Source organism: Sphingorhabdus sp., from assembly GCF_050921905.1.
Lineage (GTDB): Bacteria > Pseudomonadota > Alphaproteobacteria > Sphingomonadales > Sphingomonadaceae > Sphingorhabdus_B.
In genome coordinates, this window is record NZ_CP050888.1 from 1,152,091 (window position 1) to 1,209,761 (window position 57,671).

54 protein-coding genes, 1 tRNA gene, 1 pseudogene and 1 riboswitch (2 of these 57 only partly in view) are annotated in these 57,671 nt (G+C 56.1%); of the genes and pseudogenes, 21 read left to right on the forward strand and 35 right to left on the reverse strand.

The window, feature by feature from the left end; all coding sequences use genetic code 11:
- Positions 1–199 carry the 5' portion of a PepSY domain-containing protein gene (locus tag HEQ18_RS05480; protein ID WP_397604732.1) on the reverse strand. The gene continues 116 nt to the left of window position 1, outside the view, so the window shows 199 of its 315 coding nt (coding positions 1–199); the start codon lies at positions 197–199; the stop codon falls past the left edge of the window.
- A 2-nt stretch (positions 200–201) separates the two neighbouring features.
- Positions 202–789 (reverse strand): sulfite oxidase heme-binding subunit YedZ, encoded by a 588-nt coding sequence (locus tag HEQ18_RS05485; protein ID WP_432815822.1) that lies wholly within the window; start codon positions 787–789, stop codon positions 202–204.
- A gap of 103 nt (positions 790–892) precedes the next feature.
- On the opposite strand from HEQ18_RS05485, the gene HEQ18_RS05490 reads away from it, so the two are divergent.
- Both HEQ18_RS05490 and HEQ18_RS05495 read left to right on the forward strand, forming a co-directional pair.
- The gene (locus HEQ18_RS05490) at positions 893–1,552 is read left to right on the forward strand and encodes an extensin family protein (protein WP_397604730.1); all 660 of its coding nucleotides are present in this window, start codon (positions 893–895) and stop codon (positions 1,550–1,552) included.
- A 40-nt stretch (positions 1,553–1,592) separates the two neighbouring features.
- Positions 1,593–2,459: an LOG family protein gene (locus HEQ18_RS05495; protein WP_432815823.1), complete on the forward strand. Its 867-nt coding sequence runs from the start codon at positions 1,593–1,595 to the stop codon at positions 2,457–2,459.
- A 10-nt stretch (positions 2,460–2,469) separates the two neighbouring features.
- Here the strand turns inward: HEQ18_RS05495 and HEQ18_RS05500 are convergent, their stop codons facing one another.
- Positions 2,470–3,096: a c-type cytochrome gene (locus tag HEQ18_RS05500; RefSeq protein WP_432815824.1), complete on the reverse strand. Its 627-nt coding sequence runs from the start codon at positions 3,094–3,096 to the stop codon at positions 2,470–2,472.
- A gap of 146 nt (positions 3,097–3,242) precedes the next feature.
- Here HEQ18_RS05500 and HEQ18_RS05505 point away from each other — a divergent pair, with 146 nt between their 5' ends.
- A complete protein-coding gene (locus tag HEQ18_RS05505; protein ID WP_432815825.1) occupies positions 3,243–4,136 on the forward strand; it encodes a prephenate dehydratase in 894 nt (297 codons plus the stop codon).
- A gap of 178 nt (positions 4,137–4,314) precedes the next feature.
- On the opposite strand, the gene HEQ18_RS05510 is transcribed toward HEQ18_RS05505, so the two are convergent.
- Complete coding sequence (locus HEQ18_RS05510) at positions 4,315–6,588, reverse strand: TonB-dependent receptor (protein WP_432815826.1); 2,274 nt, start codon at positions 6,586–6,588, stop codon at positions 4,315–4,317.
- A 346-nt stretch (positions 6,589–6,934) separates the two neighbouring features.
- On the opposite strand from HEQ18_RS05510, the gene HEQ18_RS05515 reads away from it, so the two are divergent.
- Complete coding sequence (locus HEQ18_RS05515; RefSeq protein ID WP_432815827.1) at positions 6,935–7,189, forward strand: DUF2171 domain-containing protein; 255 nt, start codon at positions 6,935–6,937, stop codon at positions 7,187–7,189.
- Between the two features lie 295 nt (positions 7,190–7,484).
- Here HEQ18_RS05515 and polA read toward each other — a convergent pair whose 3' ends face one another.
- Entirely contained in the window at positions 7,485–10,301 is a 2,817-nt protein-coding gene (gene polA / locus HEQ18_RS05520) for a DNA polymerase I (protein WP_432815828.1), read from the reverse strand.
- 69 nt (positions 10,302–10,370) lie between these two features.
- Positions 10,371–11,249: a DMT family transporter gene (locus tag HEQ18_RS05525; RefSeq protein WP_432815829.1), complete on the reverse strand. Its 879-nt coding sequence runs from the start codon at positions 11,247–11,249 to the stop codon at positions 10,371–10,373.
- 166 nt (positions 11,250–11,415) lie between these two features.
- Here HEQ18_RS05525 and HEQ18_RS05530 point away from each other — a divergent pair, with 166 nt between their 5' ends.
- Positions 11,416–12,966: a CpaF family protein gene (locus tag HEQ18_RS05530; protein ID WP_432815830.1), complete on the forward strand. Its 1,551-nt coding sequence runs from the start codon at positions 11,416–11,418 to the stop codon at positions 12,964–12,966.
- On the opposite strand, the gene HEQ18_RS05535 is transcribed toward HEQ18_RS05530, so the two are convergent.
- On the reverse strand, positions 12,963–13,178 hold the full coding sequence (locus tag HEQ18_RS05535) for a hypothetical protein (protein WP_432815831.1): 216 nt from the start codon (positions 13,176–13,178) through the stop codon (positions 12,963–12,965). The genes HEQ18_RS05530 and HEQ18_RS05535 overlap by 4 nt on opposite strands.
- Before the next feature lie 21 nt (positions 13,179–13,199).
- Positions 13,200–14,027, reverse strand: coding sequence for a carbon-nitrogen hydrolase family protein (locus tag HEQ18_RS05540; protein WP_432815832.1), 828 nt, complete (start codon positions 14,025–14,027; stop codon positions 13,200–13,202).
- A 208-nt stretch (positions 14,028–14,235) separates the two neighbouring features.
- On the opposite strand from HEQ18_RS05540, the gene HEQ18_RS05545 reads away from it, so the two are divergent.
- From HEQ18_RS05545 to hslU, 4 genes are all read left to right on the forward strand, one after another.
- On the forward strand, positions 14,236–14,493 hold the full coding sequence (locus tag HEQ18_RS05545) for a hypothetical protein (RefSeq protein ID WP_397603595.1): 258 nt from the start codon (positions 14,236–14,238) through the stop codon (positions 14,491–14,493).
- Positions 14,494–14,605: 112 nt separating this feature from the next.
- Complete coding sequence (gene galE, locus HEQ18_RS05550; RefSeq protein ID WP_432815833.1) at positions 14,606–15,610, forward strand: UDP-glucose 4-epimerase GalE; 1,005 nt, start codon at positions 14,606–14,608, stop codon at positions 15,608–15,610.
- A gap of 44 nt (positions 15,611–15,654) precedes the next feature.
- On the forward strand, positions 15,655–16,221 hold the full coding sequence (gene hslV, locus HEQ18_RS05555; RefSeq protein WP_296200287.1) for an ATP-dependent protease subunit HslV: 567 nt from the start codon (positions 15,655–15,657) through the stop codon (positions 16,219–16,221).
- A gap of 46 nt (positions 16,222–16,267) precedes the next feature.
- Positions 16,268–17,572 carry an ATP-dependent protease ATPase subunit HslU gene (hslU, locus tag HEQ18_RS05560; protein WP_432815834.1) on the forward strand — a complete coding sequence of 435 codons (1,305 nt, stop codon included), beginning with the start codon at positions 16,268–16,270 and terminating at the stop codon, positions 17,570–17,572.
- Between the two features lie 11 nt (positions 17,573–17,583).
- On the opposite strand, the gene HEQ18_RS05565 is transcribed toward hslU, so the two are convergent.
- Both HEQ18_RS05565 and HEQ18_RS05570 read right to left on the reverse strand, forming a co-directional pair.
- Complete coding sequence (locus HEQ18_RS05565; RefSeq protein WP_432815835.1) at positions 17,584–20,460, reverse strand: M16 family metallopeptidase; 2,877 nt, start codon at positions 20,458–20,460, stop codon at positions 17,584–17,586.
- A gap of 60 nt (positions 20,461–20,520) precedes the next feature.
- Entirely contained in the window at positions 20,521–21,279 is a 759-nt protein-coding gene (locus HEQ18_RS05570; protein ID WP_397604712.1) for a competence/damage-inducible protein A, read from the reverse strand.
- 62 nt (positions 21,280–21,341) lie between these two features.
- Here HEQ18_RS05570 and map point away from each other — a divergent pair, with 62 nt between their 5' ends.
- Positions 21,342–22,169: a type I methionyl aminopeptidase gene (gene map / locus HEQ18_RS05575; RefSeq protein ID WP_432815836.1), complete on the forward strand. Its 828-nt coding sequence runs from the start codon at positions 21,342–21,344 to the stop codon at positions 22,167–22,169.
- Positions 22,170–22,322: 153 nt separating this feature from the next.
- On the opposite strand, the gene argC is transcribed toward map, so the two are convergent.
- The 4 genes from argC to HEQ18_RS05595 form a co-directional block, all read right to left on the reverse strand.
- Entirely contained in the window at positions 22,323–23,258 is a 936-nt protein-coding gene (gene argC, locus HEQ18_RS05580; RefSeq protein WP_432815837.1) for an N-acetyl-gamma-glutamyl-phosphate reductase, read from the reverse strand.
- 220 nt (positions 23,259–23,478) lie between these two features.
- Positions 23,479–24,381 (reverse strand): NlpC/P60 family protein, encoded by a 903-nt coding sequence (locus HEQ18_RS05585; RefSeq protein WP_432815838.1) that lies wholly within the window; start codon positions 24,379–24,381, stop codon positions 23,479–23,481.
- Between the two features lie 129 nt (positions 24,382–24,510).
- Positions 24,511–25,899, reverse strand: coding sequence for a leucyl aminopeptidase family protein (locus HEQ18_RS05590; RefSeq protein WP_432815839.1), 1,389 nt, complete (start codon positions 25,897–25,899; stop codon positions 24,511–24,513).
- 166 nt (positions 25,900–26,065) lie between these two features.
- Positions 26,066–27,583 carry a flavin-containing monooxygenase gene (locus tag HEQ18_RS05595; protein WP_432815840.1) on the reverse strand — a complete coding sequence of 506 codons (1,518 nt, stop codon included), beginning with the start codon at positions 27,581–27,583 and terminating at the stop codon, positions 26,066–26,068.
- Positions 27,584–27,818: 235 nt separating this feature from the next.
- On the opposite strand from HEQ18_RS05595, the gene HEQ18_RS05600 reads away from it, so the two are divergent.
- Positions 27,819–27,971, forward strand: a complete 153-nt coding sequence (locus HEQ18_RS05600; protein WP_397603585.1) for a hypothetical protein — start codon at positions 27,819–27,821, stop codon at positions 27,969–27,971.
- 121 nt (positions 27,972–28,092) lie between these two features.
- Positions 28,093–28,404, forward strand: a complete 312-nt coding sequence (locus tag HEQ18_RS05605; RefSeq protein ID WP_296200265.1) for a zf-TFIIB domain-containing protein — start codon at positions 28,093–28,095, stop codon at positions 28,402–28,404.
- Positions 28,405–28,458: 54 nt separating this feature from the next.
- Here HEQ18_RS05605 and HEQ18_RS05610 read toward each other — a convergent pair whose 3' ends face one another.
- The 8 genes and pseudogenes from HEQ18_RS05610 to HEQ18_RS05645 form a co-directional block, all read right to left on the reverse strand.
- Positions 28,459–28,668: a cold-shock protein gene (locus tag HEQ18_RS05610; protein WP_185739799.1), complete on the reverse strand. Its 210-nt coding sequence runs from the start codon at positions 28,666–28,668 to the stop codon at positions 28,459–28,461.
- A gap of 596 nt (positions 28,669–29,264) precedes the next feature.
- A pseudogene (locus HEQ18_RS05615) lies at positions 29,265–29,890 on the reverse strand (transposase); the annotation flags it as partial.
- A 414-nt stretch (positions 29,891–30,304) separates the two neighbouring features.
- A protein-coding gene (locus HEQ18_RS05620; protein ID WP_432814446.1) for an IS630 family transposase occupies positions 30,305–31,251 on the reverse strand; the annotation gives its coding sequence in 2 pieces (ribosomal slippage) (positions 30,305–30,912 and positions 30,912–31,251; 948 coding nt in all).
- Positions 31,252–31,286: 35 nt separating this feature from the next.
- Complete coding sequence (locus HEQ18_RS05625) at positions 31,287–32,162, reverse strand: hypothetical protein (RefSeq protein WP_432815841.1); 876 nt, start codon at positions 32,160–32,162, stop codon at positions 31,287–31,289.
- 34 nt (positions 32,163–32,196) lie between these two features.
- On the reverse strand, positions 32,197–34,056 hold the full coding sequence (thiC, locus tag HEQ18_RS05630) for a phosphomethylpyrimidine synthase ThiC (RefSeq protein ID WP_432815842.1): 1,860 nt from the start codon (positions 34,054–34,056) through the stop codon (positions 32,197–32,199).
- Positions 34,057–34,130: 74 nt separating this feature from the next.
- Positions 34,131–34,237, reverse strand: a riboswitch (TPP riboswitch).
- Between the two features lie 21 nt (positions 34,238–34,258).
- Positions 34,259–35,020 carry a sulfite exporter TauE/SafE family protein gene (locus HEQ18_RS05635; RefSeq protein ID WP_432815843.1) on the reverse strand — a complete coding sequence of 254 codons (762 nt, stop codon included), beginning with the start codon at positions 35,018–35,020 and terminating at the stop codon, positions 34,259–34,261.
- Between the two features lies 1 nt (position 35,021).
- The gene (locus HEQ18_RS05640; protein ID WP_432815844.1) at positions 35,022–35,555 is read right to left on the reverse strand and encodes a rhodanese family protein; all 534 of its coding nucleotides are present in this window, start codon (positions 35,553–35,555) and stop codon (positions 35,022–35,024) included.
- The gene (locus tag HEQ18_RS05645; RefSeq protein WP_397606301.1) at positions 35,552–35,884 is read right to left on the reverse strand and encodes an ArsR/SmtB family transcription factor; all 333 of its coding nucleotides are present in this window, start codon (positions 35,882–35,884) and stop codon (positions 35,552–35,554) included. The genes HEQ18_RS05640 and HEQ18_RS05645 overlap by 4 nt, the downstream gene beginning before the upstream one ends.
- A gap of 65 nt (positions 35,885–35,949) precedes the next feature.
- Here HEQ18_RS05645 and HEQ18_RS05650 point away from each other — a divergent pair, with 65 nt between their 5' ends.
- Positions 35,950–36,810 (forward strand): MBL fold metallo-hydrolase, encoded by an 861-nt coding sequence (locus HEQ18_RS05650; protein ID WP_432815845.1) that lies wholly within the window; start codon positions 35,950–35,952, stop codon positions 36,808–36,810.
- A 13-nt stretch (positions 36,811–36,823) separates the two neighbouring features.
- On the opposite strand, the gene HEQ18_RS05655 is transcribed toward HEQ18_RS05650, so the two are convergent.
- The 4 genes from HEQ18_RS05655 to HEQ18_RS05670 all read right to left on the reverse strand — a co-directional run bounded on the left by HEQ18_RS05655 (position 36,824) and on the right by HEQ18_RS05670 (position 39,981).
- Positions 36,824–37,693 (reverse strand): MipA/OmpV family protein, encoded by an 870-nt coding sequence (locus HEQ18_RS05655; RefSeq protein WP_432815846.1) that lies wholly within the window; start codon positions 37,691–37,693, stop codon positions 36,824–36,826.
- Positions 37,694–37,769: 76 nt separating this feature from the next.
- Positions 37,770–38,198 carry a DUF2141 domain-containing protein gene (locus HEQ18_RS05660; protein ID WP_432815847.1) on the reverse strand — a complete coding sequence of 143 codons (429 nt, stop codon included), beginning with the start codon at positions 38,196–38,198 and terminating at the stop codon, positions 37,770–37,772.
- Positions 38,155–38,898, reverse strand: a complete 744-nt coding sequence (locus HEQ18_RS05665; protein ID WP_397603427.1) for a sterol desaturase family protein — start codon at positions 38,896–38,898, stop codon at positions 38,155–38,157. The genes HEQ18_RS05660 and HEQ18_RS05665 overlap by 44 nt, the downstream gene beginning before the upstream one ends.
- A 24-nt stretch (positions 38,899–38,922) precedes the next feature.
- Positions 38,923–39,981: an MBL fold metallo-hydrolase gene (locus tag HEQ18_RS05670; RefSeq protein ID WP_432815848.1), complete on the reverse strand. Its 1,059-nt coding sequence runs from the start codon at positions 39,979–39,981 to the stop codon at positions 38,923–38,925.
- A 363-nt stretch (positions 39,982–40,344) separates the two neighbouring features.
- On the opposite strand from HEQ18_RS05670, the gene crtY reads away from it, so the two are divergent.
- From crtY to HEQ18_RS05695, 5 genes are read left to right on the forward strand one after another with little or no spacing between them, the layout of a single operon-like run.
- Positions 40,345–41,511, forward strand: a complete 1,167-nt coding sequence (crtY, locus tag HEQ18_RS05675; protein ID WP_432815849.1) for a lycopene beta-cyclase CrtY — start codon at positions 40,345–40,347, stop codon at positions 41,509–41,511.
- Positions 41,508–42,995, forward strand: coding sequence for a phytoene desaturase (locus HEQ18_RS05680; RefSeq protein WP_432815850.1), 1,488 nt, complete (start codon positions 41,508–41,510; stop codon positions 42,993–42,995). The genes crtY and HEQ18_RS05680 overlap by 4 nt, the downstream gene beginning before the upstream one ends.
- 3 nt (positions 42,996–42,998) lie before the next feature.
- Positions 42,999–43,205 carry a hypothetical protein gene (locus HEQ18_RS05685; protein WP_432815851.1) on the forward strand — a complete coding sequence of 69 codons (207 nt, stop codon included), beginning with the start codon at positions 42,999–43,001 and terminating at the stop codon, positions 43,203–43,205.
- A gap of 1 nt (position 43,206) precedes the next feature.
- Positions 43,207–43,788 (forward strand): TIGR00730 family Rossman fold protein, encoded by a 582-nt coding sequence (locus HEQ18_RS05690; protein WP_432815852.1) that lies wholly within the window; start codon positions 43,207–43,209, stop codon positions 43,786–43,788.
- Positions 43,789–43,810: 22 nt separating this feature from the next.
- Positions 43,811–44,740, forward strand: coding sequence for a phytoene/squalene synthase family protein (locus HEQ18_RS05695; protein ID WP_432815853.1), 930 nt, complete (start codon positions 43,811–43,813; stop codon positions 44,738–44,740).
- A gap of 61 nt (positions 44,741–44,801) precedes the next feature.
- On the opposite strand, the gene HEQ18_RS05700 is transcribed toward HEQ18_RS05695, so the two are convergent.
- The 9 genes from HEQ18_RS05700 to HEQ18_RS05740 all read right to left on the reverse strand — a co-directional run bounded on the left by HEQ18_RS05700 (position 44,802) and on the right by HEQ18_RS05740 (position 56,243).
- Positions 44,802–45,602, reverse strand: a complete 801-nt coding sequence (locus HEQ18_RS05700) for a 3'(2'),5'-bisphosphate nucleotidase CysQ (RefSeq protein WP_397606465.1) — start codon at positions 45,600–45,602, stop codon at positions 44,802–44,804.
- On the reverse strand, positions 45,595–46,941 hold the full coding sequence (locus HEQ18_RS05705; protein WP_432815854.1) for a TldD/PmbA family protein: 1,347 nt from the start codon (positions 46,939–46,941) through the stop codon (positions 45,595–45,597). The genes HEQ18_RS05700 and HEQ18_RS05705 overlap by 8 nt, the downstream gene beginning before the upstream one ends.
- A 46-nt stretch (positions 46,942–46,987) precedes the next feature.
- Positions 46,988–47,335 carry a hypothetical protein gene (locus tag HEQ18_RS05710; protein WP_432815855.1) on the reverse strand — a complete coding sequence of 116 codons (348 nt, stop codon included), beginning with the start codon at positions 47,333–47,335 and terminating at the stop codon, positions 46,988–46,990.
- Positions 47,336–47,404: 69 nt separating this feature from the next.
- Positions 47,405–48,043, reverse strand: a complete 639-nt coding sequence (gene queE, locus HEQ18_RS05715) for a 7-carboxy-7-deazaguanine synthase (RefSeq protein ID WP_432815856.1) — start codon at positions 48,041–48,043, stop codon at positions 47,405–47,407.
- On the reverse strand, positions 48,040–48,723 hold the full coding sequence (queC, locus tag HEQ18_RS05720; RefSeq protein ID WP_432815857.1) for a 7-cyano-7-deazaguanine synthase QueC: 684 nt from the start codon (positions 48,721–48,723) through the stop codon (positions 48,040–48,042). The genes queE and queC overlap by 4 nt, the downstream gene beginning before the upstream one ends.
- 923 nt (positions 48,724–49,646) lie before the next feature.
- Positions 49,647–49,723, reverse strand: a tRNA-Arg gene (locus tag HEQ18_RS05725).
- 142 nt (positions 49,724–49,865) lie between these two features.
- A complete protein-coding gene (gene ppdK / locus HEQ18_RS05730; RefSeq protein ID WP_397605331.1) occupies positions 49,866–52,526 on the reverse strand; it encodes a pyruvate, phosphate dikinase in 2,661 nt (886 codons plus the stop codon).
- Positions 52,527–52,690: 164 nt separating this feature from the next.
- A complete protein-coding gene (gene glyS, locus HEQ18_RS05735) occupies positions 52,691–55,195 on the reverse strand; it encodes a glycine--tRNA ligase subunit beta (protein WP_432815858.1) in 2,505 nt (834 codons plus the stop codon).
- Positions 55,196–55,325: 130 nt separating this feature from the next.
- A complete protein-coding gene (locus HEQ18_RS05740) occupies positions 55,326–56,243 on the reverse strand; it encodes a glycine--tRNA ligase subunit alpha (RefSeq protein WP_432815859.1) in 918 nt (305 codons plus the stop codon).
- A gap of 155 nt (positions 56,244–56,398) precedes the next feature.
- On the opposite strand from HEQ18_RS05740, the gene HEQ18_RS05745 reads away from it, so the two are divergent.
- The 3 genes in view from HEQ18_RS05745 to HEQ18_RS05755 are tightly spaced (at most 56 nt apart) and all read left to right on the forward strand, a layout consistent with a single transcriptional unit that may run on beyond the window.
- On the forward strand, positions 56,399–56,611 hold the full coding sequence (locus HEQ18_RS05745; RefSeq protein ID WP_432815860.1) for a helix-turn-helix transcriptional regulator: 213 nt from the start codon (positions 56,399–56,401) through the stop codon (positions 56,609–56,611).
- Positions 56,580–57,269, forward strand: coding sequence for a hypothetical protein (locus HEQ18_RS05750; protein ID WP_432815861.1), 690 nt, complete (start codon positions 56,580–56,582; stop codon positions 57,267–57,269). Before HEQ18_RS05745 ends, HEQ18_RS05750 begins: the two co-directional genes overlap by 32 nt.
- A gap of 56 nt (positions 57,270–57,325) precedes the next feature.
- Positions 57,326–57,671, forward strand: partial view of a TraB/GumN family protein gene (locus tag HEQ18_RS05755; protein ID WP_432815862.1) — the 5' portion only. 605 nt of this gene lie beyond the right edge of the window; the window shows 346 of its 951 coding nt (coding positions 1–346); the start codon lies at positions 57,326–57,328; the stop codon falls past the right edge of the window.

A 57,671-nucleotide genomic window follows, 5' to 3' on the forward strand; every position in this document is an offset into this window, starting at 1 on the left:
CTTCATAGCAGCCGCCATCGACTTTCGACTTACGCACAGTCCAGCCTTCTTTAGTCAGCTTGTCGGTCAGCGCCTTTTGGCTTTTCCATCCGGAAACTGGCCCTGATTTGCAGGTGATTGCGCCGGTTGCCGATGCGGGGACCGACGCAAAAGCGATAGTGGCCACAGCAGCCAGTGAAAGAGGTGTCCAAAAACGCATATTCATGCTCCTTTAAAAATGGATCTGTTGGCGAGGAAATATCGTGCCGCCACGAGCAGCACAAGCGGGATGAAGTGCACGAGCGCTGGTCCTAAATTATTGTGGATGAATATCCAATGGACAAGAACGAGCACAGCGGCAGGATAGACAAGGCGTTGAAGACGTTTCCAGCCAGCCTTGAGCGCACGCATGGACGCATCATTGCTCGTCACCGCCAAGGGCACAAACAATAACATCGCGGCCCAACCGGTCCAGATACCAAGCGCCCAAAATTCGGCAAGAATATCGTCGAGATTCCCCATATCGATGATATAGAAAATCAGATGTAAAATCGCATAGCCAAAAGCCGCAACGCCCAATGCCCGGCGGCGCTGAATGAGCCAACTCAGCCATGGCCGAGGCCCAATCAGCGACAATAAGGGACTAAGCACCATCGCGGCAATCATGAAGCGTGCCGACCATTCACCCGTTGGTTGCAGCATATCCATCGCGATTACATCGCCGAAAACATAAGGGCGCATCATCAACATAGCGGGCAAACACAATAATGCCCAGAATGTCGGCTTCTTATTAAGAATGATTCGCAACATGCATTCGCGATAATCGCCTGTCGCGCGCTATGCAACGGGCAAATTGCAACATCGGTCGTCATTTTTTGGCTGCGCAGACGAATTTATGCGTTAAGACGCTTTCATGACATTGGGGCTGTTTCAGAGATTTCTGCTGATCGCTGGCGTCTTTGCGCTGGCGTCGTGCAGTGGACGGGAAAAGCCGCAATCGCCGCGATCCAGCGAAAACATGACGTCGGACAGTGCCCGCCAATGCCTAGCTGGCCTTAAGTCCAAATCGGTGCGCTTTGCAGGGCTGCCTAACAAAAGTTTCGACGGCGGGTGCCGCATGATCGACACTATCAAGCTGATGGACTTTGGCACGCAGACAACAAATTTGGGGGCGATGACATGCCCACTTGCGTCAAGCTTTACCGATTGGGCGCGCTATGCCGTGGCACCTGCGGCCAAGCAATATCTTGGCAGTCCGGTGATCAAGATTGAGACCATGGGCACATTTAACTGCCGCGTTGTTAATGGCAGTCGATCTGGCAGACTATCTCAACATGCATTTGCGAATGCCGTTGATGTATCCGCCTTTGTCCTGCGCGATGGACGGCGGATATCCGTGCTGAACGGTTGGCGCGGATCATCCGAAGAACGGGCATTCCTGCGCCGCTTACACCAATCTGCCTGCAAGAGATTTGGCACCGTTCTTGGCCCGGACTTCGACGCCGCGCATGCAAACCATTTCCATTTTGATATGGCCAAATCGATGAGCAACGGCACCGCTTATTGCCGATAAGGGCTGGCAAAAGAAACTTGTTCGCCCTACATGCAGGGTAATGACAGACACAAAAATTAACGATCGCCGCTTCTACAAAGCACAACAAGAAGCGGATTTTGCCGAACAGCAACTCTCTACGCCGCAAACGCAAAGCAAGTCATATCGACTGGCCTTTCAGGATACAGACTTCCTGCTGCGCGAAGACCTGCGCCCTGTGCGTTTTCAATTGGAACTGCTCAAAACCGAAATGTTGCTCGATGAGGCGAATATCGGTTCGATGCTGGTCATCTACGGTTCGGCGCGCATTCCCGAACCCGCCGTCGCCGACGCTTTGCTCGCCGCTGCGCAAGGGGAGCGCGCAACCATCATCGCCGAACGGATGAAGGAAAAATCCCGCTTTTACGAACAAGCGCGCCATTTGGCACAATTGGCCGGAAAAGCCAATGTTACCGATGAAGAAGGCCGGCGCCATTTCGTGGTATGTTCAGGCGGTGGTCCATCGATCATGGAAGCCGCCAATCGCGGCGCGCATGATGTCGGCGCAGAATCGGTTGGCCTGAATATCGTTCTGCCGCATGAGCAAGCGCCGAACCTGTTCGTAACGCCCCGTTTAAGTTTTCAATTCCATTATTTCGCTTTGCGCAAAATGCACTTCCTGCTGCGCGCACGCGCCGTTGCGGTTTTCCCCGGCGGCTTTGGCACTTTTGATGAATTTTTTGAGCTGCTGACACTGGTTCAGACCGGCAAGATCAAGAAGATGCCGATCCTGTTGTTCGGGCGCGAATTTTGGAACCGCGTTGTGAATTTTGAGGAGCTTATGCTCGAGGGCGTTATCAGCCCGCCTGATCTGGATTTATTCCAATTCGTCGAAACCGCAGAAGAGGCATGGGATGCCATCTGCGATTTCTACGAAGTTTCACATTGATTTAACCGGATTATTTCGCGGCAGGTGCTGGTGCTGCTCCGGCTGCTGGTGCGGCGGCAGCATCACCCGTTGCGGCAGGAGCGGCGGCTGCATCATCGGCAGGGGCTTCTGCCACAGGGGGCGTTGGCAATGGCAAGTTTGAACCTTGCGCGTTCATATACAAGATCAGGTTCGCGCGTTCTTCCGGATTGCCCAGACCAGCGAAGGTCATTTTGGTACCCGGCGCATATTTTTTAGGGTTGGCCAACCATTTGTCCATGCCTTCCCAATCCCAGTTACCTGGAACGCTTTTCAACGCGTCGGAATACGCAAAACCGGCAACATGACCATGCGCCTTACCCATGGCTGCCCAAAGATTCGGACCAATGCCGTTTGCGCCACCTGGTGCAATGGTATGGCAAGCCGCGCACTTCTTGAACGCAGCTTCGCCCTTGGCGATATCTGCGGTTGCAAGCAACGTTGCGATTGGCACAACCGCAGCGCCGCCCGCTTCGCCCGCCGCCTCAGCCACAACGGCAAAGCCCTCTTTCTCGGGCGCCTCTGGGTGGAAGTACATGCCCGTGACGATGCTTAGTCCAAGCGCGACGATGCCGCCTGCCAAAACCCAGCCTGCAATTGTGTTACTACGATCATCCATTGTTTATCAGCCTTGAAAGTGCGTTAAAACACCGGCGCAGAATGATGGCCGGTTCTAGGGGTCCCTCTAATGGCGCGCGTTGGCGGGTGCAAGTGCCCAAATCCACACTTGCCCGATAAGTCTGCCTATCCTAACGCCTGCGCAGCATGAACAGTTATCCCGCACCCGCACTGGCAATCGTCAAAGACATGACGCTTGCTGCACAACAACATCCCGCAAAAGCGATTGCCTTTCAAGGCGCGCCAGGGGCAAACTCGCATTTGGCAGCGTTGGAATATGACGCCGATTGCCTCCCCCTGCCCTGTTTTTCGTTCGAAGACGCCATTGATGCGGTCAAAGACGGAACCGCCGCCTGCGCGATTATACCTATCGAAAATTCGCTGCATGGCCGCGTGGCCGACATCCACTTTCTGCTGCCAGAATCGGGCCTCAGTATCATATCCGAGCATTTTATGTCGATCCGCCATTGCCTCATGGCAAAATCGGCAGATGCCATTCTCAAAACCGCCATGAGCCATCCGCAAGCGCTCGGCCAATGCCGACATTTTTTACGCGCCAATGGCATTATCCCTGTGGCCTATGCGGATACCGCCGCCGCCGCCGCGTTTGTCGCTGCCAATGACGACCCGTCGGCAGCGGCCATTGCGCCCCCGATTGCCGCAGACCTCTACGGCCTCGTCGCCATTAACGACGCGGTGCAAGACGATGACAGCAACACCACCCGCTTCGTGGTGCTTTCACGCACGCCAGCCGACCGGAGCACCCTGACGGGCACGTTAATGACCACGCTGATTTTTGAGGTGAAGAACATCCCCGCCGCTTTGTACAAGGCGATGGGCGGCTTTGCGACCAACGGCGTCAACATGACGAAACTGGAAAGCTATCAAAACGGCGCAAGCTTTGCCGCAACCGAATTCTTCGCCGATATCGAAGGCGCACCCGGCGACCCAGCGGTCGACCGCGCATTGGAGGAGCTGCGTTTCCACTGCAACTCGGTCCGCTTGCTCGGCACCTATATGCGAACCCGCGAGCGGGGTTGAGGCTGGCGGGAATAGCGTCAAGGCTTGTCTCCGCCCACCAACTTTCCCCGTCGCCCCAGCGCAGGCTGGTGCCTATCGCGCCTGTCGGTATGGCCAAACACCCGTGATGCGCACCAGCCTTTACTAATTCCTCCCCGGTGTGGGGAGGATATTGATGCAATGTACCAGCCGTCCCCGTTCAGAACTTCATGCCGACCTTGACGCCATATAAACGTGGCTCAGCGGGAATGTAGCTTGGGATGCCAAAGGCCCCGCCCGTGTTGCCTGCATCGAGCAGATAATCTTCGTCCAGAAGGTTTCGGGCAAAGGCGGAGATTTCGAAACGGTCTTCGCCAAAGCGGAACCCTGCGTTCACATTGACCAGCGTCACGCCCTCTTGCGCGATGAGCGGGTTATTGGGCACTTCGAAAAACATCTTGCTGCGATAGGTCACCGACGGCGTGGCAAAGAATGTCATGCCACCCAAATCTGCGTCAATCGTAAAGCCGCCCGATGCCTGCACTTCGGGTTGCAAACGGAACTTTGCACCTCGGAAATTGGCCGCAATGGTTGGTTTGTCGTCAATGCCGCCATCGATATAACCGATATTGCCAAACACGCTCAGCCAGCTTGTCGGCTTCATGGTCAATTCGGCTTCAACGCCCTTGTTGGTCGCTGAACCGGCGCTTTGCGTCTGCGTGGTGCCATTGGGCAATACAACGCTGACTTGGAAGTTATCGTAGGTCAGATAATATGCGCCGATTGAACCGGAGAAAATGCCCAACGCGCCTTTCAAACCGACTTCGTAGTTCCAGATGTTTTCGGCCAATACGGGTGTGAAATTTGCAACAGGGCCCGAAGAGGTCGGACGCGCGCCCAATTGCACAGTCGCGGAGCGACGGCCCTTGGACACGGTGGCATAGCCGTTAAATTTATCAGAGAAACGATACAACAGGTTGAAGCGTGGCAGGACGGCCTGAAAGCTATCCTCCGTGCGGAACGTCTGACCTGCTGTATCGACTTGGCCCGGGACCAATGAAGCCCCTCCGGTAAGTGCCGAGCGCGGGACGCGGGCAAAGAAACCTGACCGCCGCTTTTCGATCAAGACGCGTGCGCCAGCGGTCAGCTCGAGGCTGGGTGTCGGGATCCATGTGCCGTCGGCAAACATAGAATAGCTGTCATTGCGGCCCTGATTTTCAAACACCGAGCTATATGGAACGGGTGTCAACGCAAGCGCAGGGACAGTGCCATTGGCCGCGACGCAATTTCCACGGGTTGTGGCGGTGCTGGTTAAACAGGCCAAGAATACACGCTCATTGCCGGAAAACGGAACATTTTGAATGCTGTTTTCGTGGAAGAAATTGAACCCGAATGATCCACGAAAACTATCATCGGTATACGCAAAGCGGGTTTCGTGGTTGAACTGGTCGCCCTTGGCAAATTCGGTAAATTCCAGATAAGGCGCAGCCGAACCATCGGCGTCAAACACCTCAAGCGAGTCAAATTTGCGATAGCCATTGACCATATTCAGCGCCCAATTATCCTCAAGGTCATACTTCACCGTGAAGTTTGCGTCATACACATCGCGCGTCAGGCCAAGCTTCTCCGCATATAAATCCTGCAATGAAGTTGGCGAACCACCCAGATATGCGTCACCGAACGGATTGCCCGGGCCCGAAGCCGTCGGCAATGCTTTGGAAACAAATGCCGTTCCGGGGTTGCGTTGACGGTCATAAGTCAAAATGAGATCAGCGGTCAGCGCGTCATTGGGCGTAAAGCGCAGCGACCCGCGCGCACCAAGCTGATTTTGGCCATTCAGGTCATCCTGATTTGGCGCAAGGTTGTTGACATAGCCATCACGCTTTTTGAATTGAAACGCGACGCGACCGGCCAGCGTGTCCGATCCGACGTTCACAAAACCGCCGAGCTGGCGCTGATTAAAGTTACCAATGCCACCGGTCAGCGCGCCCGAAAAGCCAGCCTCTGGCCGCGCCGAAATGATGCTGATCGCACCTACCGCAGACGCCGTGCCGAACAAGGTCGCCTGTGGCCCCTTGATGACCTCAATCCGTTCAATGTCGTAAATGTCTTGATAGGACCCACGTGACCGCGAGATATCGACGCCATTATAATATAATGTAACGCGCGCCGCCTGCTGCGCTGATCCGGAATCGGACGTAATGCCGCGAATGACAACACCGGGGTTGTTCGCGCTCTGCTCCTGAATGTTGAGGCCAGGGATATAATTGGCGAGCTCGTCCAAATCGCTAACGCCCAACTCGTTCAGACGCGCGCCGCTGACCGCGCTGAGCGTCACAGGAACATCGACCAACCGCTCTTCACGTTTTTGCGCGGTGACGATGATCTCACCTTCAAACGCCTGGTCATCAGCCTCAGCCGTCTGCGCATATACGGGCATGGCGGTGGATGCAGACAGCATTGACAGTGCAAGAGCAATATAGGGACGACGCATGATAGGAAACTCCAGTGAACCGGGGACGCTGGCCCTATGCGCAATGGTCGCGTCATTATGGCGACCGCCGTGCGACAGTTTGAATATGAAAATAAGAAATATTTGCGACAGGGCGCACTGGTGCGGCGGCGTTTTTTGATGGACGGGTTGTTTAGGGGATGACGCAGTTGTTGGTGGAACAAGGGTTTTCGCACGCGCCTGCGGCTTGCCCCTCCCCCGACCCCTCCCGCCTGCGGGAGGGGAGTTGGTTGGTCTCAACGCTCCCACTTTTGGGAGGGGCGTTACTCGGGTCGGACCCAGAACGGGTTTCGGGCGTTAGCTATGTTCCATATCAGAGGAGCATATTATGGCTGACCTATCGCAGATTAAAGAACATGCCGAAGTCATTGGCGCGGACGGGGTGCATGTTGGCACTGTCGATGGCGTTGAGGGCAACCGTATCAAATTGACCAAGTCAGATTCAGGGCAAGGCGGCCATGAAGGGCATCACCATTATATTGACGGCGGGCTGGTCGCCACGGTGCACGACGACACCGTCCGCCTGTCGGCCAATGCCGACGTTGCCGTCACCTTTGAACAAGAAGAAGACGCCAAAAGCTAGGGTCAGGACCACTTAAATCCACCTTCGCGGCGTCAAAATGGCAAAGATATCGAAGTAAAATGTCCGCCGCAGGCAATCATTCTGCCTGCAAGGGCATTTTGCTTTGAGATCGAAGCCATTTTGGCGTCCTTCGGATTTGACCCATACTGTCGATTGCCACGTTGGCAGGCTTGGACTTAGAACCACTAAGTCCTGCGCTTGCCGCCTGGCACTGAACAATATGGCCTCAAACCGCGAAGGTGGATTTAAGTGCTCCTGACCCTAAACGCGTTGGGCGGCGTCTTTCGTCTCCGGCTTAGTGCGCCGCCCCCCAGCTTGGTCCAGTACCGATTTCAATGCCCAACGGAACCGTAAGCTTCACCAAAGGTTCGGCGGCATTGGCCATGACGTTGCGGATGATCTCGCTTGCGGCGGCGACGTCGGCTTGCGGCAATTCGAACACCAGTTCGTCATGCACCTGAAGCAGCATTTTGACATGCCCAAGCCCGGCGGCCTGCAATGCGGGGCCCATGCGCACCATCGCGCGTTTGATGATGTCGGCGCTCGTCCCTTGGATCGGCGCGTTGATCGCGGCGCGTTCGCTGCCCTGCCGTTCGGCTTGATTGGGCGAGGTGATGCGCGGGAACCATGTTTTGCGCCCGAAAAGGGTGGTCGAATGACCGCATTCGCGGACCGTGGCCATCGTTTCCTGAATATAATTGGAAATGCCGGGGAAGCGTTTGAAATAAGCGTCGATGAGTGCCTGCGCCTCTTCTGGCGAGGACTCCAGACGCTTTGAAAGGCCCCAGCGCGAAATGCCATAGAGGATGGAGAAGTTGATCGTTTTGGCGCGCCCTCTTGTGTCGCGGTTGACTTCGCCAAACAGCTCAAGCGCGGTGCGGGCGTGGATATCCTCACCTTTTTCAAAGGCGTCACGCAAGGGTTCGACATCGGCAAAATGCGCCGCCAAACGCAGTTCGATCTGGCTATAGTCTGCGGACAAAATGACGTTGCCCGCTTCTGCGATAAATGCGTCCCTGATCTGACGCCCCGTTTCGGTGCGGATCGGGATATTCTGCAAATTGGGGTCGGTCGACGACAAACGCCCGGTCTGCGCGCCAACAAGGCTATAGCTTGTGTGCACGCGGCCGGTTTTGGGGTCAATCTGTTGTTGCAGGCTGTCGGTATAGGTCGATTTCAGCTTCGCCAATTGCCGCCAGTCGAGCACTTTGCGCGCGATCTCTATGCCCTGCCCTGCAAGATCCTCCAACACGGTCACGTCGGTGGAATATTGCCCGGACTTACCTTTTTTTGCGCCCTTATAGCCCATTTTGCCAAACAGGATTTCGCCCAATTGCTGCGGGCTGCCAATGGTGAAGGGTTGCCCTGCAAGGTCGTGAATTTCCTTTTCGAGCAATTCCATTTGCGCGGCGAATTCGGACGACAGCCGCGCCAAAGCGGCGCGGTCAACCTTGATGCCCAGGCATTCCATTTTGGACAAAACGGGCACCAATGGGCGATCAACCAGTTCATAGACGCTGGTCGCCTTTTCGGGGCTCAGGCGCAATTTGAGATGGTGCCATAGGCGCAACGTCACATCGGCGTCCTCCGCCGCATAACGTGTCGCGTCGGACAGCGGCACGGCGGCAAAACCAATTTGGCTTTTGCCCGTGCCCGTCACGCTTTTGTATGAAATGCATTCATGGCCCAGATGCGCCTTGGAAAGCTCATCCATGCCATGCGCCTGACGCCCGGCATCCAAGGCAAAGCTCATCACCATAGTGTCGTCATAAGGCGTGATATGAACATTGTGCCGCGCCAGCACCGACATATCATATTTCAAATTCTGGCCGATTTTTAAGACTTCCGGATCGCAAAGCAGAGGGCGTAGCTTTTCTAGCGCGGTCGCCATCGGAATCTGCTCTGGCCGTTCGGCGAACATATCGGTGCCGCCATGCGTCAGCGGGACATAGCATGCCTCACCCGGCGCAACCGCAAGGCTTAGCCCCACAAGGTTCGCACTTGCCGCCTGCAGGCTGTCGGTTTCGGTGTCAAAACCAAGCGTGCCGGTTTCGCGCGCACGGGTGATCCAATGGTCCAGCCGTTTTATATCGGTGACGCACTCATAGGCGGCTAAATCAATTTTCGGCATGGGCGCAGGGACGGCGGATGCCCCTGTTACCGGCGCGCGTTCCGCGCCGTCGCCTGCGTTCGTTGCCTTGGGGTTGCCGGCAATCGCCTTATTTGCAGCCGCCGTATCCGCGACATGCCCAATGCGCTTCAACAGCGAATTAAACCCGTGATGCTGCAAAAATTCGGCCAAAGGTTCTTCGGGGATGGCACCCAGAACCATGTCCTCAATCGCGATGGGCAGCGGGCAATCTTCCTTTAACGTCACCAAAATCTTTGACAATCGTGCCTTGTCCGCATGCGCGATTAAATTGTCACGCATTTTGGATGGCTTCATATCGGGTGCGGCGGCCAAGACGCTTTCAAGGTCGCCAAATTCCTGGATCAGCTTGGTCGCGGTCTTTGGGCCAACGCCCGGGACGCCGGGCACATTGTCCACGCTATCCCCCATCAACGCGAGCACATCGCCGACCTTGTCCGGACCCACGCCGAATTTCTCGAACACTTCCTCCGAACGGATGCGTTCGTTTTTCATGGTGTCGAACATGTCGATGCACGGTTGGACAAGCTGCATCAGGTCCTTGTCGCTGCTGACAATCGTGACATGCCAGCCAGCCGCGCAGGCCGCTTTGGCATAGCTTGCGATCATGTCATCGGCTTCGACATCTTCTTCTTCAATCAATGGCAGGGAAAATGCGCGGGTCGCGTCGCGGATCATCGGAAATTGGGGCTTTAGGTCTTCGGGCGGGTCGGGGCGATGCGCCTTATATTGGTCATAAATCCGGTTGCGGAATGTCTGGCTGGATTTATCCAACACCACCGCCATATGCGTCGGGCCATCGGCCTGGTTCAAATCATCCGCCAGCTTCCACAGCATCGTCGTATAGCCATAGACTGCACCCACCGGCTCCCCATGCTTGTTGGTCAGCGGTGGCAGCCGGTGATAGGCGCGGAAAATATACGCGGAGCCGTCAACGAGGTAGAGATGCTTTTGGTCAGACATAAAGCTGCGATAGCAGCCCGTTTTAGCCAAGTCTTTTGCTAATTTACCTCTTTGGCATTGTGCAAAATTTTAGCGCGACCCGCGCCACAAGATTAACCCGCTGGCGATGATGATGCCCGCACCTGCAAGTGACGTCAGGTCAGGCCAATCGCCAAATAACAGTATCCCAAGCCCGATAGCGATTAACAGTTGGACATAGGTCATGGGCGCAATGTCTGCGGCAGAGGCGCGCGTCGTTCCCATGAATATCAACCAATGCGCAAAGCTTGCGGTGACGGCAACCAATGTGCAGCGGGCGATGATCGTCCAATCGGGCATTCCGACGTGCAACGCCTCAACGCCAGAAAAATGGCCAATAAAGGCGGCGCTGAAGACGAAGGGCATCGCGACCGACGCAACCAGAAACTGCATCAGCAATGGCGAACCTGCCCCCGCCACGGCGCGGTTGCCAATCATGACCAATGCCATGCTCATGGCAGCCACCAGCGGAAGCAACGCCACCCATCCCAGCTCTGCCACATTGGGCCGCATGATCAGCAGCACGCCGCCAAAGGCAAGCAAGATGGCCACCCATTTGGTCGCATGGGTGCGTTCATGCAAGAAGATGGCGCTGAAAATCGCCGTAATCATGGGGCTGGTAAACCCAATGGCTGTCGCATCTGCCAAAGGCATCAGAAATATGGAGCAAAAGAAGCAGATCGTTGCCAACGCCACCGAAAACCCGCGCAAAAACTGCACTTTGGGCATGGGCATGGCAAAACCCTGCCGCCCTTCTTTCAGGAAAAGCAAAGTGCCAAGTCCAATCGCACCAATCGAATAGCGCAGCGCCGCGACCGCGGTACCCGGCCACGCCCCCGCGATAGATTTGATGACCGCATCGCCAATCGACAAAAGCGCAAAGCCGCATAGCGCGTATAATAAGCCCGACCGAGCCGACGATGATGTCACGTAATTTTCCCTAAAAGCTGCGCTGCCTTAATCGGCTTTGGGCAGAATAGAAAGCAGCACACAGTTTGAACCAAACATAAGAGTCACGGCCTGCATTACCAATTTGTTCACCATTTTTGTTTAGCACGCCATGATTAACAAAAATGGTCCACTGGAGTAGCTTAGCGTGAACGCATTTGGGAAAAAATCTGGCTTAACCGCGGGACGTCCATCATTCGGCGTCGCTCGCCCCATGACCGGCGGCGCTTTGCCCGCTGCAAAACACCCTACCATCTTGCAAGGGCGGCCGGATTATTTGGAGTCGGTAGATGGCGGCGCGCAATTCCCATCACTTGAAACTGTCGCGCTTCCCGTTGGCGGGCTCGTTCCGCAAACCGCCATGGAAGAGGCGATGACCCGCCTGTCCGACCGCGCAAACAATGCCGCCCCGGTGGACGAAGGTCCGCAGGGATTTGGAGCCTCGGTGCATAAGATCAAGGAACAAGTGCTGCCCCGCTTGCTCGAACGCGTTGACCCCGAAGCGGCGGCATCGCTCAACAAAGAAGAGCTGACAGAAGAGTTTCGCCCAATCATCTTGGAGGTGCTGGCTGAACTCAAACTGACGCTTAATCGGCGCGAACAATTTGCGCTGGAAAAGGTCCTCATCGACGAATTGCTTGGCTTTGGTCCGCTTGAAGAATTGCTAAGCGATCCGGACATCACCGATATCATGGTCAATGGCCCTCTGCAGACCTACATTGAGAAAAAGGGCAAGCTGCAGATTGCGCCCATCCAGTTTCGCGATGAGGAACATCTGTTTCAAATCGCCCAGCGAATCGTGAACCAAGTCGGCCGCCGCGTAGACCAGACAACGCCGCTGGCCGATGCCCGTTTAAAAGACGGCAGCCGCGTCAACGTGATTGTGCCGCCTTTGTCACTGCGCGGTACAGCAATCTCGATTCGTAAATTCTCCGAAAAGCCGATTACCATTGATATGCTCAAAGGATTTGGTTCGATGAGCGAGGCCATGGCCACGGCATTGAAAATCGCAGGCGCAAGCCGGATGAATATCGTCATTTCGGGCGGAACGGGTTCAGGCAAAACCACGATGCTCAACGCCTTGTCAAAGATGATTGACCCGGGCGAACGCGTTTTGACGATTGAAGACGCCGCCGAACTGCGGCTTCAGCAGCCACATTGGTTGCCGCTGGAAACCCGCCCGCCAAACCTTGAAGGCGATGGTGCCATCACTATTGGCGACCTTGTGAAAAATGCCCTGCGTATGCGTCCCGACCGGATTATTTTGGGCGAAATTCGTGGTGCTGAATGTTTCGACCTGCTCGCGGCAATGAACACGGGCCATGATGGCTCCATGTGCACGCTGCACGCCAACAACCCGCGCGAATGTCTTGGGCGTATGGAAAACATGATCCTCATGGGTGACATCAAAATCCCAAAAGAAGCCATTTCGCGCCAGATCGCCGAGTCTGTGGACCTTATCGTTCAGGTAAAACGTCTACGCGACGGTTCGCGCCGGACCACGCAGATAACCGAAGTCATCGGAATGGAAGGCGACATCATCATCACGCAGGATCTTTTCAAGTTCGAATATCGGGATGAAGACGCCGACGGCAAAATCCACGGCGAATGGGTGGCAGGCGGCGTTCGCCCCTATACGCTGGAAAAGGCGCGTCAATTTGGCTTTGACCAACCGTTTTTGGAGGCCTGCTTGGGTTAAAGGCCCTTAATGGCCAGCGCCGCCGACAGCACAGTTGCCAGCACCGAAAACACGGTAATGGCCGTCCATGGCATGAACCCCACATCGTCGATACTGGCTCGATTATGACGGCGGCGATCAGCCATACTGCTGACCAGCACCACTGAAGCAGACATCACGGATGACACCGTCCAGATATGATCTTGCCAATTCAGTTGTTCAAACCATTCCATGCGCACGCTCTTAACGCGGCTTCATCCGGCAATATAGGGCGAAGGAATGACTCGCCGGTTTGCATGGACAGGAATCTGCTTGCGCACCCGCTTTATAGTGTCGAGGTCCAGATCGACATACGCCAGGCCGGGCGAACTACCCATATCGAGTAATATCGTGCCCCAGGGGTCGACCACAAGCGAATGCCCATAAGTTTGGCGGCCATCTTCATGAACACCGCATTGTGCCGCCGCGATAATGAATGCCGCGCTTTCAATGGCCCGTGCGCGCAAAAGCGTATGCCAATGCGCCTCACCCGTAGGGACAGTAAAGGCAGACGGTAGCGTCATGATATCAACGCCCGATTTGGCATAAGCGCTAAACAGATCGGGAAAGCGCATGTCATAGCAGATCGCGAGCCCCATGAGGCCAAGTGGCGTTTGAACCATCACGGGTTTTTCTCCGCCGACATAAGCGGATGACTCACGCCAACTTTCGCCCGACGCCAGATCAACATCAAATAGATGCATTTTGTCATAACGGCCCGCAATTGTCCCGTCTGGCGAGATTATTATGCTGCGATTGGCTAACTTCTCCGTGCCGCCGTCTAAAATGGGCATGGAACCAATATGGACCCATATCCGATGTCGGGCAGCCGCCGCGAGCAGACTTTGCAGTGCCATATTATGTGATTCGTTTGCCATATATTTTCGGGCCCGCGCACGGTCACGGTCGACCATAATCGCCATCTCTGGCGCAAAATACATAGCCGCCCCATTTTCGGCGGCGCTGGCAATAGCATCTGCCATATCCGAAGCGTTGCGCATCGGATCAATAGTGCTCGTCATCTGATGCAAGGCTATCTGCATGAAAACTCTGTTGGATTATATAAAATGTAAAATGATATTTCTTTACGTCACTTTTTTTGCTGAGTAAGCAGCATTGTAGAAAACATGCAACACTACGGGAAATATTGATAGAGTCGAAATTTTACAAGATTCATGGGTTGAATTCGCAGCAGAAGAGTGTAACAGCGGCACCGGAGTGTAACGCACTTCAACAATAAGGAGCTCTATAATGCGTTTCGGTAAGATTTCTCTCGCTGCTATTGCGGCCGCTTCACTTGTAAGCGCGCCAGTAATGGCTGAATCCCTTTCGCCAGCTGCGAAGGCAGTTGGCGCTTCCAAGGTAAAGCGCGTCGGCGCTAACACCAAGGAAGAAAGCAAGCTTGGCGGCGGAAGCGGCGTAATCGTTGCTGTTCTGGCTGCGGCGGCTGTTATCGGTGGTATCGTTATTGCTTCAGGCAACGACGACAACTCGCCAACCAGCCCCTGATTTCTTCAGGATAAAGCGTTAAAAGGCGGCCTTTGGGTCGCCTTTTTTTTGTTCTCGAACGTTGATAAAGCGAAGTTGGTCGACAGGGCTGCCTGGGTATGGAAAAAAAAAGATGACAAAAATGCTCAACGTTCTTGTGACCGGCGGTGCGGGATATATTGGCAGCCACGCGGTCTTGGCTCTCATTGACGCTGGCCATCGCCCCATAGTCATCGATAATCTTGTCACCGGATTTCGCTGGGCAATAGCTGATGAAGCGACCTTTTATGAAGGTGATGTCAGCGATTCGGAACTTGTGCGAAAAATCATCAGTGAGCAGGCCATCGACGCCATCATGCATTTCGCAGGATCGGTCGTGGTCCCCGAGTCGGTCGAAAATCCGCTAAAATATTACAATAACAACACAGCCAAGAGCCGAAGCCTGATCGAATCCGCTGTCTCCGGCGGCGTTCGGCACATGATATTTTCCTCCACCGCAGCGACATACGGCATCCCCGAATCAAGCCCCGTGCGGGAAGACATGCCGACGATACCCATCAACCCATATGGGACGTCGAAATTGATGACGGAGATGATGCTACGCGACGTCGCCGCTGCGCATGATTTCAATTATTGCGCCTTGCGTTACTTCAATGTTGCCGGGGCGGACCCTTTGTGCAGGACCGGCCAATCCACTATTGGCGCCACCCATTTGCTAAAAATCGCGGTGGAGGCGGCTTTAGGCAAGCGCGCCAGCGTCAGTGTGTTCGGCACGGACTATGCGACGGAGGATGGAACGGGCGTGCGTGACTATATTCATGTCAGCGACCTTGCATCGGCGCATGTCATCGCTTTGGAGGCGCTTGTGGCCGACCCAGAACGCAGCCATACGCTGAATTGCGGATACGGTCATGGCTATTCGGTTCTACAAGTGCTCGATGCCGTTGACCGCGTGACCAACAATAGATTGGACCGCAAATTCGAAGGCCGCCGCGCGGGCGATCCTGACGCACTCATTTCCGACAATATAGCGATTAAGGAACGTTTTGGTTGGCAACCGCAATATGATGATTTGGACCAAATCGTCCAACACGCACTCGCGTGGGAACGGCGGCTGACCGATATTCAGGGTACATAATCGCTCACTTGCGCTTTGGGCGGATGTTTCCCATATCTCGGCTTATGGAAACACATTCTCACGCAAATCCGGTGACATGGTATGGCACCACCATATTATCCGTCCGCAAAAATGGCAAAGTGGTAATCGCTGGCGATGGCCAAGTGTCGATGGGCCAGACGGTGATGAAGCCAAATGCCAAGAAGGTGCGGCAATTGCATGATGGCTCCGTCATTGGCGGGTTCGCAGGGGCGACTGCCGATGCATTCACCCTTTTTGAAAGGCTGGAGCGCAAGCTTGAACAGCATCGCGGGCAATTGATGCGTGCGGCGGTCGAATTGGCCAAGGATTGGCGGACCGACAAATATCTGCGCAATTTAGAAGCGATGATGATTGTCGCCGACAAGGATGTGACCTTGATCCTGACGGGCAATGGGGATGTGCTTGAGCCGAATGACGGCATCGCGGCAATCGGATCCGGTGGGAATTACGCCTTGTCGGCGGCTCGTGCGCTCGCCGATTATGAGACGGACGCGGAAAAAATGGCACGACATGCCATGAAAATTGCAGCCGAAATCTGCGTCTATACAAATGACCATCTGACGGTTGAAACATTGGATAGCGCCCAATAGGCGCACTTCACTTGAACGCCGTTCGCAACTTCCCATTTAGGTTGTAATGAAAAACGCACTGACCCCAAAAGCCATTGTGGCTGCACTCGACGAACATATCATTGGCCAAGAGGACGCGAAGCGGGCAGTTGCCGTTGCGCTGCGCAATCGCTGGCGCCGTCAGCGTCTCGGTGCCGATTTGCGCGACGAGGTTACGCCCAAAAACATCCTGATGATTGGCCCTACGGGGTGCGGCAAGACCGAGATTTCCCGCCGCTTGGCCAAGCTGGCCGATGCGCCATTCATCAAGGTCGAGGCCACCAAATTCACCGAAGTCGGCTATGTCGGCCGCGACGTCGAACAAATTGCCCGCGATTTGGCTGAAGAGGCCGTGCGTCTGGAAAAAGAGCGCCGCCGCGAACATGTGCGCGAAGCCGCCGAGACAGCCGCGATGGAGCGCATACTGAAAACGCTGGCCGGCGACACGGCAAGCGAGGCGACACGCGAAGCATTCCGCCAACGCATTCGCGACCGGCACATGGACGAGGTCGAAATTGAAATCGAGGTGTCTGACAGTCCGACGATGCCGATGGAAATACCGGGCATGGGTGGCAATGTCGGGATGATCAATCTTGGCGAAATGATGGGCAAGGCCTTTGGCAAGGACAATCTGAAACGGCGCAAGATGAAGGTTCCCGATGCGTGGAAGAAACTGGTCGAGGAAGAATCCGAAAAGCGCCTTGACCAAGACGATGTGAACCGGGTCGCGCTTGCCGATGCCGAGGCTAATGGCATCGTGTTCCTCGACGAAATCGACAAGATTGCGGTGTCCGATGCACGGGGCGGCGGATCGGTCAGCCGCGAAGGTGTTCAGCGCGACCTGCTGCCGTTGATTGAAGGAACCACCGTCGCGACCAAATATGGGCCGATGAAAACCGACCATATATTGTTCATCGCGTCGGGCGCCTTCCACATTTCCAAGCCAAGCGATATGTTGCCCGAATTACAGGGCCGCTTGCCCATTCGCGTGGAATTGCGCGCACTGGAGCATAAAGACTTTGTCCGGATCCTTTCCGAAACCCGGGCCAACCTGCCAATACAATATACCGCATTATTGGCGACCGAAGAAGTAACACTGGAATTCAGCGATGACGCCATCGACGCCATTGCGCGCATTGCGGTAGACGTGAATTCGTCAGTTGAAAATATCGGCGCACGGCGCTTGCAGACCGTCATGGAAAAGCTGCTTGAAGACATTAGCTACGACGCCGAGGACCGCAAAGGCGAAACGTTGAAGATTGATGCTGCCTATGTCAGCAAGCAGCTTTCGGGCATCGCCAAGGACACAGACCTGTCCAAATATGTTTTGTAGCACTTGCCGCGTTAACGCGCGGCAACCGCACCCGCGCCGTCGCTTGATTGCGGATCAACGACAAGCTTCCACGCCTTGTCCTTAACAAAATAGCGTTTTGCCAATGACTGCAAAATGGTCGGCGTGACATCTTTATAGTCGCTGTACAGCTTGCCCAGTGCGACAAAGCGCTCTGGGTCATAGGTCGCCCCTTTCAACTGGTTCAGCCAAAATGTGTTACCCGACGCCGCGCGCTCAATGGCTTGCTTGACCGGTTCCACGGCGCGTTGCAATTCGTCGGCGCTAACGGGATTGGCAATCAAGTCAGCCGCAACAGAATCTGCGAAGGCAAAGAAACGGTCCACATCCGCAGGCTTAACCTGCGTATAAGCCATTAAATACCCGCCGCTGTTAAAATCGAGCGGCCAGTTGGCGGCCATGTCGGGGCTGTAGCTCGCGGCTTGTTCAGCGCGGAATTTTTCGAACAAACGGTCGCGGAAAATTGCCGCCAATGTTTCCAACTGCCGCCCCTCGGTAATGCCGCTAATGCCGCCGCCCGTTGGCCAGGCCATGACGGCTGCTGATTGATCGCTGGCCCCGCGATGCATCAGGCGCACAGGCGCAGCCGTTGGCGCGGGGAAACGCAGTTCGGTTGCCGCTGCTGATAGGGGCAAAGGCGCGCGCGGCGCCATCGCTCCGAAGCTTTTTTCCAGCGCCGCTACCGCTACTGCTTTGTCGAAATCACCGAAAAGCAGAACTTCGACAGGACCTTGCGCCATCAAAGGCTGCCAATAGGATTCAAACTTCGCTGCATCAATTTTTGCCACTTCTGCAGGCGTCGCCGCCTTCCAACGCGCGTCCTTATTGCGCAGCAGATATTCCAGATCACGTTGCAAGACCGACGTCGCCGACATTTCAAAGCTCGCATAACCCGACGTAGCAAGCGCCTTGGCGCGTTCAACGGGCGCAGCATCCCAACCGGGGTGCTCCAGCTTCGTTGCAATTAAGATAAGCTGGTCAGCAAGATCATCTGGCCGTGTGTTTGCACCAAATTGGAAGGCGTCGTCATCGACAGAGAAATTGAGCTCAATCCGCCGACCGTTGACCATCTGGTCAATTTCGGTGCGCTTGATATTGCCAATGCCATTTTCCGGCAGAACCAACGGCCCTGCCCATAACAGGTCGCCTTTGTCCGGATGTACCGCCTGATACCCGCGCCCAAAACGGACCAGCACACGAATCTGGCCGCTTTCGGCTTTGTTCGGATACAGCAATGCGCGCACACCATTGGAAAGCGTGAGCCGCGTAACATCCCATCGCGACAATGTGTCCTCGGCCACCAGCTTTCCAGGTGCACCCAATTTGGGCAGCGCGGCAAAGCCAATATTGGTTTCGGTCAGGCGCGCCGAAGTGTTTGCCGCCACCGATGTATTCAAGGCCGCTAGGGCGCGATTATCGGCGTCGGCTATCGTGACGGGCGAAGAGACCATCAACCGTGTCACATCGGCGCTGAAAAGCTTCTGCGTGGACTCCAAAAGCCGTTCGGGTGTGAACTTGTCCTTCATGCCCTCATACACCATGATGACGGTTTTCGGGGCAGCCACCGTTTCACGTATATCCACGGCGCTGACGATATCATCGGCCTGCTTGGCAGCGGCTTCGAACGGATAGCTGTCCAGCATCGTGCGCAGGGCATTACCGAACAATGTCTTTTCCCGGTCAATATCCGCAACCGACGGCGGTTTCGCAACTGCATCGGCAATGATCGCACGGACGTCACGCGTCGCGGCCTCCCATTGGTCGCCGACGGGCGTTAGGGAAACCAATGTCGCATCGGCGGTGCGCGAAATATCTTCCTGCGCGACCTGGGCAAATAGATAACTGCCGCCATTGCGCGCCTGCACCTCAAGCCTGCGGTTAATGATTTGAAGCGCCAAGGCGTCGATCAGCAATTGTTCATTATAGAGTATCGTGTCGTTCACTTTGCGCCAGGGCCGCAGATAGGCAAGGCTGACCGTATTTGGCAATGTCGGTTCAATCAGCACACGCGCAGGCGTTCCTTGTGGGCTGGGGTCGCCAAAATCTGGCTCCGGCGCACGCGCGCCTTTGCCCTTCCAATCGTTGAAATATTTCTGCACCAGATTGGCAAGCATGGCTGGCTCCATATCACCAGCCATGACGACAACGGCGTTTTCGGGGCGATACCAGCGGTCATGAAAGGCGCTGAGGCGGTCGGCATCTGCCGCCTGTAGCGTTTCGGGTGTCCCAATGGTGGACCGGTTCCCAAGGCGCTGCCCCTGAAACGCATGTTGACGCAAAGCATCGCTATAGATCATCTGCGCGCCGCTATTCTCGCGCAATTCGGCCAAAACAATCGCCCGTTCGGCATTCAGCGCGGTTGGCGAAATCCGTGGATTGCGGATCATGCCTGAAATGATTTTCACAGACTCATCCAGCTTTTCCGTGGTCGCATTGGGCAAATCGAGCTTGTAGACGGTCTGCGTCGGCGTGGTTTGCGCGTTGCTATCACTGCCGAATGTTACGCCGAACCGCTGCCAAATGCGCTTTGCCTCGCCATCAGGGACAAAGGTTGATCCGCGGAAGGACAAATGCTCGATTAAATGGGCAAAGCCTTGCTCGTCATTGTTTTCATGCAATGCGCCCGCGTCGATCCGCACCCGAATGGAAACTTGCCCCGCTGGCACATCGTTTTTCTTGACCGCATAGCGAAGACCGTTGGGCAGAACACCAAATGTCCATGTGTCATCGACAGGAACGTCGCTGCCTTCATACAACCATGGCTGCGCAACCGCCTGGGTTGCCGCCGGTGCGGCGGGTGTGGCTTGCGCATAAGCGGAAGCGGAAAGCAGCAAGGCTGCCAAGGCGAGAGCGTGGGAAAATTTGCGCATTAATGTCCTCATAACCGCACTAAGGCTTGACCGCAGATGAACGAGCCGACGAACCCCTGCTTAAATTCCACCGTCAACGGTGTCATAACCCAAACCGCGCAGACCAAGTTGCAACGCCTCAACACATTCCGCCAATTTATGCGCATCAGTGGTGCGCACGACGAAATTTGCACCGACCTTGCCCTCACGGAAAAACGGGTAGCTGCCGATTTGGCACCCCTCATGGTGCTTTTCAGTATCACCAAGCAGCTTGGCCACTTCGCTTTCGGCGACCCAGCAACCGATTTGGTGCGACAATAAGGGCACGCCGCCCTCAAGCGTGCCCGTCAACGCGTCCAACATGCCGGCGGTGATGTGCGGAACGCCCGCCATGATGAAAATATTGCCAAGCCGGATACCCGGCGCACCCGACATTTTGTTGGGGATGAGGTCAGCGCCCTCGGGCACCCTTGCCATGCGCAAGCGACCCGGATTGATCCCGCCGCGCGTTTCATAATAGGCATGCAACGCTGCGCTTGCCTCTGGATGAATAACAACCTCTACACCCAGCGCAGCCGCAATTGCGTCCACCGTAATGTCATCATGTGTCGGCCCTATGCCGCCTGTCGTAAACAAATAATCATTGCGCGCACGAAGGGCGTTCACGGCCTCGACAATTGATTCCTGAACATCAGCAACAACGCGCACCTCTTTTAGGCGAATGCCCTGAATATTGAGCCAAAGGGCAATTTGGGCGACATTTTTATCCTGTGTGCGGCCAGAAAGGATTTCATCGCCGATAATTACAAGGGCGGCGGTGTAGATGCGAGATTCTGTCATCCGCACGCGATAGCATAAATCACCCCCTCGCAAAGTGCGGATTATTGCCTTATATCGCTTGCATGGAACAATATGTAAGCGTGACGCCCCAAGAGGCGATGCAGGCCCGCGACGGGACGATCAAATTGCACGGGGCAGAAGGCTTTGACGGCATGCGCAAGGCCGGACGCCTTGCTGCCGAAATACTCGACGCCTTGGTGCCGCATGTCGTGCCCGGCGTAAGCACGGAAGAACTCGATGACATTGTCCGCGCCATGACGATGCGCGGCGGCGCGGTTCCTGCCACCTTGGGCTATCGCGGTTACACGCATAGCTGCTGCATCTCGATCAACCACGTAATCTGCCACGGCATTCCGTCGGACAAGAAGTTGAAGGACGGCGACATCGTCAACATCGACGTGACGCCGCAACTGGATGGCTGGCACGGCGACACCAGCCGCATGTTCCTGGTCGGCGACGTGCCGGTAAAGGCCAAGCGTTTGGTCGACGTGACCTATGAATGCCTGATGCTCGGTATCGAGGCCGCGAAACCCGGCAACCGGGTCGGCGACATTGGCTATGCCATCCAAACCCACGCGGAAAAGCATCGCTATGGCGTGGTCCGCGATTTCTGCGGCCATGGCTTGGGCCAATTATTCCACGACGCCCCCGAAATCGTCCATGTCGGCCGCCCCGGCACTGGCCCCGAACTGCGCCCCGGCATGATCTTCACGATTGAACCGATGATCAACATCGGCAAGGCCGCAGGTAAAGTGCTCGACGATGGCTGGACGGCGGTAACACGCGACCGTTCGTTGAGCGCACAGTTCGAACATAGCATTGGCATTACCGAAGATGGTTGCGAGATATTTACGCGCAGCCTAAAGGCGTTTGATAAGCCGCCTTATTGAGGGGTTTGACAAAACAGCGTCATGCTGAACTTGGTTCAGCATCCATCGTGCCACGCGGGCCGGAGGGTTTAGAGGCGAAATGGACCCTGGAGCCGCAGGCGTGCAGAGCACAAACGAGTTCAGGGTGACGGCGTGTCTAGGTTTGGATAGCCGTTACAACCGCAACCCAGCCGTCTCATCCAATCCGGCCATGATGTTTAGGTTCTGCACCGCTGCTCCGCTCGCACCTTTGCCGAGGTTATCCAGCATCGCCAGCAGGCGCACTTGCGACCCGTCGGGCGACGCCAGCACATAGAGGTCAAGCCGGTCTGACGGGGCTTGGTTGGCGTGCATCAATAATTCGCTTGGCGCAGCTTCGGCGTGCAACGTTACAACCTTTGACCCTGCATAATGCGCGGCGAGTGCGTCGCGCAACGCATCCGCGCTGCCTGCCCCCGTCATCGCCGACAGCGGCAAGGGCACCTCAACCAGCATCCCGCGAAAGGCGCGGACGACGGCGGGCGCGAATATGGGCGGGTGGATGAGGCCTGCATGGACCTGCATTTCGGGCACATGCTTATGCGCCAGATCAAGGCCGTAGCTGCGATAGCCGATATCCGCGCCCTCGCCTTCGAAACGGGCAATCAACGCCTTGCCGCCGCCCGAATATCCCGACACCGCGTTGACCGTGTAAGGCCAATCGGCGGGGATCAAGCCAGCGGCCACTAATGGCGCGATTAGGCCCAAAAATCCCGTGGGGTAACAACCGGGGTTGCTGACCAATCGCGCTGACGCAATGCGTTCTCGCTGGCCCTTGCGAAATTCGGCAAAGCCATAGGCCCAATCGGGGTCAATACGGTAGGCCGTGGACGCATCAATGATGCGGGTGTGGCTTGAGGTCGTCATCGCCACCGCCTCTTTTGCGGCGTCATCCGGCAAGCACAGGATGACAAAGTCGGCGTCGTTCAACGCCGCACGCTTCGCGGCCACGTCTTTACGCTTGGCATCATCCAGGGCGATCAGCGTGAACTCATCGCGGCCCGACAGCCTATCGGCAATCTCAAGCCCAGTGGTGCCCGCAGCGCCGTCGATGAAGATGGATTTGGTCATTACCGCCCTATAGCCAAAGATTCGAAGCTGAGTCGAGAACTTGAAGCCCCTCCCCTTCAGGCGTGGAGGGACCAGTCCCCCGGACTGGTCCGAGAGGCTCCACGGGGTTGGGGTGGGGCCTGTAAGCCTGGCACATGGGCGGAGAGGCCCCACCCGGCTGCGACTAGCGAGCAAGCTCGCAAGTCTCGCTGCCCCTCCCCTGAAGAGGAGGGGCAATAGATCACCACCGCACCCTTTTCCGCCCCAAAATCGCGACCTCATGCTCGGCAAAACGTGCCGCCGCGTCCGCCAGCGGCTCCACGCTCACTGCCATCGCGGCTCCATTGGCGTGGATGATGTTTTCGGCATCCGCCATGATGCCGACATGGCCGGGGAAGAAAACCAAATCGCCGCGTTCCAGCGTCGCGTCTTCGGGCAATTCTGCACCAAAATCGGCCATTTGCATATCGGCGTCGCGGGGGGCCATGATGCCTTTTAGGCCAAAGACCAATTGGACAAGGCCGGAGCAATCAACCGAATCCCCGCTGCGTCCACCCCAGCTATAGGGTGTGCCGATAAGCTGCTCTGCCAAATCTGCCGGTGACGCAGCAACGCGTCCAATTTCAGACAAATGCGCTAACGGCACAAATCCATTTTCGCAGGCCAGATATTTGCCACAATCGCTAAGCTCGCCGCAGAGCAAACGCGCACCCATTGGGTAACGCGCCAGCACTGGTGCCTTCGTCATGGGTGCAGCCACCAGCAAGGTTGCCGACGCACTGACGATATGCGTGGCGGCAAAATCATCCCCCAATTCGGCAAAGCGCAGATAGCCCAAATAATTGTCGTGCAGACAATATCCCCATGCCCATTCGCCCGCGACATCCAACACGGCAAATTCTTCGCCATGCATCAACGCACTAACGGGCATCGATGTCGCATGCGCCTCCGCATGGATTTCGGTGACGGGCGCGATACCCGTGCGCAGCATCGGCACGGCATAATGCGGCGCAAAGAGCTTTCCAGCTAGGCTAATATCGGCAAGGTCGCCACGGATCGGCGTTGTCCTTTTGTCACCGACAAGGCTATGCCCACTTAATGTGTAGATAGGCCGTGCCCCCGCCTGTATCTGACCGTCTGCCAACTGTTTATGCCCCTGATCTAGTGACGCGTTCCCCGGCGCAGGCCGGGGCCCAGTACCGAAACAAAAAATTCCCTGCTTGGGCCGGACCCCGGCCTGCGCCGGGGAACACGTCGAATGATGGTACAGCCCTTAGCCGACGGGATAAGTTTCCGTCAAATAGCGAAAAACTGCACGCAATCCAAGCGCCTCTCCGCCCTTTGGCCGGCCGGGCTTGCTGGTGGGCCGCCAGGCGAAGGTGTCCAGATGCACCCAAGGCACATCGTCGGGTACGAATTTCTGCAAGAATAACGCCGCCGTGACCGCGCCGGCAAAGGCACCGCCGCTATTGGACGTGTCGGCAATGTCGCTGTCGAGCATCTCCATATAGGGCGCCCAAAGCGGCATGCGCCAGAGCGGGTCCGACGCTGCCTGTGATGCCGCTAATATGGCACTTGCGACGCTTTCGTCGTTGCTGAACATCGCTGGCAAATCGGGGCCAAGCGCAACGCGTGCCGCACCAGTCAATGTGGCAAAATCAATAATCAACTCCGCCTTGTCCTGTATCGCTTTGGTGAGCGCATCGGCCAACACCAATCGTCCTTCGGCATCGGTATTGTCGATTTCTACGCTGATGCCCTTACGGCTTTTGATAATGTCGCCCGGACGCATCGCGTTGCCCGCTATGCTGTTTTCTGCCGCTGCCACGAGCATGTGTAACCGCACGGGTAAATGCGCCGCCATAATCAGCTCCGCCAGTGCCAAAGCATGCGCCGCGCCGCCCATATCTTTCTTCATCAGCCGCATGCCGGAGGCTGGTTTGATATCCAGACCACCAGTGTCGAACGTAATGCCCTTGCCCACAATCGCGATACGCGGGTGGCGCGGGTCGCCCCATTCCAATTCAATCAGGCGCGGCGCATGCGCTCGCATCGCGGCCTTGCCAACGGCGTGGATGAGCGGATAGCCCGTTTCCAATGCCTCGCCAGCGGTGACTATGACCTCTGCCTTATGCGATTTTGCGATACGCTTTGCCTCAGCCTCCAACGCATTTGGCCCAAGGTCGCCCGCTGGCCGATTGACGAGATCGCGCACCAAAGCGGTTGCGGCGGCCTGTAAATTGGCCAAGGGAATGCGGGCGGGCTCGCGCACCAACAAGACCCGCGGTCCCATAAGCTTCGGCTCGGTCAGATATTCATGATAACGATATTGCCCAAGTATCCAGCCGAGCATAGCATCGCCCGCATCATAATCGGCAAGCCGATAGGTCCCTTCGGGAAGGCTGTCTGCTGCTTTAGCAAGATGCCACACACCAGGTACAGCGGCATCCGAAACGCCAGCGACGACAGACCATTCCCCGGGCTTATCTCCGGGCAAGATGGCGATATCGTTCGCATTGCCTTCAAACTTATGCGCCTTAATGGCGGTTCGGGCCGCATCGGATTGAAGCGCAAGCCAGGTTTCAAAACGGCCTTTGTCGGTGATATGAATCAGGGTGGCGGCCTGTTCATTGTCAGGCTGGATCAGATTGTCGTAACGCATAACGGCTATGATAGCCGGAATGGAACGTGAACGGGAGATAATTTAGAAATGTCGCGTATTTTTCTTTTGCTCATGCAATCGCACCGCCGCCCCGCACACCGCGTAGCCGCGACAATCCAAAATTCGCAAAAGCTGCCGGGCGCACTCGACGCCCGTCGTATCAAGTTCATTCCGCAGCGATAAGCGTTTCCGCATTCTCATTATGCACGCCCGCAAAATGCGGTGCCGAAAACACCATGACACCGTCATCAATAGGGTCTTGAGTCAGGATTTTCTTCTCTGCCGCGTAATTTTGCAAAACACGCCATGGGTGACGATCGCCATTCTTTGGTAGCTTATCGAAACTGCGCGCGAAATAGCCGGAGCTAAAGTCCGTCACAAATGGCAATTTGGGCATGTCGGGATCATCCAGCACCGGCGTCGCCACCAGTGCATTTTTGTCATCCATTTTCCATAGCAAGCGGCAAACATAATCCGCCACAATATCGGTCTTTAGCGTCCAAGATGCGTTGATATATCCAAATACGCTGGCAAAGTTCGGGATGTCGTTGAACATCACGCCCTTGTAATTGAAATGCGCACCGAAATTGACGGCTTTGCCGTCGACGCTGATGGCGGTCTTGCCCATGGTGACAAGGTTCAGCCCCGTTGCCGTGATGACGATATCGGATTCGATATGCTTGCCCGATTTCAATTGGATGCCCGTTTTGGTGAAATGGTCGATATGGTCTGTGACAACCTCCGCCTTGCCCTCGGTAATCGCCGTGAACATGTCGCTATCCGGAATGAGGCACAGGCGTTGTTCCCATGGGCCGTATTTCGGGACAAAATGGGTGTCGACATCAACCGACGCAGGCAAAGCCTCACGCGCCATATTGACCAACTTCTCCCCCAGCTTTGCAGGGTTCCGTCGCGCATACCAATAAGTGAAACGCTGCATATTGATATTGCGCCACCGCGTCAGCGCATAGGCCAGCCGCTCGGGCATGATCTTGCGCACAAACTTCGAAAACGGGTCAATGGCAGGCCGCGATACCATATAGGTTGGCGAACGTTGCAGCATGGTAACTTGCGCGCCTTGTTGCGCCATCACAGGGACAATCGTCACCGCCGTCGCGCCCGAGCCAATTACTGTAACCTTCTTACCCTTATAATCCAAATCCTTGGGCCAATGCTGCGGATGGATGATTTGACCGCCAAAGTCGGCTTCGCCCGCAAAATCGGGCTTATAGCCCTGATCATAGTCGTAATAACCAGCGCACATAAACAAGAACCGCGCCGCAAAATGCCGTTCGGCACCGCCATCGACAGCCTTGGCCGTTACGTGCCAGCGGGCATCGGGGCTCGACCAATTGGCCGAGACAACCTTGTGACCAAAATGAATGTGCGGAGAAATACCATATTCGTCAGCGGTTTCATGAACATATTCGTGAATAGAGGGGCCATCCGCGATCGTTTTTTCATGCAACCATGGTTTGAAACGATAGCCCAGCGTGTGCATGTCGGAGTCTGACCGTATACCGGGATAGCGAAACAAATCCCAAGTCCCGCCCATATCGGCGCGTTGTTCCACAATCGCATAGCTTTTGTTCGGGCATTGCATCGTCAAATGCGCCGCAGCGCCAATACCGGACAGCCCGGCACCCACAATCAAAACATCTATAGTCGTCTCAGCCTGCGCCATATGCCTCTCCATTTTGTGCTAAAAATCTTACTGACATCGTTGCAAATTGCAACTCGCTTTCGTGTGAGGGGAAATGCCGCTACGGCAGTGCTGAACATAAAGGAAATTAGGGTCAGGACCACTTAAATCCACCTTCGCGGATTGAGGCCATTTGTTAAATCGCGGTAACATTTGGCACCTTCTTTCCTCGTCCAGCGTTCTAACCTTGTCCGCTCATGAGAAAAGGAATGAGAACATGCATAAGAACGGCGACAAAATCGATGTGACTGAGGTTGAAGCGAGCGGCGGAGTCAAAAATGTCGGCCTGCGTTATGTCCTGGCCATATCGCTTTTACTGGCAATCATTATTTTATCGGCCATGTGGATGACGGGGGCCGCGCTGAATTAGCGCCCACCCTTCTTGAAATCCGGTCACGCAACGCCTAGTTCGGGAAATGCGGGCCGGGCCCCTCTGGTCGTCAGGTGACGGCGATGTCGGACCGCTTCATCGATTGAGGAGGAGACCCGAAATGAATGCAGCCGTTGGAATGCCGTGCCCTGTTTGCAAGGTGCCACTTGTCATGAGTGATCGCCAAGGTGTCGAAATTGATTATTGCCCACAATGTCGCGGCGTATGGCTGGATCGTGGTGAGCTGGATAAGATTATCGAACGCAGCGCCGCTGCCGACATGCCGCCGCAACCTGCCCCTGCCCCGCAGGCACCACCGCCACCCCAAGGCGGCTTTGCCCCACAGGGCTATCCTATGCCGCATCAAGGCTATGGCCATGGCTACCCCTATAAGAAGCGAAAGAAATCGTTTCTCGAAGAGCTTTTCGACTAGAACACAAAAAAAGGGCCGCCTTTCGGCAGCCCTTTTTTTTGCTTTTGCGGCTGATTAATCAGCTGCGGATAGGTTGATGGCCGAAGCCTTACCGTTGCGGCCAATTTCGACTTCGAAATTCACGCGCTGTTCTTTATCCAGCGTGTGCATGCCGGCTGCCTGAACAGCCGAGATGTGCACGAAGCTGTCATCACCGCCGCCATCAGGCGCGATAAAGCCATAGCCTTTGTCTGCATTGAAAAATTTTACGGTGCCTACTGGCATAATATGTTCCTTTCACGAAACAGGTGACCACCTGACAACAGCGCCAAGTGGGTAGCCAAGTCGTGGTAGGAAAAACGTTGCCCGTTCCGATTTTGTGACCGGAGACGCGCCTCAAAAATCCGTCGCGGTCGACGATAGCGTGCTACCCTTATACGCCTGATTTACATAATGTGCAAACTAGAAGCGAAAATAGCGGCTTATTCCTGCTCAGCGCCATTTTCGATCATTTGCGTCGCAGGCGTATCACTTAGTCTTTTCCGGTTGGCGACCACACTTTTGGAATAATGCGCGATGCTGCCGCTAACGATCGCCTCGGGGGTGCTACCCAGCTTTCCGGTCATCAGGTCGCAGCCAAGCTTTATGTTCGCCGCGACCTTCTCAGACACCATCCGCCCCGCCTCTTGCACAGCCGCCGGCCCGCCTTGCGCCAGACTGCCGATCCGCATCGCGATTACTATATTGGATTCGGCGGCAAGCGCCCAGGCATCCATGCCGATGTCGAACCAATTGGGGTTTTTCGGTGTTGTGGTCATGCCCAACCCTAACCCGCCCAGCCAGAATGTCACGCAGCAAAAGCACGGGCAGATTAAGACCGTTGACCAGCATTCATTGGGTGCTGCTGCCTGCACCCGATCTTCGCGCAGTTTCGCTTTCACTTTCCGCTTCGGCGTCTTGTTGCGAAGTTGCAGGCCCAACTCCCGGTATATCCGCCGGGTGCGCTTGTGATTGATCTGCCAACCCTCCCGCTGCAGCAACACATGGATACGCCGATAGCCATAGCGTACCCGCGTTGCCGCCAACTCCTTGATCCGCAGTTGAAGACTGGCCTGATCGGGACGGCGGGACTTGTAACGAATGGTCGCCCTGCTTGAAGGGAACGCATCACAAGCCCGTCGCTCACTGACCCCGTAACTGGCCTGCAAATAGCCAACCAGTTCACGGGCCCGATCAGGCCTTAAAGCTTTCGTTTGATGACATCCTGCAGCATCTCCTTGTCCAGACTGAGATTCGCCACCAATCGTTTGAGGCGAACATTCTCTTCCTCAAGCTGCTTTAGCCGCTTCATCTCAGACGGCATCAACCCACCATATTTGCTTCGCCATCGATAATAGGTCTGGATCGATATGCCAGCCTTGCGACAAACTTCCTCAACCGTCGTTCCATCCTCTGCCTGCTTCAATATGAACGCCATCTGCTGCTCGCTGAACCTACTCTTCTTCATGCCAAAATCTCCTGGCTGACAAATGCCAAACCTAACCGAGATTTTTCTCACAAAAAATGGACCAATTTGAAGGGATCAGGTCAGAATCCCTTTCATTACTGTGATGATTTCGTAGGGTGTCAGCAAAGCTCGATCCAATCGACCGTTCTTATGGTTGCATTTCGCGCAAACACCTTCCCGGAGCATGAAATCATCCGGACAGCCTAATGCTTCTGGGACGATATGCTCCAAAGATTTTGCCCCAGCTGAACCGCACCAAATGCAGTTTTCCATTTCCCTCTCCTGAGTAGAAAATGCGACCTAGGCTGGCCTTTGGAACCTAGAGTTAGATGCCGCCGTAAATATATCCACAAGCCATTCAGGATCATGATACTGAAATTGCTGAAATGCGCTTCGTTCTAGAGCGTTTGTCGATCATTCTGGGTCATATCCGCATGAGCTGAAGTAATTGGCGCATTCGTGGGGCTGGAAGATATCGACGAGGTTGCCGATCCGGGTCCAAAGGCCACTCACGGTTCGTTCTTCTGCCTTTCGCAGCATTGCTTTGAGTTTGGAAAAGGCCTTTTCGATTGGATTGAAGTCGGGGCTGTATGGCGGCAAGAACCGTAGTATTGCGCCCGCGGCCTCGATCCGTTCGCGCACTGATACCCGTTTGTGGCTGGACAGGTTGTCCATGACGACGACGTCACCGGGCCTCAGTTCCGGTACGAGCACCTGGGTGACATAGGCTTCGAACCAGTCTCCGTTGATCGGACCATCCAGCACCATCGGCGCGACCATGCCGGTCATGCGAAGGCCCGCCACCAGTGTGGTCGTTTTGCGGTGGCCATGCGGCAAGCCCATGCGCAGGCGTTCGCCTTTGGGGCAGCGGCCATGGCTGCGGGTCATGTTGGTCGCAGTCCATGTTTCGTCGATGAAGACGAGGCGCTCCGGGTCCAGATCGATCTGGCCGTCGAACCAGTCGTGCCGTTGCTTCAGGACATCGGGCCGGTCCTGCTCGATGGCATGGCCAGTCTTTTTTTACGCGTCATGCCACGGCGCACAAAGAAGCGGTGAAGCCCGGCCACAGAGACGGTCAGGCCCATCTCGGCCAAGCCCGTGCGTAACTCTTCAAGGGTGATATCCTTTCGTGCCGCCCAAAGAGCCAAAATATCGTCACTGCGCTCTTCAACCCGCCGCGAACGCATATCACCACCTTGAGGCCTCGGTGCAAAGCTGCCGGTCTCGCGCCGCTGCGCGTGCCAGCGGATCGCCGTCGATGGCGCAACGCCAAAGCGGGCAGCTGCCCCGCGACAACTCATACCATCATCAACCGCCGCCAAAAGCCGCGAACGCAAATCCATCGATAGTGGTTGACCCATCCATGCCAGCCTCCTTCACCGGCACCGATACTGAATCAGAAATCACGGCCGATGGGAATCCCCTTTCGATTCAGACGGCTCGAAAAACGCTCTAATTCAGTTAAATCTTGAGGACATTGACTTCGATAATAAATATGTTCTTTACTGTAAACCATGGTGTAAAAGTTGATTTCATCAACCTCTTGTTTTGACAATTGGATCGACATAAAGCGCCCCGGCACAGAATAGCTTGAAGGGCAATCATATCCGATAGCAAGCTGCGGAGTGAGTGGGACCAGGCATCTCGGATTGAAAGGTGACGGCGGTCCGCCAGATCGAAAATTATTCAGCATTCCGTCCCCGAAGATGAACTCACCTTCGCCAGCAGTCATGAATATATATTTGCCTCTTTGACTCATAGCTTTAGCGTAGTCTGTCAGCACGTGCCGTTGGTTGCCCGAAATGAGATGGTCTGGCACTGGTCCATCGTGAAATGGTTGAACGCCAACTCGGATTGAATTTCGAAATCCGGGGCTCCGAACTACCAACGAAGCAATGCATTCGCTTAACAAACTGGAATCTTGCTCGAACTGCCAGACGGGTAAAAACCGAGCGGAGATGTCACCAACGTTGGCGGATGAGAGCCTAACGCTATTTTCGAATAACTCGATCAGTTCACGAAAACCGGTATCAGCTCGACCAAATATATACTCAAAACTCTCGTCCCACACCGTAGGCACGTCAGCTATTTGAATTCGATGCGCATTCCTTATTTGACCAAACGTGCCGTTCTTTGAAGTTTTAATTTCACCCCTGCTATTCCTTCTATGGACTAGTCCTTCAGGATTTCTCCAGTATCGCTGCAGACTTTTTGGAAAATAATGGTGCTCGGCACTCTTTGTTCGTTTGTGAGGCAGGGTTGGTTTTTTCATAGTGTCGACAGCACCCTCCTTATTTGGCTAAATATCAATCATGCTCCCGATCACCAACACCCATATACAACTCCCGCCCGGTTTCGTCATAGACCTTGCTCATTTGCGCCATGCCGGCCTCTGCTTCTTCGGCGGCGACGAAATTGTCCGCTGACTGGTTCTGCAACCGCGCAAACTCCCGCACTTCCTGGCTGATCTTCATCGAACAAAACTTAGGCCCGCACATGCTACAGAAATGCGCGGTTTTGGCGCCTTCGGCTGGCAGCGTCTGGTCGTGATATTGCTCCGCGGTGTCGGGGTCGAGGCTCAGGTTGAACTGGTCGCGCCAGCGGAATTCGAAGCGTGCCTTGCTTAGTGCATCGTCGCGGACTTGCGCGGCGGGGTGGCCCTTGGCCAAGTCGGCGGCATGCGCGGCAAGCTTATAGGTGATCACGCCGACCTTCACATCGTCACGGTCAGGCAGGCCCAAATGCTCTTTTGGCGTGACGTAGCAGAGCATCGCGGTGCCGTACCAACCGATCTGCGCCGCGCCGATGCCGCTGGTGATATGGTCATATCCCGGCGCGATGTCGGTGGTGAGCGGTCCAAGCGTGTAGAATGGTGCCTCGCCACACGCCTCCAACTGCTTTTCCATATTCTCTTTGATCTTGTGCATCGGGACATGCCCTGGCCCTTCGATCATGACCTGAACATCCTGCGCCCATGCGCGCTTCGTCAGCTCACCCAGCGTATAGAGCTCGGCAAATTGCGCTTCGTCATTGGCGTCGTAAATGCTGCCGGGGCGCAGGCCGTCACCAAGGCTGTAGGCGACGTCATAGGCCTTCATAATCTCGGTGATTTCGTCAAAGCGTTCGTAGAGGAAGCTTTCCTTATGATGCGCCAAGCACCATTTCGCCATGATGCTGCCGCCGCGTGACACGATGCCCGTCATGCGCTTTGCCGCCAATGGAACATAAGGCAGGCGGACGCCCGCGTGGATGGTGAAATAATCGACGCCCTGTTCAGCTTGCTCAATCAACGTATCGGCGAAGATTTCCCATGTCAGGTCTTCTGCCACGCCGCCGACCTTTTCCAGCGCCTGATAAATCGGCACAGTGCCGATGGGAACAGGCGAATTGCGGATGATCCATTCGCGGGTGTCGTGGATGTTACGGCCAGTGGACAGATCCATAACGGTGTCAGCACCCCAACGGATCGACCAGACCATCTTGTCGACCTCAGTCGCGACATCGGACGCAACCGCGCTGTTGCCGATATTGGCGTTGATCTTCACAAGGAAATTGCGGCCGATCGCCATCGGTTCGGATTCAGGGTGGTTGATATTGTTGGGAATGATCGCGCGGCCACGGGCGATTTCGTCGCGGACAAATTCGGGCGTGACATAATCGGGGATCGACGCGCCAAAGCTTTCACCATCGCGCTTATATTCGGCCAGCCGCGCGCGGCCCAGATTTTCGCGCTCGGCGACATATTCCATTTCAGGCGTGATGATGCCCTTACGCGCATAATGCATTTGGCTGACGTTCATGCCGGGCTTTGCACGGAGCACTTGTTTGCGGACATTGGGGAATGGCGCGACGCCGCCGCTGCGGTCGGGGCCAAGCTGACCATTGTCTTCGGGTTTTACCTCGCGCTGGGTGACTTCAGTCACATCGTTGCGCGTCATGATCCACGGGCGGCGCAGTTCGGGAAGGCCAACGCTAATGTCGATGCGGGCGTTGCTGTCGGTATAGGGGCCGCTGGTGTCATACACGCGCACAGGTGGCTCGCCGGAGCTAGGTTCCAAATGGATTTCGCGCATCGCGACGTTCAACGGGCCAACATGGATTTTCTTGCTACCCCGAATAGGGCCAGTGGTGACGCCGATCTCAGTGCGTGCGGGAACGTCTGCCATTATCTCTCTCCAAAATGTCATAAGGAAAGCGAGTAAGCGTGAAGACCGGGCTCGGTCCTCGCCAGTCCCCCGGACTGACTGCGGTCTCACCTCCCTACGCCCGTGCAAACGGGATCAGGTTCAGCGGGTCGCGGGCATATCAGCACCGCCTCTCAGTCGTTCGACTCCCCGGGGATAAAATGAGATAGCCGAGGTGGCGCAGTCAGTCCAGCAAGATAAATATCGCGACGGTGATGACCATCAACGCAAATATCGTGCGGGCAATTGCGGTGCGTTTTTCCAGCAGCTTCGCCAATGGCAATGCGGCCAATGTTCCGCCTGCACCGCCGACAACTAACGCACCGAACAGTGGCCAGATCAGCTGTCCTGACGCGGCATAAGACAGGCTGGTTGCTCCGCCAAACAAGCTGACCGACACCAAAGACGATGCGCCAGCGTTGGCGAGCGTCATGCCGGTAGACGCCATCAGCCCCGGCGCAATGAGGAACCCACCGCCAATGCCGAAAAACCCTGCGGCAAGGCCCGCAATCAAGCCGATCGGCGCAAGTTTCAGCACCATCGGAGGCGTAAGACGCACAGCAGGGTCGCCATCGCTTTTCTTTGGAATGAGCATGGAACCTGCAATGGCGATCATCGCAATTGCAAACCACATCAGCAATGCGTCACCATCCACTTGCTTTGCCAATTGTGCGCCCACAAGCGCGCCTGCGAGCCCGGCTATCCCGAAGGTAATCGCGCAAGGCCATTTGACTCGCCCTGCCCGTGATTGGGCGGCAAGGCCGATGGACGCATTCACCGCGACCGCCGCTGCGGATGTGCCAATCGCGGCGTGTGTGTCCGTCAGGCCAACAACATAAATCAGCCACGGCGTTGCCAACACCGACCCGCCGCCGCCAAACAAAGTCAGAAGCAGCCCAATTAAGGCGCCGCCAAGTCCGGCAAGCAACAGTGTCTCCATCGCCATGTCAGATGGACTTCACACGGTTCCACGGGGCAAGCATCAACAATCGTGCCATGCCGCAAAATCCGCTGATGCCAGCAAAGGTCAACCCTGCCCCGACGAACCCAGATAGACCAAACCATGCAGGAGAAACAAGAAAGCCAAGCAGAACGCCGATGAGCACAAGCGAACCTGCGGCAATCTGAACCTGACGCATAATCTCCATCGGCGCGTCGGCATTGGTTGCCACGGGCAAGCCAGCCTTGGTCCATGCATCCAGCCCGCCCTGCATTACAAAGGCATCGCCGTTCACCCGCGCGGCAAGGCGATCACAGGCACCAGCGGTGCGCATGCCCGACCTGCAGGTGAAAATTACATCGGCGTCGGGATCAACCGACAGATGCGCCTTTTCCCATGTCGACAGCGGTTGTGACTGGGGGCCAGTGATATGGCTGCGGACAAATTCATCTGCCTCCCGAATGTCGACCAAGATGGCGCGTCCGGCATCGAGACGTTCACGCACCTGTTGCGGTGTAAGTGGGTGGAGTAAAGCGGTCATATATGCGTCCTCATTTCGGGTGGACAGAAGAGTTCGGCCAGCGTCTGCATGATGCGCATCGCGGCCTGGTCGGCGACACGGTAATAGATTGTTTGGCGTTCACGCCGTGTCGCCACAACGCCTTCGTCACGTAAAAGTGCCAAATGCTGCGACAAGGCGGATTGCGACAGGCCAATACGCGATTGGATTTCACTCACCGATAGTTCGCCATCGGCAAGCTGGCACAAGACCATCAGCCGTTTTTCATTGCTCAGCAGACGCAACAACGCCGCGGCGCGGCCAGCACTTTCCTCAAACAGGCTGAGGTCAAAACGGGTCATATCAAACATGATGTGATTATATGCTTTTAATCTAATTTAGCAATTGCTAATATAAATGAAGAAGGAGACGACTCATGCATCCGTCCATCCAAGCTTTTTTCGATCATGCGACCAATACCGTCAGCTATATTGTCTACGACCCCGCCACGAAAAAAGCCGCGATCATTGACCCCGTCCTCGATTTCACGCCGCGCAATGGTCGCATAGCAACAACTTCCGCTGATGCGCTGCTCAAGGCGGCGGCAGGTCAGGGTCTCGACATCATCTATGTGTTGGAAACGCACGCTCATGCCGACCATCTTTCGGCCGCGCATCATCTACGCCAAGTCACGGGTGCCCCTGTTGTCATTGGCGCGCAGATTACGCAGGTTCAAACAATATTCGGCGCATTGTTTGAAGCCGACGATGTCACCCATGACGGGGCAGCTTTCGACCGCTTGGTACAGGACGGCGATAGTTTGCAACTTGGTAACCTCTCAATCAACGTTCTGCACACGCCCGGCCACACGCCCGCTTGTGTAACTTATGTCATCGGTGATGCGGCATTTGTCGGAGACACCATGTTCATGCCGGATTATGGCACCGCGCGCGCCGATTTCCCTGGCGGAAGCGCGCACGCGCTTTACGGGTCCATACGCAAGATACTCGACCTGCCGCCTGAAACGCGCATTTTTGTCGGCCATGATTATTTGCCCAAAGGGCGAAGCGAATATGTCTGGGAAACGACCGTTGCCGACCAGCGCGCGCACAATGTCCACATGCATGACGGCATCAGCGAAGCAGAGTTCATTGCAATGCGGACCGCGCGCGACAAAACATTGGAGGCGCCGCAACTCATCCTGCCAGCGCTTCAGGTGAATATCAGAGCTGGCGCGCTACCACCGGCATCACCGGGCGGGCATGTCTATCTAAGATTGCCGATAAACGCGCTCTAGCGCGGCTCCCTCGTCAAAAGGTGTAGCTGATCCCGCCCGCCATAAACCATTGGTCCGCGTCGCCGCGCAGCGATGTGACGGGTGATCGTGCGGCATCGTTGGTTAACCGGGAATAATTGATGAGACCATAGATTCCCCATCCGCCATCGCGCGCGTCGCCTGATAAATCGACCGCGCCGAGCAGGCTTGCGCCATAGCTTTTCCAGCCGCCCTTCGCGTCGAATAGCGGCAGTCCGCTTGCGATGCTACCGGCTTGATCGATGCTGAAATAGGTATCGGCGTAGTTACCGTCTACATGCGTTGCCGACAGGCTGAACATAGTAAATATCGCGGTCGACAATGGCGTAGCATAGCTGATGCTTGGGCTGATGATGCGGCCCTTATGTGCGCCGGCCACATCCCACTGAATGTCGCTGGAAATGGTTACGACATCGAAGCGATGCAGTATTTTGGAGAATGACACCCCAGCGGTGGCACCGACCTCGATAGCGACATCTTCCTTGCCCAGCAAACGGACCACGGGGTCCTTGATATCGCCATTGCGGTCCATGCGGAAACGTAACAAAGGGCCTGCGAGGAATTTCACATCCTTGCCACTGTTTCCATCGGCGATGAGGTCAACATACAGCCCCGGGCCACGTGCGCCAAAGTCAATGCCTTTGACGCTACCTTGAACAAGCGGTGCCGGAAAAAGTTCATATTGGTCGGACCCATCGTAGCTGGGACTTAAGCCTGCACCAAGGCCAACCGTCACCCAGTCACCGGCAAATACGCTGCGATTGGGGCGTTCGTCTGCGGGCGCTTGATCTTCTTGAGCAAAGGCAGGTGCGCAAAGCGCGACGCTAGCAAACAAGGCGGCGGCGCAGTATTTAAAGATCGTCATGAAATGCTCCCGTTGAACCAGATATGGGAACGACCCAAATGTTCACTTAGTTCCTCTTACACTAAAGCTATGCGCATTAGAGCATATATTTCATTTTAACCCGCTGGCTGACTTCAGGGGCATCAATGGCAAAAGCGGCAGCTTTGAACTTCGGCGGCCCAGTGACGATCGCGGGGTTGCGCGAAAAACCAAAGCCTTCTTTCGGAACGAATATGGCCATGTCCATTTTGCTATTGCCATTTTCATCATGGACCAAGGCTACGGCATAGGTGCCTTGGGTAATGCCGCGGAAGGAAACCTGCGCAGAATCGCGCGCTGGCACAGTGGCGCGAAAGCTTTTCGGATCTTTACCGCAGTCGGGGAAAAAGCGGGGATTTGCGGTAACGCAGACCAGAATATTGCCCTTCATACTGCGCAGGCCGTAAATATTGACCTCAAGCGTTGCCGGGGATGCTGTTGCCTCAGCCGCGCTCGTGAGGGCGGCGGCTCCAATCGCCGAGGCCAAGATCAGTGCCGCACATTTTGTCCCAAAACCTGAAATATAAACCATAATTCCCCCTATATGCGTCATGGTGCTTCTGGTGGTGCGTCGCCGTTATCAGCCAGCGCCCCAACCTGCCATTAACTATGAATTTGGGAAAGCATTCCCACCCCATATGGTTGGTCACGCCCATGATCGTCATGATCGCTAACACAGCGCCCAATGCCCCAACATGAACGGGTATTAGAAAAACCAGCACGGGTATGACGAACGCGCCGGACAACGCCTCCCATGGATGAAAGGCCATCGCGGCCCAAGCGGTCGGCGGGCGGCTTTCATGGTGAACCGCATGTGCAGCCTTGAACCAAAATGGTCGATGCATCAGGCGGTGCGTCCAATAAAACCACGTATCATGCGCCCCTAAATACAGGAAAACCGAAACCGGAAGATACCACGCAGGAAACGCGTTCACGTCGGTGTAGATCTGCGTCCAGCCAAAGCTATCCCAGCCCCAGGCAACAATACCGGCAGGAATGCCATAGATGGCAGCGCTGGCAAGGCTCCAACCGATTTCGCGCTTAATCTGGATATCAAGGCCAGCATATAGCCCGGGTTCCCGGATCTTGGTTGCCCAAGCGAACGCGCCGCTGACAAGCAAATAGCGCGTTCCCACAATCGCCGTCATCGCCGCAGCAGACAAAATCAAGACAAGCAAGCTATCCATATCGTGGCCTTAGCCTTTTTGCGATTACTTTAGCAAATTGCGCGTTTTGAACGTTTTCGGGCCGGATATACTGATAACATCACCATCATGCATGACCGATATTGGCCCGTCATAACGGGTGCCCGCTTCACCTAATAACGCAAACTCGAGCAATTTGGGTACAGACGGCACGATATGCGTGAAGGCGATCATGCCCACATCGGCCGACGTGGCAACATCGGCGGCCAGTTCGGGGCTGATATGGTAATTTTGGATGTCGTCAAAAATTTTGGCGCGGTTGGCCATGCCAGCCTTTTGCGCGCTGTTGGCGAGCGTAGCGACGATCCGCGGGGAAAGCAGCTCGCTCAACAACAGATCCGAACCCTTGGCCGCAACCGCAAGTTTCGGCGTAAACGCCGTGTCGCCTGTGATCGTGACGCTCTTGCCATTATAATCGACGCGATAGCCAAATGCGGGAGTGATTGGGTCATGGTCGACGGCAAACGCCGTGATACGGACGCCGTTGCCCGCATACACTATCCCCGGCTGGATAGCCGCGCCTGTCATACCAAAGCCGGACGGCGGCACAACGGCTTCGCCATGATGCGCAACACGGTAAGTGGAATCAATGCGATAGGCCGCGTTCAACCCGTCAGTGATTTCGGAGACGCCACTGGGGCCGGACACCTTCAAAGGCGTTTTGGCGCTCGTCCCTGCCCAGCGTTGCAAGGTAAATGGGCCAAGGCCTTCGAAATGGTCGCTGTGTAAATGCGTCAGCCACACGCCTTGCACTTTATCCAGAGGCATCCCCATCAGGGACAATGTTTCGCCAGAACCTTCACCCATGTCGAATACGAACAGCCTACCACTGGCGATAACCACAGTACAGGCGGCGGCGCGATCGCGACTTGGTAAGGGGGAACCCGTGCCACAGAAACCGACATGCAGTTGGTCAGCCGGCAAATCCGCCATCACGTTGCGCGCCATAGCGCCATCTGCGGCGCGACTAACAAGCGCCATCGCGATTGTGTCGCGCTGCGTATAAGCAACCGCGCACACGAGCCCGATTAGCCCAAGCACCCCCAAAAGCCATTTTTTACGCATGTTCACCCCCCATATGCAGCAGCTTTCGCTGCGAACCGTGCGCGACTCCTACCTATCTTGCGTCTGAATAGCATGTAGAAAATATTGCGCCATCGCGCCGCTGTTGAAAATGATGGCTTAGGGTCAGGACCACTTAAATCCACCTTCGCGGCGTCAAGACGTCCTTCGGATTTGACCCACACTGTCCATTGCCACGTTGGCAAGCTTGGACTTAGAACCACTAAGCCCTGCGCTTGCCGCCTTGCACTGAACAATATGGCCTCAAACCGCGAAGGTGGATTTAAGTGGTCCTGACCCTAGAAAGCTGTGCATTACAGTGGCAGGGGCCTTTCCCTTGCAAAATGCCTGCGCTAGGACATTGGCGTGACTTTCGAAAACATCAAATGCGACGTTGCCATTGTTGGTGGTGGTCTAGCTGGCGGGCTGATCGCGCTGGCACTTGCAGAGACGCGGCCCGAGTTACATGTTGTACTGATCGAACAAGGTCAAAGCTTTGGCGGCAATCATATCTGGAGCTACTTTGCGAGCGACATTTTGCCTGAGCATCGCTGGCTGACCGCGCCTTTGGTCACTTATGGCTGGTCGGGTTATGACGTGAAATTTCCCGCGCACAGCCGGTCGCTTGATAACATTTATTACACCATCGAATCTGAACGCCTCGATTGGGTTTTGCGGCATAATCTGCCGGCATCTTCCTTAATGCTTGGCCGAGAAGTGAAAGCGGTTTCACCGCGTCTCGTGGTGCTCGACGGCGCGCAGCGGATCAACGCAGGCGGTGTTATCGATGTGCGCGGCGCTGGCGATTTGTATCATCTCGACTGCGGTTGGCAAAAATTCACGGGTCAGTTGATGCAATTGTCCGAGCCGCACAACATCACCAAGCCAATCGTCATGGACGCCACGGTGGACCAACATGACGGCTATCGTTTCGTTTACGTCCTGCCCTTTGCGATGGATAAGCTGTTTGTCGAAGACACTTATTATAGCGACAAGCCCGACCATGACCCGCGCATTTTGCGGCAACGGCTGGCGGCTTATGCTGACGAAAAAGGCTGGAAAGTCGAACGCATCTTGCGAGAGGAAAATGGCGTTTTACCGGTTGTCATGGGCGGCGATCTGGAAAGTTATTGGAATAGTGGCAGCGGTCGGACCGCCAAGGCCGGCGCGCGGGGTGCCTTTTTTCAACCCGTCACCAGCTACTCCCTGCCTGACGCCGTGCGCAACGCGATTTTCATTGCAGAGCAGCCGGAACTTGACGGTGACAAATTGAACCTCGCGCTGCGTCAACGGGCGGAGGAGCATTGGCGTAAGGGCAAATTCTTCCGCATATTGAACCGCATGCTCTTCCGCGGCGCAGATGGTGCGGACCGGTATAAGATATTGGAACGATTTTACCGGCTAACGCCCGGATTGATCGAGCGCTTTTACGCTGGAAATACGACGCTTGGGGATAAGGCGCGGATCCTCTCCGGTAAGCCACCCATTTCCATAGGACGGGCGATAAAAGCGATCCGGAGCAAAAAAAGGTGACCAAGACAGCCGCCATTATCGGTGCCGGTTTTGGCGGCCTCGCCCTCGCCATCCGCCTGCAGTCCGCAGGTATATCGACCACAATAATCGAAGCGCGGGACAAGCCCGGTGGCCGTGCTTATTATTGGGAGAAGGATGGCTTTACCTTTGATGGTGGCCCGACCGTTATCACTGATCCGCCATGCCTGGAAGAATTATGGGCGCTGTCTGGTCACAAGATGGCGGACGATGTTGAATTGATGCCTGTGTTCCCGTTTTACCGCCTCAACTGGCCGGATGGTACGAATTTCGATTACTCCAACGATGCGCCGGGGCTGAAAACGGAGATCGAGAAGTTAAACCCCGAAGATGTTGAGGGCTATCGCAAGTTTCTCGAATATTCAAAGGGCGTATATGAACAGGGCTATCAAAAGCTTGGTTCGGTTGCGTTTCTCGACTTTGCCTCCATGATAAAGGCCGCGCCAGCGCTGACGAAATATCAGGCATGGCGCTCGGTTTATTCGATTGTCTCTTCTTACGTCAAAGATGAAAAATTACGCGAAGCGCTGTCGTTTCACACCTTGCTCGTTGGCGGCAATCCGATGAGTACCAGCGCAATTTATGCGCTCATCCACACCATCGAAAAAGAAGGCGGCGTATGGTTTGCCAAGGGCGGCACAAACCGCCTCGTCAATGCCATGGTAACGCATTTCGAACGGCTTGGCGGGGCCGTTCGTTTGGACGATGCCGTCGCAGAAATTGAAACACGCGGTGACAAGGTCATAGGCGTGCGGACAAAATCGGGTTGGCGCATGGATTGCGACATGGCAGCATCAAATGGCGATGTGATGCACACGTACAAAGATTTGTTGACCGGTAACAAGCGAGGCGAACGGGCAAGCAACGCCCTTCATCGTAAAAGCTGGTCGCCTTCTTTGTTCGTGCTGCATTTGGGCATAAAGGGCACATGGCCAGGTATCCCGCACCACATGATATTGTTCGGCCCGCGCTATAAGGGGTTGCTGGACGACATCTTCAAATATGGTGTCGTGCCAAAGGACTTCTCGCTCTATTTGCATCACCCGACCATCACCGACCCCAGCCTTGCGCCCGAAGGCTGCTCCACCTTTTATGCCCTCGCACCCGTCGCCCATTTGGGTAAGGCCCCGCATGATTGGGATGGCGATGTGGGTGAGGCGATGAAGGAACGGATATTGGACGAGCTGGAACGCCGCCTGATCCCCGATATCCGAAGCCGCATCATCACCCAGTTCCATTATACACCCGCAGATTTTAGCCGCGACTTGTCAGCGCATTTGGGCAGCGCGTTCAGCCTTGAACCCGTCCTCTGGCAATCGGCCTATTTGCGCGCGCACAACCGCGATGACGCGATATCGAACCTGTATTTTGTCGGCGCAGGTACGCACCCCGGCGCTGGCATCCCCGGTGTTGTGGGCAGCGCAAAAGCAACAGCCGCATTAATGTTAGAGGCTATGAAAGGATAATTTATGAGTAAGTTTTCTTATTGGGAGTCTGAAGATTCGGTTTCGAATGAGTTTACCTTTGGTGAAAAACTATCAGTTGAAGAAGCTCAGGTCCTCGCCACACTTAAAGTTGCCCACAACTTAGAAAAAATTTCGACAACATTGGATGAATTATTTAACATGATTCAAAGACATCCAATTGATGTGAACATCAAAGAAATGCCGAGCTAATATGAAACGCCTTGCGGTCTACTGCGGGTCAGCAACCCCTGAAAACCCGGTCTATATCGAAGCTGCGCGCAGCATTGGAAAGGCGTTGGCCAAACGCGGCATTGGTGTTGTCTATGGCGGCGGACGGCTGGGCCTGATGGGCGCAGTGGCAGATAGCGCGCTGGAGGCAGGTGGCGAAGTGATTGGCATCATCCCAGAGGCTTTGGTCGGGGCAGAAGTCGCGCACAAGGGCTGTACCGAGCTGCATGTGGTATCGGGTATGCACGAGCGTAAGCAACGCTTCACCGACTTGTCCGACGGTTTTATAACCATTCCCGGCGGCGTGGGCACGATGGATGAATTGTGGGAAGCGATTAGCTGGTCACAGCTTGGCTATCATCAAAAACCTGTTGGCCTGTTGAACGTCGCCGGGTTTTACGACCAGTTGATCGCATTTAACAAGAATATGATCGATGTTGGCTTCATCCGGCCACAACATACCGGGATTATGCTTGTGGATGATAATCTGGACGGGTTGTTGGCCCAAATGGCCGCCTATGTGCCGCACAAAACGATTTTCCAGATGAAGGCGGATGACCTGTGACTCCTCCCCGATACGGGGAGGAATGATGTTCAACCGCCCTGCACTCATCGCCTTTGCGCAAGAGAGTATCTCGCGCGGGTCGAAATCCTTTCGCTTCGCCAGCCGCCTGTTCAACCGGACGACGCGCGAGCGCGTGTGGTTGCTCTACGCATGGTGCCGCAAATGCGATGACATGGCCGATGGGCAAGACCATGGCGGCGCTATGGAGGCTGTCTCGGACCCGCAGGCGCGATTGCAGGCGATACGCGAATTGACCGCGATGGCATTCGCCGGAACGCCCACGGGCGACCCAGCCTTTGACTGCTTGGGCGTGGTCGCACGCGAATGTGGCCTTACCCCGCGCATGGCAGAGGATGTGATCGAAGGTTTTGCCCTCGACGCCGCCGACTGGCACCCGCGCCGCGAAAGTGACCTGTATCAATATTGTTACCATGTCGCAGGCGCGGTTGGCGTGATGATGGCGGTGGTTATGGGCGTGCCGGCCGATGATGACGCCACGCTCGATAGGGCCTGCGACCTTGGCCTTGCGTTTCAGCTCGCCAATATCGCCCGCGACATATCGGAGGATGACGCTGCTGGCCGGTGCTATTTGCCCGATGACTGGCTCGCTATGCTCGATATCGGGCCTGGCGAACATATGAAGCCGCATAACCGCAAAAAACTGGCGCTGATGGGCCGCTGGCTTGCCGATGAGGCCGAACAATATGAGGCATCGGCACGCGTTGGCGCCAAGCATTTGCCCTTGCGCGCCCGCTGGGCGGTCTTGTCTGCGGCCGGGATTTACGGCGAAATCGCACGCAAGGTCCGCGCTGCCGATGCGCAGGCTTGGGACCAACGGATTTTCACAAGCCGGCCAGAAAAATTCCGGTGGGTGCGCAGGGCGTTTGTCGATGCGGTCGCGAACAATCCACGATATATGAACCGCGATGCTTTGTGGACGCGGGCGCGTTAGAGCTTTCGAAAGCAGCACTCTGACAGCAACCTCACCTGTCCATCATCCTGGAGCTATCGGGTTAGGACGACGCGAGCAGTTGCGCCGCTCTGCCCGACAAACGCTCCACTGCCGCTTGATGAATCCCCGGCGCGCAACAGATCAGGCCGAAATCCAACGGTTCGCGTTTGTTATAGCGTATAGGTCGCCCCAAGGCATCGGTAACAATCCCGCCTGCCTCCTGCGCAACCAAATGCGCCGCCGCGATGTCCCATTCATTGCCCCATCGCAATGTCGCGACAAGATCCGCACGGTCGCAAGCGACCATCGTCATGCGCATGGCAATGCTGTTGGGCTTGGTAACGGTCACCAGATCAGCATCCAGTTTTGGCAAATCATCCGCAGGCACGCGTGATCCGGCGAAGTCAAATCGGGTGCTGCCCGCAAGCTGCTCTCCATTGCAGGTCACGCCTTCATTGTGCGCCGCCACCCAGACTTTGCCCTGCGCAGGCGCGGCCATCACAGCGAAGACCGGCAGGCCATCTGCCACCAAAGCCACCGACACGCACCATCCGCTGCGCCCGCGCACATAATCGCGGGTGCCGTCGATAGGGTCGACGAGCCACAATAATCGTGCGTCCAGCCGTGACGGGTCATCCACGGTTTCTTCCGACAACCACGCGGCCTCCGGCAAAATGGCCCGCAACCTTGTGGTGAGAAAGGCGTCAACCGCCATGTCGATGTCGCTGACGGGGTTATTCTTGCCCTTGTCCCACACCTTCGTGTCGGCCGCCGCGCCCTCGCGCCAACTGGCAAAGGCCAGTGCCGCGGCCTCTTGCGTGGCGGCTACAACGGCGGCGCGGTCAAGCTGCCGTTCAGGCACCTGCGATCATCATGCCGTCGATACGCAATGTTGGCACGTTCATGCTGCGTGTGAATTCTAAGTCATTGGCCGCAGTCATGGCCGCAAACATGTCCTTCAAATTGCCCGCAATGGTGAATTCGCTCACTGGCCCCGCAATTTCGCCGTTGATGATGAGGAACCCTGCGGCACCCCGGCTGTAATCGCCCGTAACCGGGTTGACGCCTTGGCCTGCGAGCTCATGGATATACACGCCATGTTTGATATCGGCGATCAGTTCCGTGACGCTTACGCTGCCACCCTCCAGATGCACATTGGATGGGCTGACGCTGGGCGCACCGCTGATCCCGCGACTGGCGTGACCCGTGGGTTCCAGCCCCAATTGCCGCGCCGACGCGCTTTCCATCAACCAACCCGTCAATGCGCCCTTTTCGATGATATAACGGCGCGTCGTGGGCAGGCCTTCACCATCAAAGGCGCGTGAACCAAGGCCGCGCATCCGGTGCGGGTCATCGATAATGGAAATGCTGCTGTCGAATAATTGCGCGCCAAGTGATTCCAGCAGGAAGCTTGTTTTACGCGCAATCGCCGACCCGCTGATGCCGCCGAGCAAATGGCCAACGAATGATCCACCAACCCGTGGGTCAAACACGACTGGCATCTGGCCGCTTTTTACCATGCCGGGGTTCAACCGTTTGACCGCGCGTTCCCCCGCCCGGGTGCCAATGTTGGATGGACTGTCGAGGTCTGCAAGATGACGCGCCGACCGCCAGTCATAATCGCGTTCCTTGGCATCGCCATCGCCCGAAAGCACGCTGGCCGACATGCCATAGCCGGATGCTGACTTGACGCCCGCAAAGCCATGGCTGGTGGCCAGCGCAAAGATACTGCGTCCGGCGCTGGCGCCTGCGCCTTCGCTGTTGGTGACGCCGGGCACAGCGCGCGCCGCGTCTTCGCATTCCAACGCAGCCGCACGCAGATGGGCTGGGTCCGGGTCAAGGCCGTCATCGCTATCAAAATCCGGAACAGAGCCCGTCAACAAACGATCCTGCGGCGCAAGGCCAGCATATTGGTCCTCCGGCGCTTCCTTTGCCATATCGATAGCGCGGGTGACGAGCCCTGCAAGAATGTCCGGGTTCATGTTGGATGATGAAATGGTGGCGGAGCGTTGGCCGACAAACACACGCAGGCCGATATCTTCGCCTTCGGAGCGGGCGACATCTTCCAACTGGCCAAGCCGCACCTGCACCTCCGTCGAGGCATCGCAGACATAGACGGCATCCGCCGCGTCAGCGCCTGCCTTCATGGCTTGGGAAACGAGATTTTGCGCGCGATCAAGCGCATGTTGTGGTGTCAGCATGATTCCCGCTTAGGCGCGGGCCGTTACAGCGTCAATCAAGCGGCCTTCAAAAAACCGTGAATAGCACCGCCAACACAGCCGGAATAGCAATCGCAGCGACCCACAGTTTCAACCGGTCGGCAAAATATTGCGTTTCCAGTCCGTCGTCTGGATGGGCAGTCGCACATTGTGCCTGCCAACGCCGCTCCAAATTCCGGCACAACGGAATGACGGCCGCGACCAAAAGGACCAAGACAAAATAGGGAAAAATCGACATTCCGCTAGACTCAATCGTCGGCGTCACCAAAAAAATCAGCATTAATGTGTACACGACCAAAGCAATGGCGACATGGTCAGACATGCGTTTCGCATAGCTTTTATACGCGCGCAGATGGGATTCTTGGGCTTTTGCCATTTTCTCTCTCCTCTTCCCGTCACAAGACTGTCACTTTCACGAAGAGGTTTCAAGCAAATTTTCAAGTAGCTAGGGAAGGCCCAGAATCTTATGATTTTGCAAGGATAAGCGCCATTTTGGTCGCTCCATGACGAAACGCGTGGCCGCTGCGACATTGGCTGCATTCAAGCCCGCGTCACCTGTATCCATGGGCTGAATAAGGAAATGGGCAAATTGCCATTGCTCCATCGCATCAAGGTCACTGGTCGGTTGCGGCCACACCAGTTTCAATTCGTCGCCAGTGCGGTGAATGACGTCCGATCCCGCCTTTGGGCTGATACACACCCAATCAATGCCGGGATGCACCTTTATCGTGCCGTTGCTTTCAATCGCGATCTGGAAAGCTTGCGCGTGGAGCGCGTCGACGATGCCGTCATCCACCTGCAACATGGGTTCGCCGCCAGTGATCACGACATAACGATTGTCGGTGCCATCGCCCCACAGCTCGGCAACCTTGGCCGCCAGCGCGTCGGCATCATAACGCCCGCCATTTTCGCCATCGATGCCGACAAAATCGGTGTCGCAAAACTGGCAAATGGCGCTTGCGCGGTCAGCCTCTCGCCCGATCCACAAATTGCAGCCCGAAAAGCGCAAGAACACCGCACGGCGGCCCGCATGCACGCCCTCCCCCTGCAACGTCAGGAAAATCTCTTTAACCGCATAGCTCATGCGTACATGGTCGGGTCAGGTAGCCCCGCATCGGCAAAGCCCTTCGCACGCAGGCGGCAGGCATCGCATTGACCGCAGGCCTTATTATCGGGGCTTGGGTCATAGCAGGACCAGCTCATCCCCGCATCGAGCCCAAGCCGCGCAGCCTCCCGCGCAATGTCCGCCTTGGTCATATGCTGCAACGGCGTGTGGACGGTGAAATGGTCGCCCTCGACGCCTGCCTTGGTCGCCAAATTGGCCGTCGCCTCAAACGCCCGGATGAAATCGGGGCGGCAATCGGGGTAGCCCGAATAATCCAGTGCATTGACCCCAATCCAAAGATCACGGGCATCGCGCGCTTCGGCCAGGCCAAGGCACAAGGACAAAAATATCGTGTTGCGCGCCGGGACATAGGTCACCGGAATAAAGCCAGACTCCACGCCCTGCTTCGGCACATCAATATCCGCCGTCAACGCCGACCCGCCAAAACGCGTCAGGTCCAACGGCAATAGAATATGCTCCTTCGCCCCCAAATGCGTGGCAATGCGCGCCGCACTGTCCAGTTCAATACGGTGGCGCTGGTTATAATCAATGGTCAACGCAATCAGATCATACCCCGCCTCCTGCGCCAACCCGGCCACAACCATGGAATCAAGGCCGCCCGACAAAAGGACGATTGCGGATTTATTCTCTATGCTCATGCCGCCCCCATAGCCGTTCGGCATGGGCAAAGTCGAGACTGCGTTAGTGGGGTGGTGGGGTTATGCAGCTTTCACGGTAAATCGTTAATTCTGGTGCCTAAGTTTACAAACATATACCCAAAACGCGGTATTTCTGTAAACTTACCTCGACTTTGCGAGGTTGGCTTACCGGGCACGAAAGCCGGGGTGGGGTTCAACACATTCAAAGAGCCGGTCGCGCCACAATTGCGGGCGTAGCGCACAGAATCTCAAAACAAATCCTACATTGCAAGCGAAACCTATTTAGGGCTTATCGCAATTGTTACCGGAATTGCCCACTCTTTCGTCATCCTGAACTTGTTTCAGGATAACGAACCACGGTCGCATGTTATCCTGAAACAAGTTCAGGATGACGAGCTATGGGGTGAGGGAGTTGGATCAACAGCCATTTAGGAGATGACGCACAAGTTACCGGAATTCCCTAGATCACCCCTCCCCTTCAGGGGAGGGGAAGGGGGTGGGGCCTGTCGGCGTTGCGCAAACCTATATGCCCCACCCCAACCCCTCCCCTGAAGGGGAGGGGCTTAATTTCGCAATATGCACCGCAGCAAGATTATTTCGGGAATGACGCACCTGTCATGGTAATTAAAAGGGGTTACGGGCGAGACAAGAAGCGTGTCTTTCGTGGCGACCAAGGTCAGTTAGTTTACCAACACGCATATCGCTAAAGCCCCGCCGATAAGGAGAGAGGTCGGGGGGATGATCTTGGCCTCTCTGCACAATTCGTGACGAAAACACATGCGTTCATAACAGGTTAGCGAAAAGCCGATAAATGTCAATTTCGGGAATGACGCGCCTGTCACCGGAATTGCCCTCTGCGCCTCTGCGTGCACAAAATTGCTAAGACACCGCGCATAACGCGGACATTAGTAAAGAGGGGAAAATGGTGCACCCGGAGCGATTCGAACGCCCGGCCCTCAGATTCGTAGTCTGATGCTCTATCCAGCTGAGCTACGGGTGCACTGGAACGCCGCTATTAGGGTGGTGATGTGCAATTGGCAACCGCAATTTTTGCACTTCCAACCCAAATATTGCACGCGGCGGTCTCATAGAATGCGCAAATTAATGTGCGCCGCTTTCTCCGTGCCCTGTGCGTTCACGGCTTAGCTTTTTGCCAACGCCGCCTGCGCCGCCGCCAGACGCGCAATCGGCACGCGATAGGGTGAGGCGCTGACATAATCGAGGCCGACCTTTTCGCAAAAAGTGATCGATGCCGGGTCGCCGCCATGTTCGCCGCAAATGCCAAGCTTTATGTCTGGACGCGTGGCGCGGCCCTTATGGACGGCGATCTCGATCAATTGGCCAACGCCTTCGACATCGAGGCTAACGAAAGGATCGCGGGCGTAAATGCCCTTGTCGACATAATGCGTCAGGAAGCGGGCGGCGTCATCGCGGCTGACGCCCAAGGTTGTCTGCGTCAGGTCATTGGTGCCAAAGCTAAAGAAGCTGCCCACTTCGGCAATTTCATCGGCCATCAACGCCGCGCGGGGCAGCTCGATCATCGTCCCGACAAGATATTCGATACGCTTACCCTGTTCGGCAAAGACGTCTTCGGCGGCCTTGTCGACGACATCCTTCATCAATTCCAGTTCGCGGCGCGTGCCGACGAGCGGGATCATGATTTCCGGCACAGGTGCAACGGCAAGGCTGCACGCGGCTTCAAATATCGCCCGTGCCTGCATCTCGTAGATTTCGGGATAGGTGACGCCCAAGCGGCATCCACGATGGCCAAGCATGGGGTTAAATTCGTGCAATTCGGACGCGCGTTGTTTCAGCACTTCAACGCCAACGCCCGCTGCGGCCGCAACCTCGGCAAATTCGCTTTCCTGATGCGGGAGGAATTCATGCAAGGGCGGGTCCAGCAAGCGGATGGTAACGGGAAGGCCCGCCATAACTTCGAAAATCGCGGCAAAATCGTTACGTTGTTCGGGCAATAATTTGTCGAGCGCAACGCGGCGGCCCTTTTCATCGTCCGCGAGTATCATTTGGCGCACGGCAGTAATGCGGGCGGCGTCAAAGAACATATGCTCCGTTCGGCACAGGCCAATGCCTTCTGCACCAAAATCGCGTGCGGTTTGGGCGTCGGACGGGGTTTCGGCATTGGCGCGGACCTTCATCCGGCGCCCCGCGTCGGCCCAGACCATCAACGTCCCGAAATCGCCCACCAATTCGGGCTGAATTGTCGGCACTTCGCCGGCCATCACTTCGCCGGTCGAACCATCCAGCGTGATGATATCGCCTTCTTTCAAGGTGCGCCCGGCGATACGCAATACTTTGGCCGTGGCGTCGATTTGCAAGCTGCCTGCGCCTGACACACAAGGCCGGCCCATGCCACGTGCGACGACGGCCGCATGGCTGGTCATCCCGCCACGCGCGGTCAATATGCCCTTGGCGGCGTGCATGCCGTGAATGTCCTCAGGGCTGGTTTCGATGCGGACCAAGACAACCGCCTTGCCCAATTCGCTGAACCGTTCGGCGGTGTCGGCATCAAAGACAATTTCGCCCGATGCCGCGCCCGGTGACGCAGGCAGGCCAGAGGTCAGCACATCGCGCGGCGCTTGCGGATCAAGCGTTGGGTGCAGCAACTGGTCCAGCGCCATTGGGTCAACGCGCAGCACAGCCTCATCGGTTGTAATCATGCCCGCTTGCGCCATATCGACGGCGATTTTCAAGGCGGCCTTGGCGGTGCGCTTGCCCGAACGGGTTTGCAGCATCCACAATTTCTCCCGCTCAACGGTGAATTCAATATCCTGCATATCGCGATAATGCGTTTCGAGGATGTCGAACACGCGCGCCAGTTCATCATAGACCTGCGGCATCGCTTCTTCCATCGACAGCGGCTTTGCGCCTGCGCGCTCACGGGCCGCCTTGGTCAGATATTGCGGGGTGCGGATGCCAGCGACAACATCCTCACCCTGCGCGTTGATCAGATATTCGCCATAATACGCATTTTCGCCCGTTGCCGGGTCGCGGGTGAAGGCAACGCCCGTCGCCGACGTTTCGCCCATATTGCCAAAGACCATCGCCTGCACATTGACCGCAGTGCCCCAGTCGCCCGGAATATTGTTCAGGCGGCGATAGACCTTTGCCCGGTCGCTTTCCCATGATCCAAACACCGCGCCCACCGCGCCCCATAATTGGTCGTGCACATCTTGCGGAAACGGCTTGCCCCATTCGGCGGCCACAAGGCGCTTATATTCGGCCACGAGCGCCTTCAAATCATCGGCAGAAAGCTCTGTATCGAGGTAGAAACCGCGATCTTCCTTGGCGATCTCTAGCGCCTCTTCAAACGCGCCATGATCCAGTTCCAACACCACATCGGCATACATTTGAATGAAGCGGCGATAGCTGTCCCATGCAAAGCGGGCATCGCCCGACGAAGCCGCCAGGCCTTCGACCGTCTGGTCATTCAGCCCGAGGTTTAACACCGTATCCATCATCCCCGGCATCGACACCCGCGCGCCCGAACGCACCGACACCAGCAACGGATTGGTGGAATCGCCAAAGGATTTACCCGTTACCTGCTCAATATGTGCAAGGCCATTGGTGACTTCGGCCCGGACGCTGTCGGGGAAGCTTTGGCCATTGGCGTAATAAGCCGTGCACATTTCGGTCGTGATCGTGAAGCCGGGCGGGACAGGCAGGCCAATCGACGCCATGCCATCCAGGTTCGCGCCCTTGCCGCCCAAGATATTTTTATTGCCGCGAACGGTTTCGTCACCATCCGAAACACCGCCACCGAACCGATATACATATTGGGTCATTCATTACTCCAACCTGCCCCTCTCCCCTTGCGGGAAAGGAGCGAGACTTGGCAACTAGTTGCCTAGTCGCAACGGTGAGGGGTGCAGGTTGTGAGGAACCCCCTCACCCTCCCACTGCTGCGCAGCGGGCCCCTCCCTCTCCCGCAAGGGGAGAGGGGTTTTACCTACCCCTCAATCTTCGAAAAATCGGCCACCTGATGAACCGCATCGCGGAACCGTGCGAGTAAGCCCAAACGAAACGCGCGCTTGTCTTGGTCGGGATCATTGACCATCACAGCTTCAAAAAAGGCATCAATCGGGGCGCGCAAAGTCGCCAATGCGGCCATTGCACCTTCGAAATCTTCGACCGACAAGGCGGCTGCGGCCTTGGGTTCGGCGGCGTCGAGCGCGGTGCGCAGGGCAAGCTCCTCCCCATCGACTAAAGATGGGGAGGTGGCAGTTGCGCCGGCAACTGACGGAGAGGCCCCTCCACCCCTCGGCTGCGCCGAGCGGTCCCCCTCCCCATCGCGAGTCGATGGGGAGGAAGATTCAGCCTGCTTCAATATATTCGCCGCACGCTTATACGCCGCCAACAGGTTCGCGCCCTCGGCGGTCGTGATATAGGCCTGCAAAGCCTTCACCCGCGCCAGCAGCCGGACAAGATCATCCTCGCCACCAAGGCTAAACACCGCATCGATCAGGTCATGCCGGACGCCCGCCTCACGTTGTTGGACTTTAAGGCGGTCGGCGAAGAATGTTAGAATTGAAGATATCGCAGGCTTAAGTCTACTTTCAAATGCTTGAGCTTGCTTTTGATCGTAAGCGCGTTGTCTTGCAATTGCATGAGCGTCCTTCCGATCCTGTTCGGACACAACATAACCTGCTTCTTCTCTAGCTCGAAGCATTTCGCGCACCGCTGTCCTGTCTAGCTGTCCTTGTAGATATCCCGACAGGTACGCCATGTTAGAACCAAGCGCTCTCGCTAGATTCAGTCGGACTTGGTTCTGTATAATGATTTGGATGGTTGAAAGTGCTGCTCGTCTCAAGGCAAACGGATCTCGTGATCCGGTTGGAGACATGTCTTCATAGAAAAACCCAACCAGCGTATCCAACTTATCCGCCAAACTCACCGCCACAGTGACCGGCGCGGTGGGCACATCATCGCCCTGCCCGACTGGCTTGTAGTGATCGCGGATGGCGTCGGCGACGGCGTCGCTCTCGCCTTGCGCGCGGGCGTAATAGCCGCCCATGATGCCTTGCAATTCGGGGAATTCACCGACCATGCCGGTGACAAGATCCGCCTTGCACAAACGCGCCGCGCGCTCGGCTTGGTCGGCTAGCGCACGCACAGAAATATCTTCGTCATTCCCGCGAAGGCGGGAATCCATCTCCTGCCCTGTTGATTCTAGCTGCTCACTCCGGAGTTGGCCCCCCGCCTTCGCGGGGGTGACGTTGGGGTTTGGAGCCCCATCCAAATCCTGTGTGTCCCGGCGAAGGCCGGGGTCCAGAACCGCATCAGATGACTCATTCGTTGCGGTCTGGGCCCCGGCCTGCGCCGGGGAGCGCGGCCCAACAATACCTTGCTCCACCAACCAACGGGCAAGCTTCGCCACGCGTTTCACCTTGTCGGCAACGCTACCCAATTTTTCATGGAATGTTATCTGCGCCAATTTCTGCGCTTGGTCATCCAGCGCGACCTTTAGGTCCTGTTCCCAGAAGAATTTCGCATCGGACAGGCGCGCGGCCAATACTTTTTCATTACCCGCAACAATCGCCGCCCCTTTGTCATGCGCGTCAATATTCGCTGTGCAGACAAAGGCGTTGGCCAGTCTGCCCGCTGCATCATGGCAGACAAAATATTTCTGGTTCACGCGCGCCGTCAACTGAATGACCTCTTGCGGCACGTCCAGAAATGCGGGGTCGAAGCGGCCAAGCATCGGCACTGGCCATTCGGTCAGGCCGGCATTTTCGATGACCAGACCTTCATCCTCCACCAAAGTCAGGCCAGCCGCCTCTGCCGCCGCCTTCGCGCCGTCACGGATTATGCGGCAGCGTTCGGAAAAATGGACGAGGACATGGGCGTCGCGCAGCTTTTCGATATAATCGCCCGCATTTCCGATAATGATAGGCCCGCTGTGATGGAAGCGATGGCCCATCGTCTCCGCACCGCTAACGATGCCTTCGATTTCACAATGCACGACCGCGTCACCCAACAAAGCGACAATGCCCTGCAATGGGCGGACCCAGCGCAGGCTCTCGGTCGAGGCCGACGCCGCGCCCCAGCGTTGCGATTTCGGCCAGGGGAAGGCACGGATGATCGCGGGGATCGCCTCTGCCAAAACATCCACCGTCTGACGCCCGGCCTTTTCAACTACCGCATAATAGACGCCATCGCGTTCGACCAACTGGTCTTGCGAAAGGCCAGTTTTGCGCAAGAAACCCTCCATCGCCTGCGGCGGCGCGCCGACCTTTGGCCCTTTGGTTTCTTCGGAAACTGCCTCGGTCGCCAACGGCAATCCGTTCGCGATCAACGCAAGACGGCGCGGCGTGGCGAAGGTTTCCACCGACGCCGCCGCAAGCCCGGCCTTTGCCAATGCATCGTTAAACAGCCGCGCCAAGTCTTCCTTGGCCTTCAATTGCATCCGCGCAGGGATTTCTTCGGAGCGCAGTTCAAGCAGGAATTCGGTCATGCAGCGTCCCCGTCATGCTGAACTCGTTTCAGCATCCATCGTGCCACACAGGCCGAAGGGTAGAGACGAGAAATGGACCCTGAACCAAGTTCAGGGTGACGGCTCCGGGGAGGATTTGACATGCGGGCCATCACGCCGCGCGCCAATTTGGATGACGACTGTTCCAGTCGGGGGCGTTCTTTTCCATCCATGCCTGGCAACTGCCTTTGGCAAGGTCGCGGACGCGGCCCATGTAGCTGGCGCGTTCCTGCACGGAAATCACGCCGCGTGCCTGCAATATGTTGAAGATATGGCTCGCCTTGATCGCTTGCTCATAGGCGGGAATGGGCAAGCCGTGTTGCAGGCAGCTTTCGCATTCTGCCGTCGCTTTTTTGAACGCATCAAACAACATGTCGGTGTCGGCGACTTCGAAATGATAGGTGCTCATTTGCCGCTCATTTTCGCGGAAGACGTCGCCATAGGTCACCGCCGGGCGATCTGCCGTTGCGTTGTTATACACAAGGTCGAAAATGCTGTCCTTGTTCTGGATATACATCGCCAGCCGTTCCAGACCATAAGTCAGCTCGCCCGAAACAGGTTTGCAGTCAAAGCCGCCCATTTGCTGAAAGTAAGTGAACTGCGTCACCTCCATACCGTCGCACCATATTTCCCAGCCAAGGCCCCATGCGCCCAGCGTCGGGCTTTCCCAGTCATCTTCGACAAAGCGGATGTCGTGCAACAACGGGTCAATGCCAATGGCCTTCAACGAGCCGAGATATAGCTCCTGCAAATTAGGCGGGCTAGGTTTCAGGATCACCTGATATTGATAATAAGCGCCCAGCCGGTTGGGGTTTTCGCCATAGCGGCCATCGGTCGGACGGCGCGATGGCTGCACAAAGGCGGCGTTCCACGGGTCAGGCCCCAGCGCGCGCAGGGTCGTGGCCGTGTGGAACGTGCCAGCGCCCATTTCCATGTCATAAGGCTGCAAAATGGCGCAACCCTGCTTGCCCCAATAAGCATGGAGCGTGAGGATCAGATCCTGAAAACTTAATGGAGCGTCGTCGGACATGGCCAGCCATTGGCGGAGATAGGCGGCTAAATCAAGGTTATGAATAAGCGCACGGGTTTTTGTCAGTGGTGCATGGCATTATGTAAGGTGTTATTGACATTATCTGCGAATCAATTTAGTCAGGCTTCCATGACATACAGACACCGGAACCTGACATGAAAAATCAGCTCAAAGTGCTGCGGGCGATGCGCAACTGGAGTCAGGCCGATTTGGGCGAGCATCTCGATGTCTCGCGCCAAGCGGTGAATGCGATTGAAACGGGGAAATATGACCCCTCGCTGCCGCTGGCGTTCAAGATTTCACGGCTGTTTGACTTACCCATCGAGGAGATTTTCGATGATGGATTTGACGGAGGGGGCGATGTTTGATGTAGATGAAAATGAGGATCAAAATGGCCGCCGCATATTGTGGATGACAGTGTGCGGCTTTGGCATGATTATGATCTTGGCGTATATTGCTGGTCACCTGTCCGCACATATGTCCGAAGGTGGCGGTCCGCTAAATACTGCTGGCTACGCTATTTTAGCGGCGCTCATGAGTGTCACCCTCGCGCTTGCGTTCGCAATATGGAAATTGTTTCAGCAGGTGAAGCGGAGCGACGAAAGGGCAACCCGTCGCGAAAAGTTAAATCGAAACATTATGATGGCCTGCACCGGACTGGGTTTTGTCACCGGATTGGTCATCATTGTGTCCGGTATTTCCAACACATCGGGGAAGATAACAGACCCGTTTTCTGCCTTACTTACAAGGCCAATACCCTTAACTATTGTTATTCCACTGGTCGTTTTTTGGGGCGTAATCATGCCCGTGATTGCATGGTTTTGGCACACGCGCGCCATCGACGAACAAGAAGCGAACGCCTATCGCGACGGCAGCTATTACGCGGCTTATGCCTTTTTATTCCTCACACCATTGTGGTGGCTGTTATGGCGCGGGGGACTTTTACCCGAACCTAATGGTGTTGCCATTTACCTCACATTTTCAATGGTCTGGACAATAGTCTGGTTCTGGAAGAAATACCTATAACTACTGGTATAATTTCGTAGAAATAATTTTCTATCTTTCATTAAAGGAGAATGAGAATGCGTATGAGTTTGAAGTCATTATTGGCCGCCACTGCGACATGCGCATTGGCATGGGCAACGCCAGTTGCGGCGCAAAACGCGCCGACGGAGGCGCCCGCATCGGTCACCGCACTTGACCCCGTCAAGGCGGCCCCTGCGGTCAAGGACGTCGACCCCGCTTTGTGGGTGATCAAGGACGAAGACACCACCATGTACCTGTTCGGGAGCATCCATGTCTTAAAGCCAGGTCTTGGCTGGTTTGACGATGGCGTAAAGACCGCTTTTGACAGCTCGGACCAATTGGTGCTGGAACTCGTCGAGCCGCCCGCAGCCGAAGTTCAAGCCTTGTTCGGCAAGCTGGCGA

Excerpts from the sequence above, each read along its gene's own strand:
- HEQ18_RS05485 (WP_432815822.1), bottom strand. The coding sequence starts at position 789 with ATGTTGCGAATCATTCTTAATAAGAAGCCGACATTCTGGGCATTATTG.
- HEQ18_RS05490 (WP_397604730.1), top strand. The coding sequence starts at position 893 with ATGACATTGGGGCTGTTTCAGAGATTTCTGCTGATCGCTGGCGTCTTT.
- HEQ18_RS05495 (WP_432815823.1), top strand. The coding sequence starts at position 1,593 with ATGACAGACACAAAAATTAACGATCGCCGCTTCTACAAAGCACAACAA.
- HEQ18_RS05500 (WP_432815824.1), bottom strand. The coding sequence starts at position 3,096 with ATGGATGATCGTAGTAACACAATTGCAGGCTGGGTTTTGGCAGGCGGC.
- HEQ18_RS05505 (WP_432815825.1), top strand. The coding sequence starts at position 3,243 with ATGAACAGTTATCCCGCACCCGCACTGGCAATCGTCAAAGACATGACG.
- HEQ18_RS05510 (WP_432815826.1), bottom strand. The coding sequence starts at position 6,588 with ATGCGTCGTCCCTATATTGCTCTTGCACTGTCAATGCTGTCTGCATCC.
- HEQ18_RS05515 (WP_432815827.1), top strand. The coding sequence starts at position 6,935 with ATGGCTGACCTATCGCAGATTAAAGAACATGCCGAAGTCATTGGCGCG.
- polA (WP_432815828.1), bottom strand. The coding sequence starts at position 10,301 with ATGTCTGACCAAAAGCATCTCTACCTCGTTGACGGCTCCGCGTATATT.
- HEQ18_RS05535 (WP_432815831.1), bottom strand. The coding sequence starts at position 13,178 with ATGGAATGGTTTGAACAACTGAATTGGCAAGATCATATCTGGACGGTG.
- HEQ18_RS05540 (WP_432815832.1), bottom strand. The coding sequence starts at position 14,027 with ATGCAGATAGCCTTGCATCAGATGACGAGCACTATTGATCCGATGCGC.
- HEQ18_RS05545 (WP_397603595.1), top strand. The coding sequence starts at position 14,236 with ATGCGTTTCGGTAAGATTTCTCTCGCTGCTATTGCGGCCGCTTCACTT.
- galE (WP_432815833.1), top strand. The coding sequence starts at position 14,606 with ATGACAAAAATGCTCAACGTTCTTGTGACCGGCGGTGCGGGATATATT.
- hslV (WP_296200287.1), top strand. The coding sequence starts at position 15,655 with ATGGAAACACATTCTCACGCAAATCCGGTGACATGGTATGGCACCACC.
- hslU (WP_432815834.1), top strand. The coding sequence starts at position 16,268 with ATGAAAAACGCACTGACCCCAAAAGCCATTGTGGCTGCACTCGACGAA.
- HEQ18_RS05565 (WP_432815835.1), bottom strand. The coding sequence starts at position 20,460 with ATGCGCAAATTTTCCCACGCTCTCGCCTTGGCAGCCTTGCTGCTTTCC.
- HEQ18_RS05570 (WP_397604712.1), bottom strand. The coding sequence starts at position 21,279 with ATGACAGAATCTCGCATCTACACCGCCGCCCTTGTAATTATCGGCGAT.
- map (WP_432815836.1), top strand. The coding sequence starts at position 21,342 with ATGGAACAATATGTAAGCGTGACGCCCCAAGAGGCGATGCAGGCCCGC.
- argC (WP_432815837.1), bottom strand. The coding sequence starts at position 23,258 with ATGACCAAATCCATCTTCATCGACGGCGCTGCGGGCACCACTGGGCTT.
- HEQ18_RS05590 (WP_432815839.1), bottom strand. The coding sequence starts at position 25,899 with ATGCGTTACGACAATCTGATCCAGCCTGACAATGAACAGGCCGCCACC.
- HEQ18_RS05595 (WP_432815840.1), bottom strand. The coding sequence starts at position 27,583 with ATGGCGCAGGCTGAGACGACTATAGATGTTTTGATTGTGGGTGCCGGG.
- HEQ18_RS05600 (WP_397603585.1), top strand. The coding sequence starts at position 27,819 with ATGCATAAGAACGGCGACAAAATCGATGTGACTGAGGTTGAAGCGAGC.
- HEQ18_RS05605 (WP_296200265.1), top strand. The coding sequence starts at position 28,093 with ATGAATGCAGCCGTTGGAATGCCGTGCCCTGTTTGCAAGGTGCCACTT.
- HEQ18_RS05610 (WP_185739799.1), bottom strand. The coding sequence starts at position 28,668 with ATGCCAGTAGGCACCGTAAAATTTTTCAATGCAGACAAAGGCTATGGC.
- HEQ18_RS05625 (WP_432815841.1), bottom strand. The coding sequence starts at position 32,162 with ATGAAAAAACCAACCCTGCCTCACAAACGAACAAAGAGTGCCGAGCAC.
- thiC (WP_432815842.1), bottom strand. The coding sequence starts at position 34,056 with ATGGCAGACGTTCCCGCACGCACTGAGATCGGCGTCACCACTGGCCCT.
- HEQ18_RS05635 (WP_432815843.1), bottom strand. The coding sequence starts at position 35,020 with ATGGCGATGGAGACACTGTTGCTTGCCGGACTTGGCGGCGCCTTAATT.
- HEQ18_RS05640 (WP_432815844.1), bottom strand. The coding sequence starts at position 35,555 with ATGACCGCTTTACTCCACCCACTTACACCGCAACAGGTGCGTGAACGT.
- HEQ18_RS05645 (WP_397606301.1), bottom strand. The coding sequence starts at position 35,884 with ATGTTTGATATGACCCGTTTTGACCTCAGCCTGTTTGAGGAAAGTGCT.
- HEQ18_RS05650 (WP_432815845.1), top strand. The coding sequence starts at position 35,950 with ATGCATCCGTCCATCCAAGCTTTTTTCGATCATGCGACCAATACCGTC.
- HEQ18_RS05655 (WP_432815846.1), bottom strand. The coding sequence starts at position 37,693 with ATGACGATCTTTAAATACTGCGCCGCCGCCTTGTTTGCTAGCGTCGCG.
- HEQ18_RS05665 (WP_397603427.1), bottom strand. The coding sequence starts at position 38,898 with ATGGATAGCTTGCTTGTCTTGATTTTGTCTGCTGCGGCGATGACGGCG.
- HEQ18_RS05670 (WP_432815848.1), bottom strand. The coding sequence starts at position 39,981 with ATGCGTAAAAAATGGCTTTTGGGGGTGCTTGGGCTAATCGGGCTCGTG.
- HEQ18_RS05685 (WP_432815851.1), top strand. The coding sequence starts at position 42,999 with ATGAGTAAGTTTTCTTATTGGGAGTCTGAAGATTCGGTTTCGAATGAG.
- HEQ18_RS05690 (WP_432815852.1), top strand. The coding sequence starts at position 43,207 with ATGAAACGCCTTGCGGTCTACTGCGGGTCAGCAACCCCTGAAAACCCG.
- HEQ18_RS05695 (WP_432815853.1), top strand. The coding sequence starts at position 43,811 with ATGATGTTCAACCGCCCTGCACTCATCGCCTTTGCGCAAGAGAGTATC.
- HEQ18_RS05705 (WP_432815854.1), bottom strand. The coding sequence starts at position 46,941 with ATGCTGACACCACAACATGCGCTTGATCGCGCGCAAAATCTCGTTTCC.
- HEQ18_RS05710 (WP_432815855.1), bottom strand. The coding sequence starts at position 47,335 with ATGGCAAAAGCCCAAGAATCCCATCTGCGCGCGTATAAAAGCTATGCG.
- queE (WP_432815856.1), bottom strand. The coding sequence starts at position 48,043 with ATGAGCTATGCGGTTAAAGAGATTTTCCTGACGTTGCAGGGGGAGGGC.
- queC (WP_432815857.1), bottom strand. The coding sequence starts at position 48,723 with ATGAGCATAGAGAATAAATCCGCAATCGTCCTTTTGTCGGGCGGCCTT.
- ppdK (WP_397605331.1), bottom strand. The coding sequence starts at position 52,526 with ATGACCCAATATGTATATCGGTTCGGTGGCGGTGTTTCGGATGGTGAC.
- glyS (WP_432815858.1), bottom strand. The coding sequence starts at position 55,195 with ATGACCGAATTCCTGCTTGAACTGCGCTCCGAAGAAATCCCTGCGCGG.
- HEQ18_RS05740 (WP_432815859.1), bottom strand. The coding sequence starts at position 56,243 with ATGTCCGACGACGCTCCATTAAGTTTTCAGGATCTGATCCTCACGCTC.
- HEQ18_RS05745 (WP_432815860.1), top strand. The coding sequence starts at position 56,399 with ATGAAAAATCAGCTCAAAGTGCTGCGGGCGATGCGCAACTGGAGTCAG.
- HEQ18_RS05750 (WP_432815861.1), top strand. The coding sequence starts at position 56,580 with ATGATGGATTTGACGGAGGGGGCGATGTTTGATGTAGATGAAAATGAG.